The sequence below is a fragment of the Mesorhizobium sp. CA4 genome (genome assembly GCF_020165075.1).
GTDB lineage: Bacteria > Pseudomonadota > Alphaproteobacteria > Rhizobiales > Rhizobiaceae > Mesorhizobium.
In genome coordinates this window covers 1-56,449 of record NZ_JAIUHK010000001.1, presented here as the reverse complement: position 1 = coordinate 56,449, position 56,449 = coordinate 1, and the positions used below count along the sequence as shown (strand labels likewise).

The window sequence follows — 56,449 nt, the reverse complement described above, 5'->3', positions numbered from 1 at the left end:
CCTGCTCGACCAGCGTCTTGTAGCGGTCGATGGTGATGACGCGCGCCGCAAGCCTGGACATGACCGCTGCCGTGTAGCCCGAGCCGGTGCCGATCTCGAGCACGCGGTTGCCCGGCTCGATGTGAAGTGCTGCGATCACCGCCGCCTGCAGATCGGCGCCCTCGATCGCCTCGCCGCATTCGATCGGCAGCATCCCGTCCGACCAGGCGAGCGCGTGAAATTGGGCCGACAGGAAACCACGCCGCGGCGTCGCCTCGAAGGCTGCGACCAGCGCCTTCGGCGCCGTGCCCCTGCCCCGCAGCCTGAGCAGGAAAGCGGCAAACCCCTCGCGGTCGTCGATGCCCGTATTCATGCCAAAACCGTGTTCATGCCAAAACCCTATTTTATGACAGCGCCTTGGTCAGTTGGTCGCGGAGTTCATGGGCGGTGAGGTCGAGCTGCAGCGGCGTCACCGACACCAGCCGGTTGCGCATCGCATGGAGGTCCGTGCCCTTCTTGCCTTCGACCGGCTCGCGGCCGAAGCGCAGCCAGTAGTAAGGCAGGCCGCGCCCGTCGCGCCGCTCGTCGACCCAGAGACTATGCACCAGCTTGCCCTGTGAGGTGACGACGGTGCCCTCCACCTCCTCGGGCGCACAATTCGGGAAATTGACGTTGAGCAGCACACCGTCCGGCAACGGCGTTTCCACCAGCCGCTTGAGCAGCGCCGGCGCCAGCGCCTCGGTCGTCTCGTAAGGGACGACGCGGTCCTCGCCGACATAGGAATAGGCCTGGCTGACCGCGATCGAACGCACGCCGAGCAGCGCGCCTTCCATGGCACCCGCCACGGTGCCGGAATAGGTGACGTCGTCGGCGATGTTGGCGCCGGAATTGACGCCGGACAGGATCAGGTCGGGCGGTCCGGGCAGGATTTTTTTCGTGCCCATGATGATGCAGTCTGTCGGGGTGCCGCGCACGGCATAATGCTTCTCGCCGATCTTGCGCAGCCTGAGCGGCTCCGAGATCGACAGCGAATGCGCGTAGCCGGACTGGTCCTGCTCTGGCGCCACCACCCAGACGTCGTCCGACAGCGTGCGGGCGATGCGTTCGAGCGACGCCAGCCCCTCGGCGTGGATGCCGTCGTCATTGGTCAGGAGAATGCGCATCAAGTCACTTCGCTTCGATCTTCGCGAGACCACCCATGTAAGGCCGCAGCACTTCAGGAATGGTTACGCTGCCATCCTCATTCTGGTAGTTTTCGATGACGGCTATAAGAGCGCGACCGACCGCGGTGCCCGAGCCGTTCAACGTATGGACGAAGCGATTGCCCTTGCCGTCCTTGTCCTTGTAGCGGGCATCCATGCGCCTGGCCTGGAAATCGCCGCAGACCGAACAGGACGAGATTTCGCGATAGGCATTCTGCCCCGGCAGCCAGACCTCTATGTCGTAGGTCTTGCGCGCACCGAAACCCATGTCGCCGGTGCAGAGCGTCACGGTGCGGAACGGCAGGCCGAGCCGCTTCAGCACCTCTTCGGCGCATTGCGTCATCCGCTCATGCTCGGCGAGCGAGCTTTCCTGGTCGGTGATCGAGACCAGCTCGACCTTGTAGAACTGGTGCTGGCGCAGCATGCCGCGCGTATCGCGGCCGGCCGAGCCGGCTTCCGAGCGGAAGCATGGCGTCAGCGCGGTGTAGCGCAGCGGCAGCTTTTCATGCGCGGTGATCTCTTCGCGCACGAGGTTGGTCAGCGGGACCTCCGCCGTCGGAATCAGGCCGAGACGGCCTTCCCCGTGCGGCGTGAAGAACAGGTCTTCCTCGAATTTCGGCAGCTGGTTAGTGCCGAACAGCACTTCGTCGCGCACCATCAGCGGCGGGATGACCTCTTCATAGCCGTGCTCTGTCGTGTGCAGGTCAAGCATGAACTGGCCGAGCGCACGCTCCATGCGCGCAAGCTGGCTCTTCAGCACGGTGAAGCGCGAGCCGGATAGTTTCGCCGCGCGCTCGAAATCCATCATGCCGAGCGCTTCGCCGATCTCGAAATGCTCCTTCACCCAGTTCGGGCGTGTCGGCACCTCGCCGACGATGCGCTTGACGACATTGTCGTGCTCGTCCTTGCCGACTGGCACATCGTCGAGCGGCACATTGGGCAGCACCGCGAGCGCGTCGTTCAGCGCCTTGTCGAGCTCGCGCTCGCGCGCCTCGCCGTCCTGGATGAACGCCTTGATCTCACTGACTTCGCCCTTAAGCTTCTCCGCAAGCGCTGCATCGCCCGACCGCATGGCATTGCCGATTTCCTTCGAGGCGGCATTGCGGCGCTCCTGCTTGACCTGCAATTCGCTGAGATGCGAGCGCCGCGCCTCGTCCTTCGCGATCAAATCGTCGACCGTGGACTGCGCCTCGCCCGCCGACCACGAGCGCTTCACCAGCGCCTCGACAAGGGCCTTCGGGTTGTCGCGAATCCATTTGATGTCAAGCATGGTCGATCCTCAAACTAGATGCATGTCACCCAAAAATGTGCAGCGGTTTTGGAAAACGACATGCATGAAAATAGAGACTTAAAAGCGCGTCGCTTAAACCATTTGAGCGCGACGCGCCTTAAGGATCGAGGGGGTAAACCGCATCCGCCATCGATGCAAGACGGCGACCAAGCCGACAGCTGCGATTTCTCGGCTGGAAAGCCCCGCTTAGGTGGAAGAGGCGTCCGGCGTGTCGCTCGCGACCGAGCTCCCCGCCTCCGCCTGTTCGCGCGCCAGGTGGTCGCGCGCCTGGGCGCGCTCGATCATGCGCGAGGACCAGATAGCGACCTCGTAGAGGATGATCGTCGGGATGGCGAGGCCGCACTGGCTCATCGGATCGGGCGGCGTCAGCACGGCGGCGACGACGAAGGAAAGCACGATCGCCCATTTGCGCTTCTCGGCCAGCGCCTGCGACGACAGAAGCCCGACGCGCGTCAAAAGGCTGGTCACCACCGGCAGCTGGAACACCAGGCCGAAGGAGAAGATCAGCGTCATGATCAGGCTGAGATATTCCGACACCTTCGGCAGCAGCGAAATCTGCACCTGGTCGTTGGTGCCGGTCTGCTGCATGGCCAGGAAGAACCACATGACCATCGGGGTGAAGAAGAAATAGACCAGCGAGGCGCCCATCAGGAACAGGATGGGCGAGGCGATCAGGAACGGCAGGAAGGCGCTGCGCTCGTTCTTGTAGAGGCCCGGCGCGATGAACTTGTAGATTTGCGTGGCGATCAGCGGGAAGGCGATCACCATGCCGCCGAACATGGCAAGCTTCACCTGGGTGAAGAAGAACTCCTGCGGCGCGGTATAGATCAGCTCGACCTTGTGCGGGTCGAGGCCTGCCCATTGCGTCGCCCATTTGAACGGGATGACCAGAAGGTTGAACAGGCGCTTGGCGAAGAAGAAGCAGACGAGAAAGGCGACGAAAAAGCCACCCAGCGACCAGATCAGGCGGCGGCGCAGCTCGATCAGGTGCTCGATCAGCGGCGCGGATGATTTCTCGATTTCTTCCTTTTCCTTGTCCGAAACGCTCACTTGGTGTCGCCCGTCATCTTCTTGCCGTCGGTTGCCTTCTTGACGGCCGGCTTCTTCGCCGCGGCAGGCTTTGCCTCAGCCTTGGGCGCGGCTTTCCTGGCGGGTGCCTCGGCTTTAGCCGCAGCCCGCACGGCCTTGGCCGGCGCCTCTGCGGCGGATGCCTTCGATGCCGCCGTGCCGGCGGCCCTTGCCTTGGCGGCCGCCACCTTTTTTGCCGGCTCGGCCGGAACGGCGGTCTCCGAAGCCGGTACGGTGACGGACGCGTCCGTCATGGTTGGAAAGATCGGGGCGGCCGAGGCAGCCTCGGCTCCGTTGACGACGGGCATGTCCGTCGCGCCGTTCTTGAGCGGTTCGGCGGCCTGCGGCGTCTCTGCTGCCGGCGCTGCCGGATCGGCGGCCGGCTTGGGCTTCATCATCGTATCGACACCGGCCCGCACATCGGCCGCGGCCTGCTCGAACGGATTGAGCTGCTTGCGCACCTCGTTCATCGGGTTGAGGCCGCGCAGGCTATCGATCGAACTCTTCACGTCGTCGAGTTCGGCTTCCTTCAGCGCTTCGTTGAACTGCTTTTGGAAGTCGCCGGCCATGGCGCGCAATTTCGCCGCGGTGCGGCCGAAGGTGCGAAGCATGTTGGGCAAATCCTTAGGCCCGACGACCACGATCATGACGACCGCGATCACCAGCAGCTCGCTCCAACCGACTTCGAACATGACAATCTATTCCGACGCGTGCATGCCGCCCGCACATGCGAAGCGGTTTTGGGACAACGGCATGCTCAAAGCAACAACCGAGATCAGCTCTTGCTGACCTTTTCCTTGGCCGGCGAAACAGTCTCGTCGGCGCGGTGCTCGACGGTACGCTTGTCGTCGGCGTCGTCGTCGGCCATGCCCTTCTTGAAGCTCTTGATGCCCTTGGCCATGTCGCCCATCAGTTCGGGGATCTTGCCGCGGCCGAACACCAGAAGCACGATGACCAGCACGATCATCCAGTGCCAAATCGAAAATGAACCCATAACAATCTCTCTCGAATGGTTTCCCTCGGCGATGATCTATGCGTTTTCGCTCGGGGATTCAAACACAACCGCAATGAAGTTGATAAAATGGCTAGCGGATGTCACGCACTTTCGGCGTGAGCGCCTTGCTACGAATCCGCGCAGGCCTTGCTAATAAACCATTCGTGCCGGTTTTCGCGGTCACTCTTCCGTGACGCGCGGCGTCAGCAACCCGAGTTCCTCGAGGTCGATATCGGTCAGCGCATCCTCGTCTTCGGCGAGCGCGTCCGGATCGGCAGGCGGCACCGGCATCGAGAAATTCGCCGGCATGCGCGTCGAGAGCAGGCCAGCGCCCTTCAGCTCTTCCATGCCGGGCAGATCGCGGATTTCCTCCAACGCGAAATGATCGAGGAAAGCGTCGGTCGTGCCGTAGGTCACCGGCCGTCCGGGCGTGCGGCGGCGGCCGCGCATCCTGACCCATTCCGTTTCGAGCAGCGTGTCGAGCGTGCCTTTCGACGTTTCGACGCCTCTGATGTCTTCGATTTCGGCGCGCGTGACCGGCTGGTGATAGGCAATGATCGCCAGCACTTCGAGCGCCGCGCGCGAAAGCTTCCTCTGCTGCACGGAGTCCCGGCTCATCAGGAAAGCCAGGTCGCCCGCGGTGCGGAAGGCCCAGGCGTCGCCGACCCGCACCAGGTTGACGCCGCGCTTGGCATAGATTTCCTGCAGATCCGCCATTGCGGCCGCGATGTTGACGCCTTCCGGCAGGCGCGCGGCAAGCTGCGTTTCGCTAACCGGCTCGGCACTGGCGAAAACGATCGCCTCGGCCATGCGCACGGCTTCCGACAGCTGCAGCCGCTCCGCGGGGTTCTCGAGTGAACCCTGCTCGGCCATCTCGTCTTCTGGTTCGTCCTCGACCTTGAACGGGATGACCGAAGCGTTGGCGCGTTCGCTCATGATACCACCTCGACTGCCCTTACCCCTTGCGCGCGGCCGCGCAGATAGATCGGCGCGAACACCTGGTCCTGCCGCACTTCCAATTTGCCCTCGCGCACCATCTCGAGCGTCGCCGCGAACGAACTCGCCATCGCCGTGCGCTTCTCTTCCGGCGCCGCCAGATATTCGATCAGGAAGCTGTCGAGCGTCGTCCAGTCGCCGACCGAGCCGATCAGCCGCGCCAGCACCTCACGCGCGTCCTTCAGCGACCACACGGCGCGCCGGGCGATCGTCACATTGTTGATCGCCTGCCGCTGGCGCTGCTGCGCATAAGCGGTGAGCAGATCGTAGAGCGAAGCCGAAAAGCTGTTGCGCTTCTCGACAATGACCATTTCCGGCATGCCGCGCGCGAAGACGTCGCGGCCGAGCCGGTTGCGGTTCACCAGCCGCGCCGAGGCGTCGCGCATGGCTTCAAGGCGCTTCAGCCGGAATTGCAGCACCGCCGCCAGTTCCTCGCCGCTTTCGCCCTCCTCGCCCGGCTGCTTCGGGATCAAGAGCTTCGACTTCAGGAAGGCGAGCCATGCCGCCATCACCAGATAGTCGGCGGCAAGCTCGAGCCTCAGCGCCCGCACCTTCTCGACGAAGGCCAGATATTGCTCGGCGAGCGCCAGGATCGAAATGCGCGCCAGATCGACCTTCTGGTTGCGTGCAAGATGCAGGAGAAGATCGAGCGGGCCCTCGAAACCGGCCACGTCGACGACTAGCGACGGGTCGCCAGTCAGGCGTGAATCGTCGTTCTCGGCCCACAGACGGTCCATCGGTGCGGCCTTCGCGGCCTTGCCTTCCAATGTCTCCGCCACTTGCCTTTCGTCCTTCCGGGTCAGGCCACCGCTTCGAAATAGGTGGCAAATTCCGCGCGTATCGCCGTTTCGTCCGCGACGTCGCGATCCTTTATATAGGTCAGCGCCCGCTCCGCGCGCTGCAACGACTTCCCCGACAGCGCCGTCGTGCGCGACGCGATCCCGGACATCTCCTCGAAAACGCCGTTGCAGTGAAGGACGAGATCGCAGCCGGCCGCAAGGATCGAGGCCGCCTTTGTCGGGAAATCCCCAGAAAGTGCCTTCATCGAGGTGTCGTCGCTCATCAGCAGCCCGTCGAAGCCGATCTCGCCACGGATCACCTGATCGATGACCTTGGCGGACGTCGTCGCCGGATTGTCGGGATCGACGGCGCTATAGACGACATGCGCCGTCATGGCCATCGGCAGCTCGTTCAACGCCTTGAACGGGGCGAAATCATGCCGGCTGAGCTCCTCCAGCGGCGTATCGACGGTGGGCAGCGCGAAATGCGTGTCGGCAAAGGCGCGGCCGTGGCCGGGAATGTGCTTCATCACTGGCAGCACGCCGCCCGACATCAATCCCTCGGCCGAGGCCCGGCCAAGCTCGATCACCGCATTGGGCTCCTTGCCATAGGCGCGCGCGCCGATGACGTCGCTGGCGCCTTCGACCGGGACGTCGAGCACCGGCAGGCAGTCGGCGGTGATGCCGAGGCGCGAGAGATCGAAGGCATGCAGCCGGGCCAGCAGCCAGGCGGCGCGGCGGCCGGCCTCGCGATCGTCGCGCCACAATGCGCCAAGCGCGCCCCCAGCCGGGTAGTTCGGCGCCAGCGGCGGACGCAGGCGCTGCACCCTGCCGCCTTCCTGGTCGATGAAGACCGGAGCGTCCGGGCGGCCGACGCAGTCACGCATCGAGGCGACAAGGTCGCGGATCTGCCCGGCTTCACCGATGTTGCGCGCAAAAAGGATGAAGCCCCAGGGACGTTCGTCCTGATAGAAGCGGATTTCGTCTTCGGTGAGGGATTTCCCGGCACAGCCGAGGATCATGGATTTTGATTCGCTCATAGACGCAAGTTTAGGGCTTTGAGCGAGCAAAGGGAATTATCCCTATTCTCGGACCAGCCAAAGCCCACAACCGTCCAGAACGAAAAGCCGGCGCGGCCTTTCGGCGGCGCCGGCTTTGAAAGATCAGGATCTCGTTAGCGCGATACGAAGCAGTTGCCCCCGGCAGCCTTGTAGCTGGTGCAAAGGTTGATCGCATCGTTGCGCGACTGGGCCGGAACGCGGACGCGGTAGAAGGTGCCTTTGCCGGCGACCTCGGCCTTGACGATGTTGGCGGTGCGGCCGGAGAGCACGCTGCCGTAGCGGCGCTGCAGGTCCTGATAGGTCGACTGCGCGCTCTCGACCGTCGGCTGCGAGGCGATCTGCATCGACCACGAGCCGCCGCCCGCCGCCGCCGGATCGATGGATGCGACCTGGTCCGGCTTGACCTCGCCGACGATATCGACCGGCTGGTCGGACGGACGCGCCGGCGCCACCGGCACCTTCGCTGGCGTGTTGGCCGACTGCGCCTTGGCTTCAGCCTTCTTGGCGGGCTTCGCCGGCTTGACGGTCGCCGCGTCGGCCTGGCCCGTATCGGCCTGGCCCGCGTTAGCCTGGCCCGCGTCGGAAGCCACGGTTCCCGTCTGCTGGCCGTCGGAGGCCGGCGCGACATGCTGCGGCGCCGGATCGCTCGGCTCGGCTGCCGCGATCTTCGGCGCGGCAGGCGCCGGATCCTCGCGCGGCACCAGTGAGCCGTCGGGCTTCACCATCATCGTCTTCACCTTGCGCGGCGCGACAGCGACGACATCGTTGTTGGCGGCGTTGTCGGCATCCTGCTGCAGCACCTGGGCGATGCGGTCCTCCGACTTCGGCGCCGGCGCGGCCGGCTGCCTGCTTGCCGGCGCGGCAGGCTGTGCGATTGCGGGCACAACGGCTTGCGCGACACCGGGCAACGCTGAGTCTGGATTGTCGGCGGTATCGCTGCCGGGGGCAGCGTCGTTATCCTTGGGCGAAAGATCGACCACGCGGCTCTGCGGCGGCTCCTTCGAGGCCAGGTCCACGGGCTGCTCGGTGGTGTTCACCAGCTTCTGCTGCACCGGCTCGGCGGACTTCGCCGCGCCGCCGCCCTTGGCGACCGCGTCATAAACCTTGTTGTCCTGGTTCGGCACGACCGTGCCGCCCGGATTTTCTGGTTTCACCTTGATCGGCGAATTGTCGGCCTTGACGATCACCGGGGCCTCGCTGCCGCCTTTGCCGCCGAAGGAGAAGGCCAGCGCGCCAAGGCCGCCGAAAACCACCACGGCGCCGACGAGCGCCGCGACCATCATGCCGCGCCGGCGCGGCTGCGCCGCCTCGCGCTCGCCAAGCCCCGGGATTGCCATCGCTTCTTCGAGCTCTGGGTCGTAATCGAGCTCTTCGCTGGCGAAGTCGTCCTGCTGCGAAACCGGCCGGCTGCCGGGCACGTCGTCGGCGTCGTAGTCGTTGGCGACGGCGAACGAAGCTGGCGCTGCCGGAGCCGCTGGAGTCTCGGCACGCAAGTCGCGACGGTCGTAGCCGTTGAATCCGGCATTGTAGGATTCGTCATCATAGCCGCGGCTCTGTGCGGGCGCCGATGCGATCTCCGTCGCGTTCATGTCGGTGAGCAGGCTGGCGAATTCCGCGTCGAGATCGTCGTAGGCGGAGGCCGCAGGCTGGTCCTCCTCGAAGCTGAGCTCCGGAATGTCGAGATCATCCGCGAGCGCTACCACGCGCTCCGGAACATCGACGGTCTCCACATCCGGCACGTCCTCATGCCGGCGAGCCTGCGGAGAAGGCGTCGGATTGGCGTAGGCGGTATAATCCACTTCCGGTTCGCTGCGATAGGCGGGCGCCGCCATCTGCACTGGCGCCGAAGGCACCGCCATCTGCACTGGCGCCAAAGGCGCCGCCATCTGCACAGGTGCCGAAGGCGCTGCCATCTGCAGCGGCGCCGAGGGCGCCGGCTGCGCGGCGAACGAAGCTTGCGCCGGGGGGGCGGCGGTCGGCGTCGAGCGGCTCCATGACCTTGCCGGCTCGGCGGAATGCAGCCGATCGGAGGAATTTGCCGGAGACTTCGCCCGAGCGGCCTCCTGCTCGGCCTCGATACTCCGGGCGAAAGCAGCGCCGAAGTCGTCGTCGTCGAAATCAATGCCCGGTTCGGTCGCCGAAGGCTCGGTCTTGGAAGACTCGGGCTTGGAAGACTCGGTCTCGGCGGGGGCCGCAAAATCCTGGCGGTCGAGCTCGCTGGCGAGCAAGTCATCCAGGTCGCCCTCGACCGGCTGAGCGCCCTGCCCGTTCTGCGCCGGCTGGTGCTCGTCGATATCCCAATCGAGATCGTCGGCTGCCGCCTTCCCGCTCACCTGGCGGCTCTCGGGTTCCGCAACCAGCCGCGGGGCGTAAGCAGGCTCCTTGACTGCCGGCATCGGCCGCGCGGTCATGGCGCCGAGCAGCGCATTGAGCTCGTCCTCCAGGCTACGCTCGCTGGGAGCCGGCTTTACCGGCTCAACGGCGGCGACCGGCGGAACCGGAGCGGCAACGACGGGAGCCGCCTCGGTGACCGTCGGCTGCAACGCGGCAACGGGCTCGACGGCCGGAGCTTGCGGCTCCTCGTTCAACGCATCGCGAAAGCTCAGCTCGAAATCGTCATCGAGGGTCAGCTCATTGGAAGGTTCGGGCGCGACGGGTTCTGGCTCAGCAGCAAAGTGGGCCGTCTCGACCGGCGAGGCGACCATCGGCGCCGGTTCGTCGTCAAGCGGCAGCTCCGGTGCCTGAATCTCCTGATCGTGGCCGAGATCCATATCGACATCGGTTATCGCCTGATCGAAATGACCGGCAAAATCATCCTCGGAGATCAGCGGGGCGGCTGCATGAGCTTCGACCGGCTCGGCGGCCTGCGCGTGCTGCTCCGGCTCGTGACTCTCAAACGACAGCTCGTCTTCGAGCGACATCTGGACCGCATTGTCGAAATCGGCGTCGAACGCCTCTTCGCTCGCAGCCTGCAGAGCTTCGACGGTGTCCTGACGAGCGTCGGCCGGCTCGGGATAGTTGGCGGGCTGGTGATGATCGAGCTGAAAATCCTGGTCAAGCGAAGCCGCCATTTCCTGATCGATCGGAAGCTCGTCTTCGAGCGCCGACACATCCAGTGAACTGGCGACCGCCTTATTGAAATCATCGTCAAAAGCGACTTCCGGCTCGGGAGCTGCTTGTGGCTCCGGCGCGAAATGCGCCGCCGACGCGACTTCCGGCTCGGGCGCGACCTGCAGGTCCGGCGCAAAATCCGGCTCCGGCGCACGGGCCACGGCGAAGTCGGCATAATCCGCCGCGTCGTCGAACACGAAATCCTGCTCGAAGGACGCGGTAAGCTCGTCGTCATTCGCGGCGGCGCTGGCAGCCTCGAAGGCCGGCTCGTTGCCGATCTGATGCAGTGCAGCCTGCTGAGCGACCGGCGCGCTTTCCTCGACGGAATCGAACTCGCCCATCAACTCCTTCTCGAGGTCGATGTCGAAATCGTCAGCCTCCACGGCCGGCATGGCCTTCTCGGCCGCTGGGGCCGGCTGCCTCACCGGCTGGCGCGGGTCGAAACCCATGATCCGGGTCAGTTCCGCGAACGGATCATCGTCGGCGATGTCGTTGTGGTCGGCTACTTTCAGCGGGGTTCTGTCTGCCATTATTGTTCCCGAACTCGCACACAGTCGGACGCCATGGACGTCGCGCAGGGTTGGCCCTTACCAGCGCAATGTGGGCAAAAGGTGACAGGTTTTTTAGTTAAACCTAACGCATTTCGATGGGCGCGTCTGCCCCGATAAGCGTCAGGCCGGAGGTCAAGACATCCGAAACAGCCTGCACCAGCCCTAGTCTGGCATAGGTTGATTCTCGGTCGTTAACCTTAACAAAACGTAAGTCCGCATTATCGTTGCCGCGATTCCACTGTGCATGGAAGCCGGAAGCGAGATCATAGAGGTAGAATGCGAGCCGGTGCGGCTCCAGCGAAAGCGCCGCGGACTCGATCAGCCGGGGATATTCAGCCAGCTTCCGGATCAGCGCGATTTCGCCCTCGTCGGTCAGCGCAGCCACCGAGGCCGCGAGCCGGTTGCGATCGAAATTCGCCTCGCCGAGCTGCTCGCTCGCCTGCCTGAAGACGGAATGGCAGCGCGCCGACGCGTACTGCACATAGAACACCGGATTGTCCTTCGACTGCTCCGTCACCTTGGCGAAGTCGAAATCGAGCGGCGCGTCATTCTTGCGGTAAAGCATCATGAAGCGGATCGGGTCGCGGCCGACCTCCTCCACGACTTCGCGCAGAGTGATGAAATCGCCGGACCGCTTCGACATCCGGACCGGCTCGCCGTCGCGGAACAGTTTTACGAGCTGGCAAAGCAGCACCGTCAGCTTGACCGTGTCGCCGGCAACCGCCCGCGCCAGCGCCTCGAGCCGCTTCACATAGCCGCCATGGTCGGCGCCGAGCACATAGATCAGATCGACGAAGCCGCGCTCGACCTTGTCCTTGAGATAGGCGACGTCGGCCGCGAAATAGGTAAAGGAGCCGTCCGACTTGACCAGTGCCCGGTCCATGTCGTCGCCAACCGCGGTCGAGCGGAACAGCGTCTGCTCCCGGTCTTCCCAGTCGTCCGGCTTCTCGCCCTTGGGCGGCGGCAGCTTGCCCTTGTAGATATGTCCCTTGAGCGTCAGGTCGGCGATCGCGGCCCGGATCTTCTTGGCGTTGTCGGCATGCAGCGTGCGCTCGGAGAAGAACACGTCGTGATGCACGTTGAGCAGCGCCAGGTCCTCGCGGATCATCGCCATCATCGCGTCGACGGTGCGATCCTTGACGATCGCCAGCGCCTCATCTTCCGGCATTTGCAGCAGGCCGCGGCCGAATTCCTTGGCCAGCGCCTGGCCGACGGGGACCAGATAGTCGCCCGGATAGAGACCGGATGGGATCTCGCCGATGTTTTCGCCAAGCGCCTCGCGATAGCGCAGCAGGGCCGAGCGGCCGAGCACGTCGATCTGCGAGCCGGCATCGTTGATGACGTATTCCTTGGTCACATCGTAACCGGCAAAGGTCATCAGATTGGCTAAAGTGTCGCCGACGACGGCGCCGCGGCAATGGCCGACATGCATCGGGCCGGTCGGGTTGGCCGAGACATATTCAACATTGGCCTTGCGGCCGCCGCCGATGGTCGAGCGGCCATAATTGCGTCCCTCGCCGAGCAGCGCCGAGAGATGCGCATGCCAGAACGCGTCCTTCAGCCTGAGATTGACGAAGCCGGGCCCGGCAATCTCGGCCGAGGCAACATCAGCGTCGCCCCGCAGCGCTTCGGCGAGTTTCTCGGCAAGCGCGCGTGGGTTCTGGCCGGTGGGCTTGGCCAGCACCATCGCTGCGTTGGTGGCAAGATCGCCATGGCTTGCATCGCGCGGCGGCTCGACCGCGATACGCGACAGGTCGAGCGCGCCTCCGTCCTTGTCCTTCAGATCAAGAGCTTCGACGGCCTTTATGATCCGCGCGTTGAAATCGGCGAAGATATTCATTGGAAGTGCTCTGGGCTTCAAGAGGCAACCGGCTCGATGGCCGGCAAAATCGAGGCTCGCCCTAGCTCAAATCGGGCGTATGGTCAAACAGACGCCGATGTTCCTTGAGCGCATATGTGTCGGTCATGCCGGCCAGGAAGTCGGCGACACTGCGCGCCTTGATGCGATCCTCTGCCCGGTCGAGCCCCTCGCGCCAGCCATCGGGCATGGCGCGCGGATCGGCGAAATAGACGTCGAAAAGCTCGCGCACGATGCGCTCGGCGTCGGTCCGCACCCGCATCACTTCCGGGTGCCGGTAGAGATGCTTGTAGAGAAAGGCCTTCAATTCCTTTTCGGCCGCGGCCATGCCTGCCGAAAACGTCGCCAGGGTCTCGCCCGCAGCGCGCACCGCATCGGCGCTGTCCGGCTTGAGCCGCTCGATATTGGCGGTGGTCGACGCGATGACATCCTCGACCATCAGTGTGATCTGCCGGCGCATCAGCTCGTGGCCGGTACGCACATCGTCGAGCTGGGGATATTTGGCGCGCACGCCATTCAGGATCGAGCCTGGCAGGCCGACCTCTTGCAGCATGTCCAGCGTCAGCAGGCCGGCGCGCAGGCCGTCGTCGATGTCATGGGTGTTGTAGGCGATATCGTCGGCGATCGCGGCGCATTGCGCCTCGATGCCGGCGAAGCGGTCGAGCTCGAGATCGTGCAGTTCCGAATAATCGCGGATCGCTTGCGGCACCGGGCCTTTGAGCCCCTTCCCGCTCGCGTCGGTCAACGGGCCGTTGTGCTTGACCAGCCCCTCCAGCGTTTCCCAGGTGAGGTTCAGCCCGTCGAATTCGGCATAGCGCCGTTCGAGCCGCGTCACGATCCGCAGCGACTGCGCGTTGTGATCGAAGCCGCCCCAGGCGGCCATCTTCTCGTTGAGCGCGTCCTCGCCTGTATGGCCGAAGGGCGTGTGGCCGAAATCGTGGACAAGAGCCACGGCTTCGGCCAGATCCTCGTCGCCACGCAATGCCCGCGCCAGCGCGCGGGCGATCTGCGCCACTTCGATCGAATGCGTCAGCCGTGTGCGGTAGTGATCGCCCTCATGCGCGACGAAGACCTGCGTCTTGTGCTTCAGCCGGCGAAAGGCCGTGGAATGGATGATGCGGTCGCGATCGCGCTGGAACGGTGTGCGGGTCGGGCTTTCCGGCTCGTCGAACAGGCGTCCGCGCGAACGCGCCGGATCGCTCGCATAGGCCGCGCGCGGCCGGTCGCCGAACCCGATGTCGCCGAGAGCACCCTTGCCCTGCCGCTCGTCCATTGATCCACCAGTTGACTTGGCCCTTTCCGCTTCATACCTATCATGTGAAACCGAAAGCAAGGTGACGCCGATGGGCGCGGATGCCAAGACTGCCATGAAGGTCGAAATGACCGACGCCGCGGCAAAGCGGATTGCCAGGATTGTCTCCGGCGAACCAGGCAAGACGGCGCTGCGCGTTTCCGTCGAAGGCGGCGGCTGCTCCGGCTTTTCCTACAAATTCGACTTGGTCGGCGATCGCAACGATGACGATGTCGCCATCGAGAAGGACGGCGCGACCATCCTGATCGATGACCTCTCGCTGGTGTATATGGGCGGCTCGGTGATCGACTTTGTCGACGACCTGATGGGCCAGTCCTTCCAGATCAGGAACCCGAACGCGGTCGCCTCCTGCGGCTGCGGCACCAGCTTCTCCATATAGCCCAATGCCTGCCATCGGCGCGGTCCGTCAGGTCGCGCTCTCGGCTGGCCGCGACCTCGATGTGACGCTTGCTTTCTGGCGCGACGTCCTCAGTCTGAACCTGCACGCCCGCTACGACCCGCCCGGTATTGCCTTCATTATGGCCGGTGATGTACGCCTGCTCTTCACCGATGGCGTTCCGGCCGGCACGGTCTATTTCGACATCGCCGGCCTCGAAGCCTTCCACGCGGAAGCGAAAGCCGCGGGCATTCCCTTCACCGCGCCGCCGACGCTCGTCCACCGCGACACCGAGGGGCAGTTCGGCCCGGCAGGGGAAAGCGAATGGATGGCCTTTCTAAAGGACCCCGCAGGCAATACGATCGGCCTCGTCGAGCGCCTGCCGTCCGAAGAGCATTGAGGTCCTCATGAAGATCGTCACCTGGAACATCAACGGCGTTCGCGCCCGCATCGGCAATCTCACCCATTGGCTGACCGAAAGCGCGCCGGACATCGTCTGCCTGCAGGAGATCAAGACGGTCGACGAGCAGTTCCCGCGCGCCGAGATCGAGGCGCTGGGCTACAATGTCGAGACCAACGGCCAGAAGAGCTTCAACGGTGTCGCGATCCTGTCGAAGTTTCCCTTCGACGAGGTCAATCGCGGCTTGCCCGGCGACGATGCGGATGACCACGCCCGCTTCATCGAGGGCATCTTTTCCACCGACCAGGGTGCCCTGCGCGTCGCTTCGCTTTATCTGCCCAACGGCAATCCGGTCGACGATGAACGGAAATTTTCCTATAAGCTCGCCTGGATGGCGCGGCTGGAGCGCTGGGCGGAAGAGCGGCTGCGGCTTGAAGAGGCGCTGGTGCTCGCCGGCGATTACAACGTCATCCCGGAACCCGCCGATGCCCGGTTTCCCGAAAACTGGGTGGGCGATGCGCTGTTCCAGCCGCAGACGAGACAGGCCTTCCGCCGGCTGAAAAATCTCGGCTTCACCGAAGCGGTGCGCGCCGTGACCGACTCGGCCGGCGTTTACACCTTCTGGGATTATCAAGCCGGCGCCTGGCAGAAGAACAACGGCATCCGCATCGACCACCTGCTGCTCTCGCCCGAAGCCGCCAACCGCTTCTCGTCGGCCTCGGTGGAAAAGCATGTCCGCGCCTGGGAGAAACCTTCCGACCACGTGCCGGTCGCGATCGAGCTTAGCCTGCAGCCCGCCTGAGACGTTACAAGGCTCCCGGACCCCAGTATCGCCACAAATCCCCTCTTTGATACCGATTGCTGTGGGGGTTGAATGGCGATCCGATTTCTTTTGCGGCCGGTCGGCCTTGCTTTGGCGCTTGCCGCGCCGACGCCAGTGCTGGCGGCACCGACCTGTCTGGCCAACGGCAAGTCCTTCAATGTCGGCCAGACGGCGTGCCTGACGCTGGACGGCGAAAGCCATCTCGCCCGTTGCGACATGGTTCTCAACAACACGTCCTGGACGAAGATCAAGGAAGAATGTCCGGGAGATGCGCCAAAACCGCACCCGACATCGATCTCGACCCCGACGCCTGCTCAGACGCCGACGGAGCCGACCGAGAACTGAGGCGCTGCCGAGCGGCTCTTACTGGTCGCCGTTGTTGCCCTTGGTCAGGATATCGTCGGCGAGCGAGATGGCGGTCCGGCGATCGGCCTCGCCGGCAGCGGCGAACGCTTCTTCCTGCATGTTGCGGATCCAGGGCTGGTCGGCCGCTGGAGCCCTCTCAAGCGCGGCCGTCATCATCGCCAGGCCGCGCACGACCTTGCCGCTCTGGAACAGGAGATTGCCGAGCGTCGCCTGCGCGCCGGCATGGCCCTTCTCGGCGGCGAGTTGCAGCCAGCGGCCGGCCTGCTTGACGCTGGCCTTCACGCCGCCCTCGCCCCTGAGGAACATGCGGCCGATCTCGAACTGGGCGTTCGGATTACGGTAGTTGGCGGCGGCGCGCATGTAGTATTCCTGCGCCGCCACGTCGTTCTCCTCGACCGGCGTGCCGGGAATGCCCTTGCGCAGATAGTCGCCGAGCGCCACCAGCGCGTCCGACACATAGCTTTCTTCCGGCGAGCCGGGCTCGACATCCTGGTCGACGATCTCCGAGAAGAACTTGAAGGCGGCATAGTCGTCGCGCGTCACCCCGTCGCCCTCGGCATACATGCGCGCAAGCTTCCAGGTGGCGCCTATCTGACCGTTCTCGGCGGCGTATTTATAGGCCTCGACCGCTTGGTCCTTATGGCCGCTCTTGTAAGCGGAGAAACCGAACTGGAACACCGCCCACGGACTCGACTGCGGCTTCACACCGGTCTTGTCGTCGAACACCTTGTCGTCGAAGGCCATGGCCTGCCCCGCGGCGCCCAAGGTCGCGAGAGCGACCAGTGCCGAAAAGACAGACGACCTCAACACCTCAGATGTCCGCATAGCAGTGCGTCTCTTTGGCGGCACCGGGATGGGTCACCGCGCCGTCGCGGGCCGACCCTACGGTCTGCGCATATTTCCAGATCGCGCCGGACTGGTAGTCGGTCTTGCGCGCTTTCCAATTCTTTGCCCGGGCCGCCAGTTCCGCGTCCGACAGGGCCACCTCGATCGTGCCTTTCACGGCGTCGATCGAGATCACGTCGCCATCCTTGACGAGCCCGATAGGCCCGCCGACCGCCGCCTCCGGCCCGACATGGCCGATGCAGAAGCCGCGCGTGGCACCGGAGAAGCGCCCATCGGTGATCAACGCCACCTTGCCGCCCATGCCCTGGCCGTAGAGCGCCGCCGTCGTCGACAGCATCTCGCGCATGCCAGGACCGCCGCGCGGCCCCTCGTAGCGGATGACGAGAACCTCGCCCTCCTGGTAATTGCGCTGCGTGACCGCTTCGAAGCATTCCTCTTCCGAATCGAAGCAGCGCGCCGGGCCTGAAAATTTCAGTTCCGACATGCCCGCGACCTTCACGATCGCGCCTTCGGGGGCAAGGTTGCCCTTCAAGCCCACAACGCCGCCTGTCTTGGTGATTGGCCGATTGGCGGGACGCACAACATCCTGGCTTTCATTCCAGGAAACGTGCTCCATATTTTCGGCCAAAGTGCGGCCAGTGACCGTCATGCAGTCGCCATGCAGGTAGCCGTGGTCGAGCAGCGTCTTCATCAGGAGCGGAATGCCGCCGGCCTCGAACATGTCCTTGGCGACATATTTGCCGCCGGGTTTGAGATCGGCGATATAAGGCGTCTTCTCGAAGATCGCCACCACGTCGAAAAGATCGAACTTGATGCCGGCCTCATGCGCGATCGCCGGCAAATGCAGCGCCGCGTTGGTCGAGCCGCCGGTGGCCGATACGACCGTCGCAGCGTTCTCCAGCGCCTTGCGCGTGACGATATCGCGCGGCCGGATATTTTTGGCGATCAGCTCCATGACCTTTTCGCCCGAGGCGAAATTGAAGCGGTCGCGCATTTCGTAGGGCGCGGGCGCACCGCAGGAATAGGGCAGCGCCAAGCCGATCGCCTCGGCGACGGTGGCCATGGTGTTGGCGGTGAACTGGGCGCCGCAGGAGCCGGCCGAAGGACAGGCCGCCTGCTCGATCTCGAGCAGCTCGGCGTCGCTGATTGACCCTACTGAATGCTGGCCGACCGCCTCGAACACGTCCTGCACGGTGATCTGCCGGCCGCGATAGCTGCCGGGCAGGATCGAGCCGCCATAGATGAAGATCGACGGCACGTTGAGGCGCACCATTGCCATCATCATGCCGGGCAGCGACTTGTCGCAGCCGGCGAGCCCGACCAGGGCGTCGTAGCAATGGCCGCGCATGGTGAGCTCAACCGAATCGGCGATGACCTCGCGCGACACCAGCGACGACTTCATGCCCTGGTGGCCCATGGCAATGCCGTCGGTGACGGTGATGGTGCAGAACTCCCGCGGCGTGCCGTTGGCGGCCGCCACGCCCTTTTTGACCACCTGCGCCTGGCGCATCAGCGAGATGTTGCAAGGAGCCGCCTCGTTCCAGCAACTGGCGACGCCGACAAGCGGCTGCGCGATCTCGGCTGCCGACAGGCCCATGGCATAAAGATACGAGCGATGCGGCGCCCGCGCCGGACCTTCGGTCACGTAGCGGCTGGGCAGCTTGGCCTTGGAGATTGCCTTGGCGTCCATCATCGTCCTTGCCGCACACCCCGCGGCCGGTCCCATCGCCGGGCCAACCTGGCACGCGTCCCGAGACCTATCTCGGGTGCTCCGGGTTTATGGCGGGAAATGGGCAGTTCCCTCTCTCTGACTTCTACAGCAGGGGTTGTTCATAAACTGTTGCTGAAACGTCACAATCGTATCGGGGCCGGTGGTGCAGCGAATCTGCAACAGCGGGCAGAGGGACGAAGCATCAGTCCCATAACGAAAAAGGCCGGACACTGCCCGACCTTTCGTTGAGTTTTCAAAACCTTAGAACTTGATTTTGATTCCGCCCGAGATCGCGGTGATCAGATCATCGCCGACGTCGTAGGTAGCGTCTTCGCCCGCGGTGTAGCCATTCTCGTCGGTAAGCGTCCCAGAATGGCCGCTAGTCATGACGCCTACAGCACCGGCCAAGCGAAGCTCAATGTTTGGCCGAGGCGTATAGGCAACGCCGCCGCCGAGAGTCCAGGTATCGGTTTGGACGCCATAGCCATGCGAGGTGCCGCGATCCCAACTAAGCTGACCGGCAGCGCTCCACTCGTCGTTGAACTTGTGGCCGATACCGCCGGAAACGGTCCACCCGTCACGATACATCAGGTCGAGCGAAGTCGGTCTGACAGCCGGGTTCGTCACGCCGCTGTTACATGCCGCACCGAGCGCCTTCGATTGATCGGTACAAATCGGGACGATCTGGAGAACGCTCCAATTCACCCATTTGACCGAACCGAAAGCGAGCCAACCGGGCGCGATACCCGACTGCAGTTTGAATTCGAGCGTGTCCGGCATGGACTGGGTTGGAGCGTAGATCGGGGTGGAGACGACGCCACCGATGTCCAAGGTGCCAGAAATGTTGTCGAGCTTCACCTGCGAATTGTAAACGAGGCTGGCGCGCAATGCGATATCCGGGATTTCATACGCGATACCCGCACGCCATCCCCAACCGCTGCTGTCAAGGTCAACACGCCCGACCATTGGACCGAAGCCGATGTTCGTTAAACCTTCCTTGAAGCCGTAGACCTTCTGGTAGAACACACCGCCAAGGAAGCGAAGCTGGCCTTTGCCCGCGTCAAACTTGTACGAGCAGGTCGCGGCGTAGTTGTCGCTCTTGATATCGGTTTCAATGTTTGAAACCGCGCCGTTCCAGTTACTACCAGGCGCGGTATGTGCGCCCCAAGGCTGCGAATAGTCGAACATGCAGTCGACGCCTTGGACAACCTGGGCTTTGACCCCGACGCGTGGCACCCAATAGGGCTCCGCTCCGTCGGCCGTAGAGCTAAAGCCCGGGCCCAGGGGAGCCCCTCCAGGACCGAGTGCATTCTTGTACTTGCGTTCCGGCATCACATAGGTGGCTTCCGCTTCCGTCGCGACGGGTGCCGGATCGAACAGCAGGTCGATGTCGTAGCCGCCGCGCTCCAGACCGCCGGCGTGCGCGGGATGCATCGCGGCGCCCATCAAAGCGATCGAAAAGCACCCTGCCCCCAGCAGCGCTTTGAACCGCAGATTGTTCATGTAAATCCCTCCCCGAAACACAAGTGGCTCAAGCTAGAACCAATTCCGGTTAACGACGCAACAACGTTTTCAAGAGCTGTACATGTACACCTTGACAGCACGTATTTTGCCATGGTGACTGGCGCCGCAATTGGCGCCCAAATCGCGCGAACTGGCGTCGAAGGGACCGAAAAGATCCGAAGAAACTGCCCAAAACAGGGGAAAAACAGCCGGTTTTAGGGCTGCCGGGCCCCATTGTTACATTATGGCAACAATGGGGCGCAAAGTTTCCGTTTACGTCAAAATTAACGTAGCGGCACGCTCGTTTTCGAGGCAGCTAACGTACCGGAAAGCGCCTGTTCGGTGAGGACGAATCTTTCCGCTCAGCCGGCGTCGCGCACCCTGGTCAAAGCCATAGAAAGCTTCTCCTGCGCTTCGCGATATTCGGCGAGTTTCTCGCGCTCGGCCTCGACCACTTCTTCCGGCGCATTGGCGACGAACTTTTCGTTCGAAAGCTTCTTGTGCAGGCGGGCAATCTCCTCGGTCACCTTCGCCAGTTCCTTCTGCAGCCGCGCGGCCTCGGCCTGCAGGTCGATCAGGCTGCCGAGCGGCAGGCTCACCGTCGCCTCGTTGAGCACGATCTGGGCCGAGCCTTTGGGCGGCGCATCGGCAAGCGCGATATCGCCGACGCGCGCCAGCCGCTTGATCGCCTGGGCGTGACGCTCCAGCCGCTCCCGCGTCGCCGTGTTGGCGCCGATCACCATCAGCGGCGCGATCGCCGCCGGCGGCACATTCATTTCCGAACGCACCGATCGGATGCCCGAGACAAGGTCGACAAGCCAATTGACGTCTGCGGCGGCCGCCTCGTCCTCGAAGTCGGGCGACGGCCAGGCGGCATGGCAAAGCAGCGAGGAGCGCTCCTTGCCCTCGCCCGCAGTCTGCGCCCACAGCTCCTCGGTCATGAACGGCATCATCGGATGCAGGAGCTTGTAGATTTCGTCCAGCACGAAAGCGACGCAGGCCCGGCTCTCGGCCTTGGCGGCCTCGTCCGTGCTCATGAACACCGGCTTCAACAGTTCCAGATACCAGTCGCAGAACAGGTTCCAGACGAAGCGGTAGGCCGCGCCCGCCGCCTCGTTGAACCGGTAGCTAGTGATGCCTTCGGTGACGGCGCGCGCCGCCCGCGTCAGCTCGGTCAGGATCCAGCGATTGACCGGCAGCTTGGCGTCGTTCAGCCAGAAGGCGTCGTCGCGCGCGACCTCGTTCATCTCGGCGAAGCGCGTCGCGTTCCACAGCTTGGTGCCGAAATTGCGGTAGCCGGCAATGCGCGCCGGATCGAGCTTCACGTCGCGCCCCTGAGCCGCCATGACGGTCAGCGTGAAACGCAGCGCATCGGCGCCATATTCGTCGATCAGGTCGAGCGGATCGATGACGTTGCCTTTCGACTTCGACATCTTCTGCCCGTTCTTGTCGCGCACCAGCGCATGCACATAGACGGTATGGAACGGCTCCTCGTCCATGAAGTGCAGGCCCATCATCATCATGCGGGCGACCCAGAAGAAGATGATGTCGAAGCCGGTCACCAGCACGTCGGTCTGGTAATAGGTCTTGAGCTCGGGCGTCTGGTCGGGCCAGCCGAGCGTCGAGAACGGCCACAGCGCGGACGAGAACCAGGTGTCGAGCACGTCCTCGTCGCGGGTCAGGATCTCGCCGGGCTGGAAGTTCTCGAGCTTGTCCTCGACCCAGGCCTTCCACGGCCCTTCCAGCGCGAGATAATATTCGACCGCCGCGGCTAAGGCCTCTTCCTCGGTCTTTTCGACGAAGACATGCCCGTCCGGCCCGTACCAGGCCGGGATCTGGTGACCCCACCACAGCTGGCGCGAGATGCACCAGGGCTGGATGTTTTCCATCCAGTCGAAATAGGTCTTTTCCCAGTTCTTCGGCACGAAGTTGGTGCGGCCCTCGCGCACCGAGGCGATCGCCGGCTTGGCAAGCTCGGCGGCGTTGACATACCACTGGTCGGTCAGGAACGGCTCGATCGGCACGCCGCCGCGGTCGCCATGCGGCACGGTGTGGCGATGCGGCTCGATCTTTTCCAGAAAGCCGCCCGCTTCCATCAGCTCGACGAGCTTCTTGCGGGCAGCGAAGCGGTCGAGCCCGTCGAGCTCGTCCCACACGGCCTGGCGCTCCGGCATGACTTCGAGACCGGCGAGGAAATCCTCATTGTCCTTCAGCTTGATGGCCGCTTCGACGGTCAGGATGTTGATTGCCGGCAATTTGTGGCGCTTGCCGACCTCGAAGTCGTTGAAGTCGTGCGCCGGCGTGATCTTGACCGCGCCAGAGCCTTTCTCCGGATCGGAATACTCGTCGGCGACGATCGGTATCTTGCGGCCGACGATCGGCAGCACGACGTTGCGGCCGACCAGATCGGTGAAGCGCTCGTCATCCGGATGCACGGCCACGGCCGTGTCGCCGAGCATCGTCTCGGGGCGCGTTGTGGCGACCGTGATGAAGGTCTTGGGGTTCTCAGGGTCGAACGCCTCGCCTTCAATCGGATAGCGGAAGTGCCAGAGGTTGCCGTTCACCTCGTGCTGCTCGACCTCCAGGTCGGAGATAGCGGTGAGCAGCTTCGGGTCCCAGTTCACAAGGCGCTTGTCCTTGTAGATGAGGCCCTCCTTGTAAAGCGTGACGAAGACCTCCAGCACGGCCTCGGACAGGCCCTCGTCCATGGTGAAGCGTTCGCGCGACCAGTCGGCCGAGGCGCCGAGCCGCTTCAATTGGTTGAAGATCGCGCCGCCGGATTCGGCTTTCCACTCCCAGACTTTCTCGATGAACTGCTCGCGCGTCAGATCGCGGCGGTGGATCTGCTTTTCCATGAGCTGGCGCTCGACCACCATCTGCGTGGCGATGCCGGCGTGATCCATGCCGGGCTGCCAAAGCACGTTCTTGCCGCGCATGCGCTCGAAGCGCACCAGAATGTCCTGCAGCGTGTTGTTGAGCGCATGGCCCATATGCAGCGAGCCGGTGACATTCGGCGGCGGGATGACGATGGTGAAGGCCTCCGCCCCTTCCTCCGCGCCGGCGCCGGCCCGGAAGGCGTCGGCCTCTTCCCAGATTTTGGCGATCTTCGGCTCGACGGCTTTAGCGTCGTATGTCTTTTCAAGCATGGAGGAAGTCCGAACTGTCGGGAACAAGCGTCCGGTGTAAATCGGAAGGTCTTGGCCGAGTCAACCGCGAGAGCTGCGATCGCTCTCACAGATAGGCCTGCTGCAGCCAGCGGCAATGCCGCCGGTTCTGCGATGGCGTGCCCGCCCGATGCAAGTCGCAGGCAAGTGCGCAGCGGCGCTGGGACAGCGACATGCATCAAAACATAAGCTTAAGCGCGTCGGTTGAATCCATTTCATGCGACGCTTCAGGCTGCCTTAAACAAAAGCGCCGCCCCAAGGCGGCGCTCGGACTGCGTGTTCCGTCAGCTTACTGCGCCCCGCGCGCCACGCGCTCGATCTCCTCGCGCACCAGCCTTTCGACCAGCGTCGGCAGATTGTTGTCGAGCCAATCCTGCAGCATCGGCCGCAGCATCTCCTCGGCCATCTCGTCGAAACTCTTCTTGCCGCGGCTGGCAAAAGCGTCGGAAAGCTCGCCGAAGGCCGCGGCGACCTGCCGGCCCGTATGTTCCGAAAGGATCGCAGGCCGAGCCGGCTGCACCTCCGGTTCGGATGCCCGTGAGCCGTCGGCTTGCGCGGAAGCTTCAGTCGCCGGTCGAACCTCTTCCTTCTCGATGTCGACCTTCTCGACCTCGACCCGCGGCGCGGCTTCCGGCGCCTTTGCGGTCGGCTTCGCGGTGACCGTGCTGCCGCCCGCCGCCGCGATTTCCCGCCGCCAATCGGTGACAATGGTCTCGGCGGTCTGCGGTGCATTTGCCGCCGCGGGCTTGCTCGCGGCCGGCGACGCGCTCGATTGAGCGGCGCTCCTGGCCCCCACCTCCGCCAAGGTCGTCGGCGCGGGCGCCGTCCTGACCGGGTCGTGGCGAGCCTCGGCGCGCGTCAGCGCAGGATCGGTCGCGGCAAGCTGTGCTTGGACCTCCGCCAGCGTCACCGGCTTGCGGGCGTCGGCATGCAATTCGGAGCGAAAGGCGTCAACCTCGACATTCGGCGCAGCCGCGGGGGGCACGACAGCGGCGGCCGGTTCCAGATCCTGGCGCAACTCGCCGGCCTCGGCCGGCTGCTTGCGCCCGGTGTCGCTGTCTTCAATGATCCTCCGGATGGAAGCCAGTATCTCTTCCATGGAAGGTTCGCGCTGCGCGCTGCTTGCCGTCGCCATCGTCACATCCGCCGCCCTAGTGACCTGTTCAAGAACCAGACCTGTTCAAGAACTTGACCCGTTCAGGAATTCCGTTCCTGCCCGGGTCGGAATTCGAATCAATGCAGACAGCGTAACCGACCGATCGTCTTCCGAGAATCCCCAATCTGGGGACTCCTTGGATTTCAACAGATTAGGCGACGCGCAGCCCGGCGCCCCATCCGCAAAGACAAACGCCGCGCATCCGTTGGACGCGCGGCGTTTGTCAAAGCTTGGACCGGAACTCAGCGCCCGTCAGGCGTGCGCAGTCCGTACCATTTGTCCTTGACGGCGTTGTAATGCTCTTCCGGCCTGTATTTGGTGACCGCCAGACCCAGCCGATCGACCGACAGCCGGCCCATCGCCGACAGGATGGCGTAGCTCGCCACGACCACGTCGCGCTCCGAGCTGGCCTGATTGATCTTCGCGGTGATGACGGCGTTCTGCGCGTTCAACACGTCCAGCGTCGTGCGCTGGCCGACATTGCGCTCTTCGATGACGCCGTTGAGCGCCAGCTGCGCAGCTTCGATGACCTGCCTGTTGGCGTCGACGCTTTCGCGCGCGGCGATATATTGCGTCCAGGCCGAGACCACGGCCTGGCGCACCTGGTCGCGGCTGACGTCGACCTGGATGCGCGCTTGGCTGAGCGATTCCTTGTTTTGCCGAACCAGCGCCGAAGTCCGCCCGCCCGAATAGATCGGAATGGTCAGCGTGGCGCCGATATTGGCCGAGGTCGACGTGCCGTTGGTGCCCCTGATGTCGGGAACGGCGTGGCTGTAATTGTCCGAAATGCCGGCCGAAGCCGTCACCTGCGGCAGCAACGCGCCTTCCGATGATTTCACCGAAAACGCCGCCGCATCGACGAGGTGCTGGGTGGCAAGGATGGCCGGATGCTCGGCGGAAGCGACGGCCAAGGCCGAATCGAGGTTGCTCGGCAACAGCTTGCCTAGCGGCGAAGCCGCCTTCAGCTTGCCCGGCTCGTCGCCGACGATCTGATGGTAAGTGGCGGCGCTCGCCAGCGCCGTCGCGCGGGCGGCGCTGAGCTGCGCCACGGCAGTGGCGCGCGAGGCATCGGCCTGTGCGACGTCGGTGCGGGTGCCCTCGCCGACCTCGAAACGCGAGCGGGCGGCGCGCGCCTGCTCGCTCAGGAATTGCAGGTTCTGCTCGGTCAGTGCCGCGACCTGGCGGTCGCGAATCACGTCCATATAGGCGCTCGCCGCGTTGAACAGGATGTTCTCTTCGGTGTTGCGCAGGCTTTCAACCGAAGCCTTCACCTGCGATTCGGCGGCTGCGACGTTGTTCTTGGTCTGAAAGCCATCGAACAGCGTCTGGTTGATCTGCACGCCGAAGCTGCCCGTGGTGATGTTCTGGGTGGCGCCTTGGGCGTGGGTGCTGGTGTAGTCGATGCTGCCCGAACCGGTGACGGTCGGGCGCCAGCCCGACTTGGCGATGGCAACGCCCTCGTCGGTGACGCGCACGCCGGCGCGAGCGGCGTTGAGCTGCGAATTGTATTGGTAGGCTTTGGCGAGGGCGCCCGTAATGGTCTCGGCGGAGGCGGCCAGCGGCGAAAGCGCCGTGGCCGAAACAAGGATAGTTATTAAAATGCTCTTGCGTAGAGACGGCACGTTATTTCCCTCATTCGTTTTGCATGGGAACCACGCCACGTCAGCCTACCCCTGCGGATCGGCCAGCGCCGCGTTGTTTATCGTTCCCCCGCTGACAGCCTCCCGAAACGCCCGGTTAACGATCAGCAACGATTGTTAGGCGCAAGCGATCATGACAGCGCCTTCGCTGCAAGGCAAAAACGCTCAGAATTCAAACGCGTGGGCACGTTCGAAGCCCGGTAGTGGCTTAATTGCCGCATTAAAGGCCCGTCTCCCGGTTACAACCCCCCCTGCTTTAAAGAACAGCCGGGCCACGCCAGAGTTGCCCCATCCTTCGACTGCAACCAGGCGTCCACCTTCCGCAAGCTGGTCGAGCAATGCCTGCGGCACTTCCTCGACGCTGCCGCCGATGAAGATGACGTTGTAAGGCGCTTTAGCGGCATGCCCCTGCGGCAGCGGCCCGTTGACCACTGTGACATTCTGGCAGCCGAGGCTGGAAAGCGTGGATTTGGCGGCCTCCGCCAGCGCGGGATCGCTCTCAAGCGCCACGACGGACCGCGCCAGCCTGGACAGCAATGCGGCGGAATAGCCGGTGCCGCAACCGACATCGAGCACCGAATCGCTCGCCTCGATCTCGGCCAGCTGCAAAAGCTTGGCGAGCGGCGAAGGCTCCATCAGGTAGCGCGCGCCGCCGCCCTTGGCGCCATCGGAAATGCGGATATCCTCGTCGATATAGGCCAGATCCTGCTGTCCGGCGCCGACAAACGCCTCGCGCGGCACGGTCAGCATCGCTTCGATGATCGGCGCGCTGGTGACATCGGTGGTGCGGATCTGGCCGTCGACCATCTTCACGCGGCGTTCGGAGAAATCAGCGTTCATGTCCCAACAACCCGCTCCCCGCGCCAGACACGCGGCCAAAACTTCGACTGGAACCCCACTCCGGCGCGATTGCGCTGGAGCCCGCAAGCATCTGGAGGCCTCGCCCGGAATCGAACCGGGGTGCAAGGATTTGCAGTCCTCTGCGTAACCACTCCGCCACGAGGCCTCGCAATGCTCCCGGCGTTCCGAGCGAACTCATTATGTTGGTGCTCAAAGGTCGTCAAGCGCTCGCGCGTCATTCCCGACGCTTTCGCGTGGAGCGGCCAAAGTGGTGATTACCTATCGATTGTCAGGGATCAGGCACCGCTGTGGCGCAGCCGCCGCGGCCTCTCAGTCGGACCGGCGCCGGCGTCCCCACCAGACGACGAAACGCCGCCGGTGGCGTCGGATCATGGCGAATTCATAGGATAGGACCAGGAGACCGAGCGGAACCATCCAGAAACCGAGAATCGGCAGAAAGCCCAGAAGCCCGCCAAGGGTAAGCAGCATGCCGATCGCGATTCGCCAGCCGCGCGAGCGCGGCATGGTGAACTCGCGGCCGAAGATCGAAATCTTCCGCGCCGGGGCGTTGTCATCATCCGCTGCGGTCATTCAAGCCAAATCCCATCTGCTGCCTAAGCCATGTCAAGGCGATGACCGGCCGCTTTGTTCCGTGCCGGTGTGAAGCCCTTCATATGTGGGCGCGCCGGACGATGGCACAAATAGCCGCATCAAAATCTGGAGAAAAAATGCGAAATGCTTCTTTGCAAAGCCGAAAGGTGTTTGCTATAGGCTGCGCCACTCACGTCAGAGCCTCCGTTCCCCGGTAGCTCAGTGGTAGAGCAACCGGCTGTTAACCGGTTGGTCGCTGGTTCGAATCCGGCCCGGGGAGCCAAGTCTTTTCAAGCACTTAACTGAAAATCTGCTTGTGCCATTCTACTGGGCAAAGGTCCTCGCGGGCTAAATTCCGGGCTACAAGCGCAAACAACGCCAGAAGCCCGTCGTCTGGAAAATTTGTACTCCTGAGGTTCTCTGCGATCATCAGGCATCGCGAATCAAACCGCGCAAGCTTCCTTCGAGGCGATCGAAAGCCTTGCAGAGGTTACCGGCCTCTCAATCGATCCGGGCCGGACCTTTCGGGGTCGTTACGCAAAAGCGTTCGCCGCACGTAACCGGCGCTCTCCCAACTGACGTTCGAACTTTGAAATCTGCAACGAGCAGAGCGCTCGGCTCCTGAAAAGGAGTGTTCCCCGGACCTTGTTGTCCTCTACGGGCGGGGCTTCAGAATTCGGATTAGTGCGCGATTTCTCGCGTCACTGGTTCTTCTGTGGACCTATTTTGCTTGAAATGCCGGAGGCGGCCTTAGCGTCGCCTCCGGCATTGTCGCGGCCCGTAGGCCGAAGCCGCCGGGCCAAGTTGACAGTCTCTCGGAATCGGCGGTTTCTACCGGAGATAGAAGCTTGGGTGGCTTTTTTTGGGGGACTGATGAGAGCGCTCATAGCGTTCTTGGGGGTGGTAGGGCTGTCCGGGTGTGTTGCCCCTACCAACACGGCGTTCGTCGGGCCATCTGGTTCGAAGGTCAACACCGTCAAATGTAGCGGATCGCCGCAAGACTGCTTTCAGGAGGCGACAAAAATCTGCCGTGGCCCATACCAAGTGGTAGACAGCGAGAGCCATGCCGGTGGCATTGTCGCGGACATCATACCGGGGCCGGTGACTTGGTACGGGATGTCGTTTAGCTGCGGCTCCTCTGACGGTCGAATGCCAGCGTTTCCGTTCCGTGGGCAAATGTATCAACGTCTAGCGGTCACAAACTGCCAGACGTTCGGCAATGCGGTCAGCTGCCAATCGTATTAAACAAAAAACGCCCGTCACGTTTCCGCAGCGGGCGCTAGTTCGGGAGGACGGGGCACCCCTTTTGCCCATCAACGACGGTACGCCTTGCCTAGCTGGATAATAAGCGCGCGCCAGTTGAGGCGCTGCATATTCCAGGTGCGTGACTTTTCTGCCACAGACACAAGAACGCCGGGTCAACTAAAGAAAGGTCGCTAAGGAAATGGGGCTTCGTCAGAGGGTGGCCGCTTGGTATCAGGGTCACTTATCCCGGAGGAACCAATGGTCGGGAAGCGTTCCGTTATTCTTCCCGGCGAGCGCTATGAACGGCATTGGACTTCGACCACCGCGCATGTTTTGGTGGACTATCTAGAGCACTGGAAATGGGTGATCGGGACAATGATCGCCGTGATTGGTCTCGCCTCGCGATCCTGCATTGAAAACAACCCGCCAGCCTTGCCGGGCCGCTTGTCTCCGAGGTGACGTCCGCTGTCGTCGCCGGCTGGACCTCGTCCTCTTCGATCCCAATGCTGTCGCCATCTCCAGGGACCTTGTTCCGATCCCAGTCGTGTCGGAGGTTTTTGGCAGCAGCATTTCGGATTTCGCGTTGCTTGTCCTTGCGCGGCTTGGGACCCAGCAGATCGCGCGATGATTGGCTTCCGTTGACCTCCCCTATGGTCGGACAGAACTGCCAACGATAGCCAGGCCCGAATGTCCCTGTAGTGGGATGGAGCCGCCCGACCGCAAGCGTTCACCGCTGCTTGCCAGGCGTAAGGGCCGGCAGTGCCGGCGCGAGGCTGGGAAGCCATGTGGCTTGGGAGCGCGTCGGGTTCACCGTCACTGCTCGTCGTCGCCTTCATTCAACGGTTCCAGCAGCGCGGTACAATCGATCAGATCGTGGAATTGGGCGCTTGTATCAAGCCGAAGGCAGGAGCCGTAAGATCGCAGGGTTCGCAGCCCTTGCATTTTTTGCAGCCTTGCCCGCCGTTCCGCTTCCCCCGGCAATGGTCGAGCTGAGCCTTTGTATTTTTCTGCCGGAGACTGCATGAGCAGCCCCTCCCCGAGGTTTCTGTCGTAGCGACGACCCTATAACTCGCGCAGCCATGAGCCATCATCTATTTGCAGGCCAATGCTTCCGGCGGGACTGAGGGAAATAGGGTGACAGTGCGCATTTGACGGGGGGCGTATCTATGCTGCCGGTCCTCATAAACCAGCAAGACATTTTCGGAAACTGTTCTCCGTTAAAGGACAAGAACTAAAGCAGTGCATTGCACGCGGTCGCAATAATCCTGGCAACTGCAGGACCAGGGTAGGCGCCCCACCAAAAAGCCCGCCGCCCCAATGGGAAGGCAGCGGGCTTAAAACCGGCGGCGCACCCCGCGCCTCAATCCGTCATCCGAGCGAGAATTGTTCCATAGCGGATAACGTTGCGATGGGCTCGTAGAGGGAGGCTTCAGCCCCCCATCTTCTTGGCCATCGCGCAGAAGTCTGCGTGCGACTTGCTAATGGTTGTGTCGCCGCAGTCTTTCAAAACCGCTGCACGCTCATCCGGCTTCATGGCCATCCAGGCAGTCTTGAAATCCGCCTCGGATCTCAATGTTTTCATGCCAGCATCGGTGAAGAACGGCGACATCTTGGCCGGGTCATCGAGCGCGGACGTCCCGGTATTGCTGCCGGCTATCGCGGCACTACCCATCATTGCGAGCGCAACTGCGCTCATGCAGAGCACCTTCATTTTCATTTGAACATCCTCCGGTTAGGTCCTCAATGAAATGTGACCGTGACGGAAGAACGCATGGTCATTCGAGACGTTCCCACGCGGCGCAAACAAGTAAGGTGGTTACGCCCGAATTACGGGTGACAGTGCACCTTTTCCTTCTGCAGCCAGCCTGACGTTGCTCCAGGAGCGCTGGCTCGGATCAATCATTAGCCACCGTAATTCCGCCAATCTGAAGTCTGTCATCTCGATTGCTCACCAATTGACGGCAAACAGGCAGGGAACGACGTTAGGCCCAACGGAATGGGCATTCAGTCCAAATTGCTGGTTTTCACGACGCCAAATAACCTCCCAAAGGAAAGGGAGGGGCAAATGGCGGGGAAACGAGCGATTGCTGTCAAAGACTGGTCTTGCGCCATGAGTGACGAGATCGGCCGCGTGGTCTTGGCCATAAACTCGACCGAAGGTGAAACGACCTACGTTCTTATGACAATCTTCCAGGCGGCGAAAATGGCTCAGGAGCTGCGGTCGCCGAAGCTGGTCCCTCGATACGACATATAGCCAGGCCAGCAGGGTTCCTAACGCATGATTGTTGAATTTGTAGGTCCAGCTGGGTCAGGCAAAACGACATTTGCGCATGCGCTCTATGAACAGTTGCGGGCTCACGGGCACCCTGCGAGGATTGTTCTCACTGACCGGCGCGCTGTTCATCGAACCATGCTGGACCCCGGCGGCATTGTCACTGCGATGGGTCGAGTCGCCCGCGCGGCCGCACGCTCGATCGGCATGGCCTGTCGCCCATCCGCAAATGCCGTCGACTTCAGAATTCGCGCAAATCTGATTCACACACTGCCTCCCAGAAACGTGATCTGGCGCATCAGGCTAAGTCAGTACGTTCTCCGCCTTGCCCGCGCATGGCGCCAGTCTGTCACCAGCGAGGAAATTCTTATTTTCGACGAAGCCTTCGTTCAGGCGGTTTCGATGCTCGCGTGCTTCAGTGGAACAGCAGATGAGACGAGCCTTGCTCACGCGCTGGATTTCATACCCGAGTCGGACGTGGTGGTTAGAATCGATGCCTCCGAGCAACTTCTCATCGAGCGGCTTGACCGGAGACAGAAGAACCATACCTTTGCCGAGCGTTGGTTCGAAACCGGCTTGGACATAAGGCTTCAGTCGGCCGCGGTAGTCGCGCGCGTATGCGGCTTGCTGACGGCGCGCGGGCGGTTGATCATTGACGTCGACGCCAACAATCAACGTTCACTAACGCTGGCGATCGACGAAATCGAAGAGGAGATCCTGGCGAAGTACAAACGCAGCTTGCACTCAGTCGCCGATCCGCCAATCCCGTCGCATTGATTGGCGGCCTGCAACGGACTTCCAGTCACCGTCGGCGAAGCTGGCTGCTGCTGCCAAACATCACCGCTTCCGGCGGGCTGCCTCCACCTCAAATGGGCCAAATTCCCATGGCCATTGTGCCGGCGATTTTTTTGCTTTGCGGCTTCGTCGCCCTACCTTAGCCTTCGCTCGAAACACCTTGCCAGCAAGCCGATAGCGGCGCCGACGATATCGCGCAGAGCCGCGTCGGCCATATCGAGGCCGTGAGGTTCCGTTCGCCGACGGGTTTCGACATACTCTTCGACATCACCGCGTCGGCCTATTTCGCCCGCGCAGTCGCGGCGGTGGCCGGCCACCAGCATAGAGGACATTCATGACCCGCCCGCAAGGAACCATCGCCCCGATCCTGACGCCGTTCGAAGACGACGGCCGCATCGCGCGCGATCTCTGGATCTCTCACGCCAGATGGGTGCTGGACCAGGGCGCGCATTTCCTCTCGCCCTTCGGCACGACGGGCGAAGCGCTGTCGGTGTCCTTGCGCGAGCGCATGCAGGCGCTGGAATGGCTGGTCGAGGCCGGCATTGCGCCCGACCGGCTGATGCCCGGGACCGGCATCACCGCGCTGCCGGAAACGGTCGAATTGTCGGCCCATGCCGTCGGTCTCGGCTGCGCCGCGGTGATGGTGCTGCCGTCCTTCTTCTACACTGGCGCCGGCGACAACGGCCAGGCGCGCTATTACAGCGAGCTGATCGAGAAGGTGGCAAAGTCTTCGATGCGCGTGATCCTCTATCACATCCCGCAGAACTCCGGCGTGCCGGTCAGTCCAGCGTTGACGGCGAGGCTGACCATGGCCTTTCCGGACACGGTCGTCGCCTACAAGGACAGCGCCGGCGACTGGAATAACACGGCCGCCGTCATCGCCGCCGCCCCCGATATCTCGGTCTTTCCGAGTTCCGAGGCGCAGCTCACCAAGGGTCTGGCGAGCGGCGCGGCCGGCTGCATTTCGGCCACCGTCAATTTGAACGCCGCCGCCATTCGCCGCCTCTATGACGCGGCCCGGAAAGGCGAGGACGTCACCGAAGCCGACGACGCCATCAAGGCGTTCCGGAAGGTCGTTCAGGACGCCGGGCTGATCCCGGCGATGAAGGCGGTGCTTGCGGTCAAGTCCGGCGACCGGCGCTGGCTGAACCTGCGCGCGCCGCATGAGAATGTGACGCTCGAGAGCGGCCAGGCGCTGCTGACGGCCCTCGGCAGCGCCGCCGATCATATCGGCCGCGATTGAGGTCGCGATGTCGGCGCGCCCAACAATCATCCTGCACACCGACAAGCCTGCCGGCGCGCTTGCAGTGCTCGCCGAGACGGATCGTCTGCAACGCTATCGCGCCGGGCAAGATCATCACCGGCAAACCGGGCGTCGCCAACGGTCCTGATGCGCTCGACTATTCGCGCCGCCGCACGCCATGGCCGCGGCTCGGGCATCCGCATGACGCGGCGGGCGCGGCGCTGTTTCTTGCCAGCGACATGGCGAGCTACGTCACCGGCATAAACCTGATGGTGGACGGCGGCTGGATGGCGGACTGACGGCTGTCAGCCGGCCGCCGCCCGGTATTGGCGACAGGAACCTTTGCGGAAAACACCCGTTGACCCTGCTGCGAGGGGGGTCGACGATATCTGGGACCCGTTGCCTTGGACGCAAAAACTGACAGAAAAGAGCGCGAAACCGCTCCCGCCGAAGAAGCGCGGGCTCAGCCCCGGTCCGATCAGCAGCAACGCCCGCCAGGCGACGACAGGCCCGTCGAAAACAAGCGTGACGACGACAAGCGGGCGCAAGACACGCAGGCGAATGACAGTCCGCCGGACGGCAACAGACCCGGCCTTATCAGACGCCATCCCTACATAGCGGCGATCATCGCCATCCTAATCCTGTTGGTCATCGCGGCCGTGGTCATCTGGTGGATTAACGCACGGCAGTATGAATGGACCGACGACGCCTTCATCGACGCACGCACGGTGACGGTCGGAGCGGAAATTGCCGGGCGCGTCACCGATGTCGCCGTCACCGACAACCAGCCGGACGAGGCCGGCGCAGTGCTTCTGCGCATCGACGACAGCGATTATCAGGCCTCGCTCAAACAGGCGGAAGCAGGCGTGGTGGCGGCGCAGGCCGAGATCGCCAACGTCCAGGCCCAGACCCAGGCGCAGAACGCCAAGATCGATGCCGCCGAAAAGCAGGTGGCGCAGGCACAGGCGGCGTTCGAATTCGCCAAATCCGAGGACCAGCGCAACCGTGAACTCCTGGCCAAGGGCACGGCGACGCAACAACAGGCACAGCAGGCCGCTTCGACCTTGCGCCAGGACCAGGCGGCGCTGGACGCGGCCAATGCCAATGCCGAGGCGGCGAAAAGCCAGGTGGCGGTGCTGCAGGCTCAGGGCAAGAGCGCCGAAGCCAAGCTTCGGCAGGCCGAGGCCACCGAGAACCAGGCCAAGACCACCCTCACCCGCACGACCATCCGGGCGCCCGTCGCCGGCCATGCCACCAACATCACGGCGGCAAAGGGCACCTATGCGCAGCCCGGCCAGGTGCTGATGATGTTCGTGCCCAACGACGTCTGGGTGAAGGCCAATTTCAAGGAGACGCAGCTCGATCTGATGCGGCCGGGCCAGCCCGTCGACATCGCCATCGACGCCTATCCGGAAAAGACCTTCCATGGCCATGTCGACAGCATCCAAGCCGGCAGCGGCACGGCGTTCAGCCTGCTCCCTGCCGAAAACGCCACCGGCAATTTCGTCAAGGTGGTGCAGCGCGTGCCGGTCAAGATCGTGTTCGACCAACCGCCCGGCGTCTATCTCGGTCCCGGAATGTCAGTGGTGCCGACGGTCAAGGTACGATGAGCGATGCCGCAACAGCCCAGGGCAGCGAAAGCCGTTCCGCCGCCGGCGGGCGCAATCCCTGGCTGATCGCGATCGTTGTCTCGATCGCGACCTTCATGCTGGTGCTCGACACCTCGATTGCCAATGTCGCGCTGCGCAACATCGCCGGCAGCCTCGCCGCCGGCATGGACGAGAGCACATGGGTGATCACCACCTATCTCGTCGCCAACTCCGTTATCATTCCGGTCAGCGGCTGGCTGACCAGCGTCATCGGCCGCAAGCGCTATTACATGATCTGCGTGGCGACCTTCACGCTGGCGTCGCTGCTGTGCGGGCTGGCGCCTAATCTGCCGACGCTGATCGCCTTCCGCATCCTGCAGGGGCTTGGCGGCGGCGGCATGGCGCCGAGCGAGCAATCGATCCTCGCCGACACCTTTCCGCCTGAGAAACGCTCCCAGGCCTTTGCGCTTTACGGCATTGCCGTGATCGTCGCGCCGACTGTGGGGCCGACCATCGGCGGCTGGCTCACCGACAATTTCTCCTGGCACTGGATCTTCTTCATCAACGTGCCGTTCGGCATCATGTCGCTGGCGCTAGTGCAATGGCTGGTGATCGAGCCCGACATTCTCGAACGCGAGCGCCGGGAACGGTTGAGCAAGGGGCTGAAGGTCGACTGGATCGGCTTCATCCTGGTGGCGACGGCGCTCGGCTGCCTCGAAGTCTTTCTCGACGAAGGCCAGCGCAACGACTGGTTCGCCTCGACCTTCATCACTACTTTCGCCGTGATCTCAGCGGTGTCGTTCCTGCTGCTTGTTCCGTGGGAGTGGACGAGGCGCGAACCGATCGTCGACATCCGCCTGCTTTTCAGCCGGCAATTCGGCATGTCGTTCCTCGTCATGATGGCGGTTGGGGCGGTGCTCTTTAGCACCACGCAGCTTTTGCCGCAGCTGCAGCAGACGACCTTCGACTACACCGCCACCCTTTCCGGCCTGTCGATGATGCCGGGCGGCATCGCCATGCTCATGCTGATGCCGATTTCGGGCTTTGCCGCCGGTATCGTTCAGCCGCGCTATCTCATCATGTTAGGCATGTCGGTGGTCGCGGTCGCGCTCTGGCACACCACCTCGCTGACGCCCGACGCCAGTTTCGGTTTCTTCGCCTATGCGCGCGTCTACATGATGATCGGCCTGCCGTTCCTGTTCATCCCGATCTCGACCGCCGCCTATGTCGGCCTGCCGCCGCAGAAGACCGATCAGGCGTCCTCGCTGATCAATGTCGCCCGCAACATCGGCGGCAGCATCGGCGTGTCGCTGTCCAACACGGTGATTGCCCAGAACGCCCAGCTCCATCAATCGGTGCTGGTCGGCCACACGGCGCAATCGAGCGACACCTATCAGCAGACGCTTCGCCAGGTGACGGACCATTTCGTCGCCGAAGGCTCGCCGCTGGCCGAGGCCAGGCAACAGGCCGTGGGCTGGATCGGCCAGGAGATCGGCCGCCAGGCTTCGCTGCTCGCTTATATCGATGTCTTCTTCTATTGCGCGGTAGCGACGGCAGTGTTGGTGCCGCTCGCCCTGTTCCTCAGGCCGCCGAAGCCCGGGCCAGCCAAACGGCAGGACAGCCCCGCCGTGTGACAGAGCCGCTTGCAAAAGGATGCTTGTGCGTCAACGTCGGTCGGGCGATGGTGCGGAAATCTTGGAGGGGACCATGCGCAACATCACGACATCGGCACTGCTGGCGATAGCCACCGTCTATGCGACTGCTGCCAACGCCTTGGACAGCAGCAACGCGCCGGTCGTCGTCACGCCGCTGGCGTCTAAGACGACGACCGCGTCCGGCCAGCCGATCACGCTGCCGCAGAAGAACGTCGAGATTCAGGTCTCATCGTATCAGATCGCGCCGGGCGCGACGCTGCCCGTGCACAAGCACCCCTTCCCGCGCTACGCCTATGTCGAGCAAGGCACGCTCAAGGTCACCAATGTCGAGACGGGCGCCAGCAATACTTACAAGACCAGCGACTTCATCGTCGAGATGATCGGCCAGTGGCATCAGGCCACCAATATCGGCACCGATCCGGTGAAGCTTCTGGTGATCGACCAGATCGAGCAAGGCGCCAAGAACACGATCCTGAAGCAGTAGCCGGCAAGACGCGCGGTTCGAAGCGGGCGTCCTCCCTCGATTCATCCCCAGGCGCCCACCGGTTGCCGTGGTGGCGTTCAGGCGGTTGAACGCATTGATCAGCGCGATCTGGATCACCAGGGCGGCGAGCGCCTTGTCATCATAATGGCGCGCGGCCTCGTCCCAGACGTCGTCCGGCACCGCGTCGGAACGATCGGCCAGCCGCGTCGCGGCTTCCGTCAGCGCAAGCGCGGCGCGTTCGGCTTCGTTGAAGTACGGCGTCTCCCGCCATGCCGACACGGCAAAGATCCGCTCGTCCTTCTCGCCGGCTTTCTTCAACTCGCGCGCATGCATGTCGACGCAGACGGCGCAGGCGTTGATCTGCTGGCGCGCAGGTGAATGAGCTTGCGCGTCACGTAAGGCACGTCGCCGGCCTCTGTTGACTTGTCGAGCGCCAGCAGCGCCTGCAGCGCGCCGGGAATGAGCATCACCGGATTCTTCAATCTTGCTTCCATCGTCGGTCTCCTCGGGTTCTTGCGGCCGGCAGGGCACGCATTAATCAATAACTTTCCAGTTATGAGTTTACCCATAACTTTGTGGTTATGAGTTGTCAAGCGCTTCCATGGCTGGACCGATGGTTGCGGCTTTCGCGGCGGCGCGCCCGGTGCTAGGGCTGCCCATCTCGTCGAAAGCATGGATGGAAGCCGGTGGCGGACACGCAAAGACCCCTGATCGAAATCTGCGTCGAAGGCATTGACGGGCTGCTCGCCGCGCAGGCGGCCGGTGCCGACCGGGTCGAGCTCTGCGCCAGCCTGATCGAAGGCGGCATCACACCGAGCATGGGCACGGTGCGCGCCGCGCTCGAAAGCGCGACCATTCCCTTCCATGTCATCGTGCGCCCGCGCGGCGGCGACTTCCTCTACAGCGAGGCCGAATACCGCTCGATGCTTGCCGATGTCGAAGCGCTGCGCGAGCTGGGCGTCGCCGGCGTCGTCGTCGGCTGCCTGACCGCCGACGGCGCGATCGACGAGGCGCGCATGCGCGCGTTGGTTGAGGCCGCCGGCCCGCTCAACGTCACCTGCCACCGCGCTTTCGACATGACGCGCGATCCGGCCGAGGCGCTCGAAGCCCTGATCCGCTGCAAGGTCGGCCGCGTGCTGACCAGCGGCCAGCGCGATACGGCAGTCGAAGGCGTCGAGCTTCTGGCGGAGCTGGTTCGCCGGGCCGGCTCGCGCATCATCATCCTCGGCTGCGGCGCGCTCGCGCCCGACACGATCGGCGAGGTGCGCAGGCGCACGGGACTGACCGAGATGCATTTTGCAGCACTTGCGGACGTGCCGAGCGCCATGCGCTACCGCAACCCGAATGTCGGCATGGGCGGCACCGACCTCGACCGCGAATACCGCAACACGGTGACCGATCAAGCCAAGGTGGCGGCGACGATCGCGGCTGCGAAGGCCTGATGGCAAGGACGATGACCAAGCAAGTGCTGCCGATCGAACGCGTCTCGCCCGCCGACGAGCCCGCCATCCTCGCGCTCAACAACGACCACGCGGCGGAGCTGTCCTGGCTCGAGCCCGAACGGCTTTCCTTCCTGCTCGGCGAGGCTTTCTACACCCGCCGCATCGGCGCGCTCGAAGCCTTCATCCTATGCTTCGCCCAGGACGCAAGTTACGACAGCCCGAACTTCCTCTGGTTTCGCCAGCGCTATCCGCGCTTCGTCTATGTCGACCGCGTCGTCGTAGCGGCGGACGCCCGCGGCCGCGGCCATGCCCGACGGCTTTACGAGGATCTGTTCGAGCAGGCCCGGCGCGCCGGCCACACGATCGTCACCTGCGAGGTCAACGCCGATCCGCCCAACCCGGCCTCCGACGCCTTCCACGCAGCGCTCGGCTTCGCCGAGGTCGGCGATGCGGTGATCCACGGCGGCAAGAAGTCGGTGCGCTATTGGGCGAAGCCCATCTGAAGACGCCTCCGAAGCCGCTGGCAAGGAAAACAAGCCGCAGCTAATATGGCCAATCCGCTGGTTGGGGGCGACGTCATGGCGAGCAACGTCTTCCGCTTCGACGAGAGCTGGGACATCCCTGAAGGCACACCCCAGGAAGTTTGGGACGTGCTCTCGGACGCTCAGCTTCTGCCGCTTTGGTGGGGCGATGCCTACAAGGAGGTCGAACCGCTCGACAAGAAGGGCAAGGGCGTCGTCGGCGCCCGCGCTAGGGCGAGAGCGCGCGGCGCCCTGCCCTACGAGCTGAACTTCATCATCGAGGCCGCCAAGCTCGACCCTGGCCGGCTCGTGGTGGTGAAGACCTTCGGCGATTTCGACGGCCTGTGGCGGGCGGAGCTGTCGCCGTCCGGGGCAGGTACCCATGTCGATCTGGTTTGGCAGGTCACGGTCGAGAGGCCGATCCTCAAACTTCTGGCGCCGATTCTGAGACCAGCCTTCGCCTGGAACCATCGCTGGACCACGCCGCGCGGCGAAGCTGGGCTCCGCCGCTACCTCGCCGCGCAACGAGCGACAAAACCCGCTTGATCACCAGTTTCGATTGAGCCAGCCGCGGGCGGGTTTCTCGACGATGTAGTAGCTCGCGACCGCGCAGGCGAACACGGCCGCCAGCATCGGGATCGTCGCGCTGCCGCGCTCATCGACGAATTTGTAGAAAGGCTGCTGCCAGAGATAAAGCGAATACGACCACAGCCCCAGCATCACCATCGGCCGCGATGACAACGGCCCTTTCAGAGTGCCGCCGGCGAAGTCGAGCATGTTGACCGCCAGTGCCAAAAGCGGCACGGCGAGCGTATAATGCAGCGGCGTCGGTATCGGGTTGCTGAACAGCAGAACGCCGGCGGCTGCGGCCGCAAGAGCCACGTGGCGGCTCTTCAGGAAGGCCGGCAGGCGCCCATCGGCCTTGAGCAGGCAGATCGCGGCCGATAGCAGGATCGAGGCGATATGCACGTCCGTGCGCCAGTAGGTAATCTCGTAGCCCATGCCGAGAACCCCGTACGAAATGGCGCCGTTGGCCATTGCCAGCAGCGCCAGCACGACCAGCAGCCGCACGACATTCGCCCTTCCGGGAACCACCACGCTGATCAGCGCCAAAAGGACATAGGAGTGCTCCTCGACGCAGAGCGACCAGATATGGTCGAGGGCGCCGGCGCGAGTGATGAAAATGCCGGCGTAATTGTAGGTGAAGGTCAGCGCCGTCAGCGCCGCCTTCCACTTGAACGCGATGTAGGTGCCGGCAAGCCCGATCATGCCGGCAATCACGAACACAAGCAGCGCGGGATAGATGCGCGAGAAACGGCGCTTGAAGAACTTCTTCAGCGGAAAACGCTCGATGAACAGGATCTCGCCCATCAGCCGGCCGCTCAGCACGAAGAAGAACTCGACGCCGAGGACGCCGAGATTGATTCCCGGGAGCGGAAAGAAATGGCCTGTCAGCACCAGCGCGATCGACAGGCCGCGCCAGCCGTCGAGATAGGCAAGTCTTGCCCTGGCTTCCCTGTCGGCTGCGGCCCGCGGTAGGACGACGGACGCGGCGGAGATGTCGGTCATACCGTGCCTTCGCAACTCGAGGTCCGCATGCGAAGTGTCGCCCGCGTCCCGGACCATCTGGTATTCCCGCCGGATTTATTTTGCAGTGCGGGATAGCTTTGTGCAAGTGCGAAGCTGCGATTTGACCGGCGTTTCCGGTCAAACCTTTGTTATGGCAAAGAAAAAGGGGCCGAAGCGGCCCCTTCTTTGACCCGCGGAGTCGCCGTTCAGGCGTTGGCGGCCATCACGGCGCGCTTGGCCATCACCGCGATCAGATTGGCGCGGTAGTCGGCGGAGGCGTGGATGTCGCTCATCAGCCCTTTTGCCGGCAGCTTGAGGCCGGCGAGTGCTGCGGCATCGAAATTCTTCGCCAGCGCCGCCTCGATCTCCTTGGAGCGGAAAACGCCGTCCTCGCCGGCGCCGGTCACCGCCACTCTCACCCCGTCCTTGCCCTTGGCCACGAACACGCCGACGATCGCGTAGCGCGAAGCCGGATTGCGGAATTTCTGGTAGGCCGCCTTGGCCGGAGCGGTAAAGCTCACCGCGGTGGCGATCTCGCCTTCCTTCAGCGCCGTCTCGAACAGGCCCTTGAAGAATTTGTCCGCCGCGATCTCGCGCTTGTTGGTGATGATCGTCGCGCCCAGCGCCAGCAGCGCAGCCGGATAGTCGGCCGCCGGATCATTGTTGGCGATCGAGCCGCCGATCGTGCCCTTGTGGCGCACCGCCGGATCGCCGATCAAGGAAGCCAGATGCGCAAGCGCCGGGCAGGCCTTCCTCAGCTTCTCGTCGCTGGAGACGTCGTAATGCGTCGTCGCGGCACCGATGGTGACCGTCTTGCCGGACACCTTGACGCCCTGCAGGTCGTTCAACCGCGACACGTCGACCAGATCGGAAGGCGACGCAAGCCGCGTCTTCATCGCGGGGATGAGCGTCATACCGCCGGAGAGCAGTTTGGCGTCGCCGTTCTTCATGAGCTTGGCGGCGTCGGCGAGGGAGGAAGCGCGATGATAATTGACGGAATACATGCTCGTTCCTCCTCAGTGCTTCGTCGCGCGGATGGTTGCCCACACCGTGGCGGGCGTCGCGGGCATGGCGATGTCGACGACGCCCAGCGCATCGGTGATGGCGTTGATGACCGCCGGCGGCGAACCGATGGCGCCGGCCTCGCCGCAGCCTTTGATGCCGAGCGGATTGCCCGGACATGGCGTGTTCGAGGTCGAGACCTGGAAGGACGGCAGGTCGTCCGCGCGCGGCATGGTGTAGTCCATGTAGCTTGCCGTCAAAAGCTGGCCGTTGGCATCGTAATGCGCGCCTTCCAGCAACGCTTGGCCGACGCCTTGGGCGATGCCGCCATGCACCTGCCCTTCGACGATCATCGGATTGATGATGTTGCCGAAATCGTCGGCCGCGACGAACTGGATGATTTCCGTCAGGCCGGTTTCCGGATCGATCTCGACCTCACAGATGTAGCAGCCGGCCGGGAAGGTGAAGTTGGACGGATCGTAGAAGGCGGTTTCCTTCAAGCCCGGCTCCATGCCGGCGGGCAGATTGTGGGCGGTATAGGAGGCGAGCGCCACCTGGAACCAGGGCAGGCTCTTGTCGGTCCCCGCCACCTTGACCTCGCCATTCTCGATGACGATGTCGCCCTCATCCGCTTCCAGCAGATGCGCGGCGATCTTCTTGGCCTTGGCTTCGACCTTGTCGAGGGCCTTGGCGACGGCCGACATGCCGACGGCACCGGAACGCGAACCGTAGGTGCCCATGCCCATCTGCACCTTGTCGGTGTCGCCATGCACGATCGAGACGGAGTCGATCGGCACGCCGAAGCGCTGGGTGACCAGCTGCGCGAAAGTCGTCTCATGGCCCTGGCCATGGCTGTGCGAGCCGGTGAGCACCTCGATCGTGCCTACGGCATTGACGCGCACCTCTGCCGATTCCCAGAGACCGACGCCGGCGCCGAGCGAGCCGACCGCCGATGACGGCGCCAGGCCGCAGGCCTCGATGTAGCAGCTCATGCCGATGCCGCGCAGCTTGCCCTGCTTGGCGGCGTCGGCGCGGCGCTTGGTGAAGCCGGCATAGTCGGCGGCCTTCATCGCCGCATCGAGCGAAGCGTTATAATCGCCCGCGTCATAGGCCATGATCACAGGCGTCTGATGCGGGAAGGACGTGATGAAGTTGCGGCGTCGAAGTTCCGCTGGCGACACGCCAAGCTCGCGCGCCGCGGTTTCCATCATCCGCTCGAGCACGTAGGTGGCCTCCGGCCGCCCGGCCCCGCGATAGGCATCGACGGGCGCCGTGTTGGTGTAGACGGTGCGCACATTGGCGTGGATCGCCGGGATGTTGTACTGGCCCGACAGCAGCGTGGCATAGAGATAGGTCGGCACGCAGGACGAGAACAGCGACATATAGGCGCCGAGATTGGCTATGGTATCGACCTTCAGCGCGGTGATGCGGTTGTCCTTGTCGAAGGCCATCTCCACCGTCGAGACATGGTCGCGGCCATGCGCGTCCGAAAGGAAGCTTTCGGTGCGGTCGGCGACCCATTTGACCGGAACGCCGGTCTTCTTCGATGCCCACAGGCAGACGATCTCTTCCGGATAGATGTAGATCTTGGAGCCGAAGCCGCCCCCGACATCGGGCGCGATCACGCGCAGCTTGTTTTCCGGCGCAACGTTGTAGAAGGCGCTCATAACCAGCCGCGCGAGATGCGGGTTCTGCGACGTCGTCCAGCAGGTATAGTGGTCCTCGGCCTTGTCGTAGTGCCCGAGCGCGGCGCGCGGCTCCATCGCATTCGGCACCAGCCGGTTGTTGACGATCTTCATGCGCGTGACATGGGCCGCCGACTTGATCGCCGCGTCGGTCGCCTTGCCGTCGCCGAGTTCCCAGTCGAAGATCAGGTTGTTGTCGGCCTCGGCATGGACCTGCGGCGCGCCGGGTTGGATGGCTTTCGTGGCGTCGACCACGGCCTTCAGTTCCTTATAGGTGATCTCGACCGCTTCCGCCGCGTCGCGCGCCTGGCCCTTGCTGTCGGCGACGACGATGACGACCGCGTCGCCGACATAGCGCACCTTGTCGACGGCTAAAGGCGACCACGCGCCCATTTTCATCGGCGTTCCATCCTTGGAGTGGATCATCCAGCCGCAGATCAAATTGCCGATGCCGTCGGCCTTGAGCTCCTTGCCTGTCAGGACGCCAATGACGCCCGGCATCGCTTGCGCCTTTTTCACGTCGATCTTTTTGATCTGCGCATGCGCGTGCGGACTGCGCACGAACACGGCATGCTTCATGCCGGGGACAACCATGTCGTCGACATAGCGGCCGCCGCCGGTGATGAACCTCTTGTCTTCCTTGCGCGCCACGCGGGCGCCGACGCCTTCGATACCCATAGGAATTCCTCCGGAATTTTAGGGGAGTAGGGCAGTAGGGGTGTATGGGAATAGGGAATGAGGAGCCGGTCGCTTACTCCCTTACTGCCCTACTCCCTATGCCCTTAAGCTGCCTGCTTCGCCTTTCCCTTGGCGCCCTTCGCCATCGTCTCCGATGCTGCGAGGATCGCCTTCACGATGTTGTGGTAGCCCGTGCAGCGGCAGATGTTGCCATCGAGCTCAGCGCGCACCATCGCCTCGTCCAGGCCTTCCGGGTAGCGCGCGATCATGTCGGTGGCCGTCATGATCATGCCCGGCGTGCAGAAGCCGCATTGCAGTCCGTGATACTCCTTGAACGCGGCCTGCACCGGATGCAGCTCTGCGCCATCCGCCAGTCCCTCGATGGTGACGATGGTCGAGCCCGAGGCCTGCGCGGCGAGCATCGTGCAGGATTTCACCGCCCTGCCGTCGACATGCACGACGCAGGCGCCGCATTGCGATGTATCGCAACCGACATGCGTTCCGGTGAGGCCCAGATGCTCTCGCAGGAAATGCACCAGCAATGTTCGGTCCTCGGCGCTCCCGCTGACCCGCCTCCCGTTCACAGTCAACGACACGTCCGACATGCAACCTCCCTGGGTATCAACCTTGGTCATTGCCGAATGCCGTGCTTGTGCTTCGGCAGTGCGTTGTTCGCGCACCGTACAATGGGCAAAACAGCGCTGCCAGCGCCGGTTGCATTGTACTTTCGGTCATAGCAAAAGCACCACGCGCCCAGCGACCGGCCCATTGCCAAAACCGGGATTGAAGGCAAAGATGCCTTCGACGCGCGCGTGCCCGACATAAAAGACACGCATAAGCCAGCGTTGGGGGAATTGCGGAGAAGGCAGCTGGCCAGTTCGAGCACACGCTATGCATCGGGCCTTTCAGCGCTCACCACGGACGAGCCGGACCCAAATGCCTTTGCCCGAGCCGTCGCGGCCGAAGCGGCGATCGTCGATGCCGGCTTCGCGCTTCTGTTCTTCTCCCAAAGCCTGGTCGACGCGGCGGCGCTCGCGCAGGCGCTGAAGGTCCATGCGCCGTCGCTCGCCTATGCCGGCTGCTCGACCGCCGGCGAAATCACGCCGCAGGGATTGGAGGAAGGGCATGCCCTTGCCCTGCTTTTGCCGTCGGCGTCGTTTTCGACCGTCAGCACCATGATTGAGAACCTCTCCACCTCCGGCATGGACGGGATCACCGGCGAGGTCGTGGAGCTCAGGCGCCTGCTGCGCGGCCGCGCCGGCCGGGAGCGGACGAAGAGCGTCTTCGCCCTCTGCTTCATCGACGGGCTTTCCTATGCCGAGGAAGCGGTGACCTCGGCCATCCACTGGGGGTTGGACGACATCCCGCTGATCGGCGGCTCGGCGGGCGACGACCTGAAATTCGAGACGACCAGCCTGATCTCGGACGGCAAGGTCAGTTCCGACAGCGCCATCATCGTGCTGGTCGCGACCGAGATCCCTTTCCACGTCTTCAAAACCGACAATTTCATCCCGACCGACGAGAAGCTGGTGGTGACAGCGTCCGACCCCGATCATCGCATCGTGCGCGAATTCAACGCCACCAACGCGGCGGAAGAATATGCCGCCTCCGTCGGCATCGTGCCGCAGACGCTGACGCCCTTGAGCTTCGCCTCGCACCCGGTCGTGGTGAAGGTCGGCGGCGAATATTATTGCCGCTCGATCCAGCGCATGCATCCCGACGGCTCGCTGTCCTTCTTCTGCGCCATCGACGACGGCGTGGTGCTTTCGATCGCACAGCCGAAGAACATGGTGGAAGCGACGCGCACCGCTCTCCAGGATGTCGAGCACAGGCTGGGCGGCATCGACATGATCCTCGGCTTCGACTGCGTGCTGCGCCGGCTCGACGCGCGCAATCGCCAGGTCTTCCGTGACATCTCCGAGCTCTATCGGACCAATAAGGTGATCGGCTTCGGCACCTATGGCGAGCAGTATCGCTCGATGCACCTCAACCAGACCTTCACCGGCATCGCCTTCGGCGAGCGCCAGGCAGCCGAGTGAGCGAGATGCCGCTTCGCGACATCGACGACCTCGAAAGGCTGAAGAAGATCAACGCCGCGCTGGTCAGCCGCGTCGAGCGCTCGATGGACCAGCAGGGCAATGCCTTCTCGCTGTTCCAAACCGCGATTTCGCTGGAAAACCGGGTGCGCAACCGCACCGAGGAATTGCACGCCACGCTGCGCCGGCTCGAGCAGTCGAACATCGACCTCAGCGCGGCGAAGGAGAACGCGGAACTCGCAAACCTCTCCAAGACCAGATTTCTCGCCGCCGCCAGCCACGACGTGCTGCAGCCGCTGAACGCTGCGCATCTGTCGGTCTCGGCGTTGACCGAGGTCCAGACCAGCGACGAAGGCAGGAAGCTGGTGCGCCAGGTCGAGCGCTCGCTGGAGACGATGGAAGACCTGTTGCGCACGCTGCTCGACATCTCCAAGCTCGACGCCGGCGTAGTGCAGCCCGAAATAGGCGATGTCAGCCTAGAGGCGCTGTTTTCCTCACTGCGGTCGGACTTCCTTCCCGAAGCGGAAAAGAAAGGCCTGTCGCTGAAATTCCGCCCGGTCAATGTCGTCGTGCGCTCCGACCGCACACTGCTCAGGCGTATCCTGCAGAACATCCTTTCCAACGCGCTCCGTTATACCCGCTCCGGCGGCGTGCTGGTCGGCACAAGGCATCGCGGCGACACCATCCGCATCGACGTCGCCGATACCGGCTGCGGCATCCCCGAGGACCAGCGCGAAGCGGTGTTCGAGGAATTCCACCGCGGCACCGCGACGCTTGCCGATGCCGGACTTGCCGGCGGGCTTGGCCTCGGCCTCGCCATCGTGCGCCGCATGGCGGCCGCGCTCGGCCACCCGGTAACCTTTTCCTCGAAGGTGGGACGCGGCACCATCTTCCACATCGACGTACCGGTCGGCATGGCGCCGGCCGAACCGGCGACGACCAGCGCCGACATGGATCGCCCGCGCGGCTACGGCCTGTTCGGCACCAAGGTGCTGCTTGTCGAGAACGACGCCGATGTGCTCGCCGCCATGACCTCGCTGCTGGAGCGCTGGCAGTGCCAGGTACGCGCCGCCACCTCGACCGACGATGCGCTCGATCTGCTCGGCGACACCGCCTGGGTGCCCGACATCGTCATCGCCGACCAGCATCTCGACGGCGGCGATCTCGGCACGTCAACGATAGCCGAAGTGCGCGACTATCTCGGCCGCCCCGTACCGGCGCTGATCGTCACCGCTGATGGTTCCGAGTTCGTCGCCAAGGCCGCCCGCGCCGCCGGCATAGAGCTGATGCGCAAGCCGCTGAAGCCGGCGCAATTGCGGGCGCTGCTGGCGCATTTGCTGGCTTAGAAATACCGCCTCAAAATCCCGCCTGGTCTCTGAACAACTCCGCATTATCCAGCTTCGACACCTCGATCACCGCTTGCGTGCGGCTATACACATTGAGCTTGCGCAGGATCTCGGAGACATGCGCCTTGACGGTGGTCTCGCCCACCTGCAGTTCGTAGGCGATCTGCTTGTTGAGCATGCCCTGGCGCAGCATCTGCAGGACCCTCAGTTGCTGCGGCGTCAGCCTGGCCAGGCGTTGCACCATGTCGGCACGGTCGGTGCTGTCGGGGTCCGGGGGCTGCCCTTCGTAATTTTCCGGCACATAGACCGCGCCATCCATCACCGAGCGGATGGCCGCGGCAAGATCGCTCTTGCGGGCCGACTTCGGGATGAAGCCGGCGGCGCCGTAGGACAACGCCTCGGAGATGATCTTCGGCTCCTCATAGCCTGACACGATCACCACCGGCAGCCGCGGGTAGCGGGTCCTCAGCTGCAACAGCCCCTCGAAGCCATGCACGTCGGGCATGCTCAAATCGAGCAGCGCGAGATCGAACGGCTTGGCGTCGGCAAGAAGCTCGATCGCTTCCGCGATCGAACGCGCCTCGACCGTGTCGACATCCGGATAGGCCATCTGCACAGCGCTGTGCAGCGCCTCGCGAAACAGCGGGTGGTCGTCGATGATCAGGAAGCGGGCGCGATCGCTGGCGGAGGTCATTGCACGGGTTCAGGCATCGGTTCGGTTTCAGTAGGCGCAGGATAGTCCCGTGACCATGGCCAGATTATTGGCAAATAGTATACGCCCAATGGTACAGCGCATTGTCGTTGAAACGACAGCGCCAATATGCGTGGGGTCGTCCTCAGTCTTGCCCGTCCGTCAAAATCGGCGGAAAGTGACACGATTTATGCCAACGCAGAGAAAACTCATGCCCGAATTCGTCCTTCCGCCGCCGGCCACTGCCTCGGTTGCCGTCGCAGGCTCGGTGGAGCGGTTTGCCGTGCGCCGCATCTTCTGCGTCGGCCGCAATTACGCCGCGCATGCGCGCGAACTCGGCAATGACGAGCGCGACCCGCCTTTCTTCTTCACCAAGCCGGCCGACGCGGTGGTCGACAGCGGCGCCGAGATCCCCTACCCGCCGCTGACTTCGAACCTGCATCACGAGATCGAGCTGGTCGTTGCCATCGGCAAGGCCGGCTTCCGCATTCCGCGCGCCGATGCGCTCGCCCATATCTGGGGCTATGGCGTCGGCGTCGACCTGACCCGCCGCGACCTGCAGGAACAGGCCAAGAAAGCTGCCCGTCCCTGGGATTGGTCGAAGGCGTTCGACCAATCCGCGCCTTGCGGACCGCTCGTTCCGGCCGCGAAATCGGGGCATCCGGAAAAAGGCCGCATCTGGCTTGCCGTCAACGGCGCGGTGAAGCAGGATGGCGACCTTGCCGAGCTGATCTGGCCGATCGCCGACATCCTCGCTATCTGCAGCGAGGCGGTCGAGCTGCAACCCGGCGACCTGATCTTCACCGGCACGCCGGCCGGAGTCGGTGCGGTCCAGGCCGGCGACAGGCTCACCGGCGGCGTCGACGGTATCGGCGAGATCGCGGTGAGCATCGGGCAGCCGAGGCGATGAGCGATCTCGTCCTCCACAATTACTACCGCTCCTCCACCTCCTACCGGGTGCGGATCGCCCTGGCGATCAAGGGGCTGGACTACACCTATGTGCCGCATCATCTGCGCCATGGCGAGCATCTCGAGCCCGCCTATCTCGCCGTCAACCCGCAAGGGCTGGTGCCGGCGCTGATTCTGGACGACGGCACGCTTTTGACCCAGTCGCTGGCGATCATCGAATATCTCGACGACATCCAGCCTGAGCCGCCGCTGCTGCCGAAGGATGCGCTGGGTCGGGCACGAGTGCGGATGCTGGCGCAAATGATCGCTTGCGACATCCATCCAGTGAACAATCTGCGCGTGCTGACCTCGCTTCGCAGTTTGTTCGGCGCCGGCGACGAGGACGTCGTCAACTGGTTCCGGCACTGGGTGAACGAAGGTTTCCAGCCGCTTGAGAAGATTCTGGCTTCGTCGCCTGAGACCGGCACCTTCTGCCACGGTGATGTGCCGGGCCTTGCCGACATCTGCCTCGCCGCCCAGGTCACCAACAATGCCCGCTTCGGCGTCGACATGGCGCCCTACCCGGTGATTGCGCGCATCAACGCCGCCTGCATGGCGCTGCCGGCGTTCCAGAAGGCAGCGCCGCAGAACCAGATCGATGCCGAGTAACGAACTGAAGGACTCCCCATGAAAGCTGTCGTCTTTGAAAAGTTCGGCGAGGCGCCGACGATCCAGACCGTTCCCGATCCGAAGCCCGCCCCGGATGGCGTGGTCATCAAGGTCGAGGCTACCGGTCTTTGCCGCAGCGACTGGCACGGCTGGATGGGCCATGATGACGGCATCACGCTGCCACACGTCCCCGGACATGAACTGGCCGGCGTCGTCGTCGCCGCCGGCAAGCAGGTCGGCCGCTGGAAGGCCGGTGATCGCGTCACGGTCCCCTTCGCCGTTGGCTGCGGCCGCTGCTTCGAATGCACGTCTGGCAACCATCAGGTCTGCGAGCATCAGACGCAGCCGGGCTTCACCGGCTGGGGCTCGTTCGCCGAATATGTCGGCATCGAGCACGCCGACACGAATTTGGTGCGCCTGCCCGAGGAGATGGAGTTCGCCACCGCCGCCAGCCTCGGCTGTCGCTTCGTCACCTCCTTCCGGGCCATCGTCGACCAGGGCCGGGTGACGCCCGGCGAATGGGTCGCGGTGCATGGCTGCGGCGGCGTGGGCCTGTCGGCGATCATGATCGCCAGCGCCATGGGCGCCAATGTGATCGCCATCGACCTCACCGACGAGAAGCTGGAGTTCGCCAAAAAGATCGGCGCGGTGGCGACGATCAACGCCTCGACGACGCCGAACGTGGTCAAGGCCATCAAGCAGATCACCAATGGCGGCGCGCATATGTCGATGGACGCGCTTGGACATCCGACCACTTCGTTCAACTCAATCTCGAATCTGCGCCGGCGCGGCCGCCATGTTCAGGTCGGGCTGATGCTGGGCGAGCATGCCCGCCCGCAGGTGCCGATGGACAAGGTGATCGCCTTCGAGCTCGAAATCCTCGGCAGTCACGGCATGCAGGCCTACCGCTATTCGGCGATGATGGACATGATCCGCACCGGCAAGCTGAAGCCCGAATTGCTGGTGGGCAAGAAGATCAGTCTCGAAGAGGCGCCGGCCGCGCTGATGGCGATGGGCGGTTTCGAAGGCATCGGCATCGGGGTGGTGACGAAGTTCTGAGCAATTCCAGGAAAAGTGTGAAACGGTTTTCCGTCTGGAATTGCGTCAAAACAAATCAGTAGGCGCTTACCGCGCGAACTTCTTCGCTCCGAACACGCAGGCCACCACGCCCAGCGTGACTACCACCATCATCGGGCTGACCTGCTCGTGCAACAGGCTCGCCGCCAGCGCCAGGCCGAAGAAGGGCTGCAGCAGCTGCAGCTGCCCGACGGCGGCGATGCCGCCTTGCGCGAGGCCGCGGTACCAGAAGACGAAGCCGATCAGCATGCTGAACAGCGAGACATAGGCGAGGCCGATCCACGCGCTCGAACCGATGGCGGCGAAAGATGGCGGCAGCGTCGCGAAGCTCAACGCCAGCATGACCGGCAGCGACAGCGCCAAGGCCCAGCAGATCACCTGCCAGCCGCCGAGCTTGCGCGACAGCTTGGCTCCTTCGGCGTAGCCCAGCCCGCAGACGATGATGGCGCCGAGCATCAGGCCGTCGCCGACCGGCGACGCGGTCACGCCTTGCGCCAGGGCGAACCCCGCGACCAAAGCGCTTCCTAGGCACGAGAACAGCCAGAAGGCCGGGCGCGGACGGTCGCCGCCGCGCAGCACGCCGAAGATCGCAGTGGCCAGCGGCAGCAGGCCGACGAAGATGATGGAATGCGCCGAGGTGACATGTTTCAGCGCCAGCGCCGTCAGCAACGGGAAGCCGACCACGACGCCCAGCGCAACGACGACGAGCGAGATCAAGTCGCCGCGCTCCGGACGCTTCTCGCGAAACAGCAGCAGCATCGCGATGCCGAGCAGGCCGGCGATCGCCGCCCTGGCCGCCGTCAGGAAGGTCGGATCGAAATCCATCACCGCCACCCGCGTCGCCGGCAGCGACCCGCTGAAGATCAGCACACCGATGAAGCCGCTGAGCCAGCCGTCAAAACTCTTTTCCATCACCCGCTCCGTTTGTGCTTCCGTACCGGGGCAGACCATGGCATCACCAGAGACAATGCGGTACAATTCGACAAAACTGTAATGGTGCACGGGGAAGTACAGATGGACATAGCGGGCCCAAACGCCAGTGGCGCCACGCTTGTCGAAACCGTCATGGCGGCAATCCGCCAGCGGATCGCGGCGCGCACGCTGACGCCCGGAGCCCGCCTGCCCTCGATCCGGGCCATGGCCAAATCCATGCAGGTTTCAAAATCGACCGTGGTCGAAGCCTATGAGCGCCTTGCGGCGGAAGGCACGATCCGTTCGCGGCCTGGCTCCGGCTTCTACGCCGCCGGCCAGCTTGCGCCATTGTCGCTGGCCGAGATCGGCCCTCGGCTTGACCGCGCCGTCGACCCGCTCTGGGTCTCGCGGCAGTCGCTCGAAGCGGGCGAGGAGATGCTGAAACCCGGCTGCGGCTGGCTGCCGGCGTCCTGGATGCCGCAGGCCGCCTTGCGCCGGGCGCTGCGCACCACTGCCCGCGCCGACGACGTGGCGCTTGCCGATTACGGCACGCCGCTCGGCCTGCCGCCACTGCGCCAATTGCTGGCAAGGCGCATGGCCGACCATGGCGTCGAGGTCTCGCCGGACCAGATCATGCTGACCGACTGCGGCACCCAGGCGATCGACCTTCTGTGCCGCTTCCTGATCGAGCCCGGCGATGCGGTCCTGGTCGACGACCCCTGCTATTTCAACTTCCATGCGCTGTTGCGCGCGCATCAGGCCAAGGTTGTCGGCGTGCCTTACACGCCTTCGGGGCCGGACATCGAGCTTTTCGCCGAGGCGCTCGCCGAGCACCGGCCGCGCCTCTACATCACCAATTCCGGCATCCACAACCCGACCGGCGCGATCCTGTCGCCGGTCACCGCGCATCGGCTCCTGAAGCTCGCCGACCAGACGGATCTCACCATCGTCGAGGACGATATCTTCGCCGACTTCGAACACAGCCCTGCTCCGAGGCTCGCTGCCTTCGACGGGCTGCAACGCGTCGTCCAGATCGGCTCCTTCTCCAAGACGTTGTCGGCTTCCATGCGTTGCGGTTTCATCGCGGCACCAGCCGACTGGATGGAAGGCCTGACCGATCTCAAGATCGCCACCACATTCGGCGGCACCCGGCTGTCCTCGGAGCTGGTGCTGAGCCTGCTGAAGGACGGCAGCTACCGAAAACATGTCGAGCAGTTGCGCACGCGCCTGTCGCGCGCCATGGCCGAGACCGCCGGCAGGCTGAAGGCGATGGGCATCGTGCCCTGGATCGACCAGCCGGCCGGCATGTTCCTCTGGTGCCGCCTGCCCGACGGCATCGACGCCGCCGACGTCGCGCGCCATGCGCTTTCGGATAATGTCGTGCTAGCGCCCGGCAATGTCTTTAGCCTGTCGCATACCGCCGCTCGCTTCATGCGCTTCAACGTCACGCAATGCTGGGATCAGCGCATCTTCGGAGCGCTTGAGAAAGCGATGTCGGCATCGCGCCGTAACAAAGCTGCATAGATGACTTGATCAGCCTGGGAACCGACTCCGCCAGGTCTGTCGAGATTCAGGTCAGGCCGAGTCGAAAATGGTGGTTTCCGAGAACCGGAGCGGAGCGTACGTCAAGTACGTGAGCACCGGAAGCGCAGGAGGCCGCCATTTGCAGACTGGCCTCACCTGAATATCGGCGGACCTAACCGGCCCGCTTGCGGCGCTCATACATCATCACCAGCGTTTCGGCCGTCAGCGCCGGCTTCTGCTCGCCCTCGATCTCGACGGTGTTGGCCGCCTTCATCAGATACTGTCCCGGGCCGAGATCCTCCATGGAAAGCAGCGTGGTGCGCAGCCTGATGCGCGCACCGGCCTTGACCGGCGCCAGGAAGCGCACCTTGTCGAAGCCGTAGTTGAAAGCGGCCTGGGTGTTTTCCGGCACGATACCCATCTCCAGCGCCAGCGCGCCGATGATCGACAAAGTCAGGTAGCCATGCGCGATCGTAGTGCGGAACGGGCTCTGCCGTTTCGCCCTATCGGGATCGACATGGATCCATTGGTGGTCGCCCGTGCACTCGGCGAACTGGTCGATGCGCTGCTGGTCTACCGTCGTCCAGTCGGACACGCCGAGCTCCTGCCCGGACATCGTTCGCAACTGTTCGAAGGTCGGCGGCGTTCTCGGCCGTGCTTCCGTCATTCCGGCTTTCCCATCACTTTTGCCTGTCTCCCGACCATGAAGCGGCGGCCACTGTCAATGCGCCGCCCCGCGATTTTCGCCGGTAGAGTTGATGCTTTTAGGCAGGCCGAGAACGCTCGGGCGCCTGCGCCGGTTGCATCGCATGTCGGTCGGTGATGGGCCCGAAATCGCCAGGTAGCTATTTCTTTTCGTAGCCGGCGCGGATTTCCGCCATCGCATCCCGGATCCGGTCGCGCAAGATCTCGACTGATTCGGTGCTGGATTTGCGCACAAGGTCAGCCACTTCGCTGGCATTCTTCAGCGTCGTCTCGAACGACCTGCGGGCAAATTCCGCCTGCTTGCTCATCAGTTCCTGCGGATTGCCGGGTGTCTGGTAGTTCTGCGCCATTCGCGTGATCTCATGAAGGGCATTCTGTACCATCTCATGCTGCCTCGCCAACACCGAGGAGGCGCCGGCCGCACTTGCCCTCGCCGACTTTTCCAGGGCTTCGAGGTTCTTGCGATGATGATCGAGGATCGCCTGAACATCGACATTCGGCAGCTTGAGGTCGCGGCCGAACCTGCTGAACATGTCGAGAAAGGAGTCTGACTCTGGTCGTTTTGCCATGCTGTGCCTCCCTGCCGGCCGCCATGCGGCGCCCTTGAAGGAGAATAGTGCTCCTTGGGCCAGCGTCAATTGACGAGGAACAGCCGCTCCGCCGTATAGAGCGCCAGGCCGGCTAGCCCGCCGATGATCATGCCGTTGAAACGGATATATTGCAGGTCCTTGCCGATATTCGTCTCGATCAGCCGCGTCAGCTGCGCCAGATCCCAGCGCTTGACCTGGTCGGCGATGAATGTCGACACGCCGCTCTTCTGGCTTTCCACGAACGAAGCCAGCGCCACGACAAAACCCTGGTTCATGTCGGCCCTGATCTGGGCGTCGTCGGCGAGATGCCTGCCGACCTCGACGAACATGTTGGCGAGATGCTCGCGGATCGTCGAATCCGGCGCATTGGCGTCCTGTTCGATGAACAGGCGCAGGCTCGTCCATGCATCGCCGGCCAGCGCCCTGACTTCCGGACGGCCCAAAAAATCGCGCTTCAGCTTCTCGGCCCGCCTTGCATATTGCTTCGAGGTCCTGAGCCGCTCGATGAAGCCAAGTACGAAGCCGTCGAATTCGGCACGCATCGGATGGTTGGGATCGGCCCGCACCTCATCGAGCAACGAGCCTGCCGAAGCGACGATCTTCTTCAAGAGGTAGGCGTCGGCACGAAACAGGTTGAACAGCGACGGCAGTTCCTCGCGGATCTTTTCGCGCATCGTTGCCAGCGCCTGCTCGTCATTGAGGAAACGCCCGACGACCCTGGTGAACTCGTCGAACAGTTTTTGGTGGCGGCGCTCATCGGTCAGCGCCGACAAAAGCTCCGCCGCGAGCGGCGCCAGCGGCACCTTTTCGATCTGCTCCAGCATGCGGCTGGTGACGAAGTCGCGCAGGCCGGATTGCTCAACCGCAGTTAGCGTCTGCGGCACCAGCCGCGCGACGAATCGCGACAGGTCGGCGGCGCGTTCGGCATCGGCCAGCCAGTCGGCGACCAAAGCGGCGAAGTCGACCTCGGCGAGCTTTTGGCGCACCGGCTCCGGCGCCAGGAAATTGACTTCGATGAAACGGCCGAGATTGTCGGCGATGCGGTGCTGGTTCTCCGGAATGATCGCCGTGTGCGGGATCGGCAGCCCGAGCGGCCGCCGGAACAGTGCCACCACGGCATACCAGTCGGCGATGCCGCCGATGGTCGCCGCCTCGGCGAAGGCCGCGACGAAACCGAGCCATGGGTAGCTGCCCTCGAAGGACTTGGCGAGCGCGAAGACCAGGATGGACAGCGCAAGCGCCCCGGCGGCGATGGACTTGGTCCGTCGCAATGCCGCGAGCTTTGCTTGCGCATCGGCGTCGAATCGAACCGGCGCGAGGGCCGGAGCTGACTGTGACATGGAAAGGCCGTTTCCTGTTTGCACCCGCCTCTATCTAGTGGCTGCCCCGCCAAAACGCTCGCTCGAAGCTTGGGAGCCATCCCTGGCCGCCATAAGCGCCGGTATGCACGAAAAGTTGACACGATTGTTCAGCTATGTACCGGTCCAATCTGGAATTGTTCCAAACTATGGGCCATATTCGGCTCAAGCTAATATTTCGCGAGGATACCATGCGGCTCACGCGCCAGACCAATTATGCGATGCGCATCCTGATGTATTGCGCCGCAAACACCGACAGGCTGAGCCGCATCCCCGAGATCGCCGCCGCCTATTCTGTGTCGGAACTGTTCCTGTTCAAGATCCTGCAGCCGCTGGTCGAGGCCGGCCTGGTCGAAACGGTGCGCGGCAGGAATGGCGGCGTCAGGCTTGGCCTTTCGGCCGAGCAGATCAGCCTGTTCGACGTCGTGCGCGTCACCGAAGAGAGCTTCGCCATGGCCGAGTGCTTCGAGAATGACGCGGCCGAATGCCCGCTGGTCGACAGCTGCGCCCTGAATTCGGCGCTGCGCGAGGCGCTCAACGCCTTCTTCGCCGTGCTCTCCCGCTACACGATCGCCGACCTCGTCGCCGCGCGCCCGAATGTGCGCAGCCTGCTCGGCATTGACCTTCTGGAGCAGCGCGCGCCCGCGGCGTGATCGGGCTCTAGCGGCTTGGTTCTCGAGGAGTGCCGCCGCCCATGACTTCCCGGGTGGGGCGCCGCCCATGGCTTTGTCATTCTAGGGCGGAGCAAGGAGCGCAGCGACGCAGCGCAGACCCGAGGATCCTGTGTGTTGGTTCTGGTGTATGGTTGAAGTGGGAAGGAGGCCGAGTGGATCCTGGTCGTCCTTTCGGACAGGC

The 56,449-nt window shown here is 63.6% G+C and carries 52 protein-coding genes, 2 tRNA genes and 2 pseudogenes (1 of these 56 cut by a window edge); 23 read left to right on the top strand and 33 right to left on the bottom strand.

The features are described 5' to 3' along the window. From LB528_RS00280 to LB528_RS00225, 12 genes are all read right to left on the bottom strand, one after another. Window positions 1-352 carry the 5' portion of a protein-L-isoaspartate(D-aspartate) O-methyltransferase gene (locus tag LB528_RS00280; RefSeq protein WP_224713440.1) on the bottom strand. 302 nt of this gene lie to the left of the window's left edge, so 352 of the gene's 654 nt are visible here — the first part of the coding sequence; the start codon lies at window positions 350-352; the stop codon falls past the left edge of the window. Window positions 353-383: 31 nt separating this feature from the next. After that, the gene (gene surE / locus LB528_RS00275) at window positions 384-1,142 is read right to left on the bottom strand and encodes a 5'/3'-nucleotidase SurE (RefSeq protein WP_224713439.1); all 759 of its coding nucleotides are present in this window, start codon (window positions 1,140-1,142) and stop codon (window positions 384-386) included. Window positions 1,143-1,146: 4 nt separating this feature from the next. Continuing rightward, entirely contained in the window at window positions 1,147-2,451 is a 1,305-nt protein-coding gene (serS, locus tag LB528_RS00270) for a serine--tRNA ligase (RefSeq protein ID WP_224713438.1), read from the bottom strand. 207 nt (window positions 2,452-2,658) lie between these two features. Continuing rightward, window positions 2,659-3,522, bottom strand: coding sequence for a twin-arginine translocase subunit TatC (gene tatC, locus LB528_RS00265; protein ID WP_224713437.1), 864 nt, complete (start codon window positions 3,520-3,522; stop codon window positions 2,659-2,661). Next, window positions 3,519-4,232, bottom strand: a complete 714-nt coding sequence (gene tatB, locus LB528_RS00260; protein ID WP_224713436.1) for a Sec-independent protein translocase protein TatB — start codon at window positions 4,230-4,232, stop codon at window positions 3,519-3,521. Before tatB ends, tatC begins: the two co-directional genes overlap by 4 nt. A gap of 83 nt (window positions 4,233-4,315) precedes the next feature. Further along, entirely contained in the window at window positions 4,316-4,534 is a 219-nt protein-coding gene (locus LB528_RS00255) for a twin-arginine translocase TatA/TatE family subunit (RefSeq protein WP_027167260.1), read from the bottom strand. Window positions 4,535-4,714: 180 nt separating this feature from the next. Continuing rightward, entirely contained in the window at window positions 4,715-5,470 is a 756-nt protein-coding gene (scpB, locus tag LB528_RS00250; protein ID WP_224713435.1) for an SMC-Scp complex subunit ScpB, read from the bottom strand. Beyond that, window positions 5,467-6,267, bottom strand: a complete 801-nt coding sequence (locus tag LB528_RS00245; protein ID WP_095765568.1) for a segregation and condensation protein A — start codon at window positions 6,265-6,267, stop codon at window positions 5,467-5,469. Before LB528_RS00245 ends, scpB begins: the two co-directional genes overlap by 4 nt. Window positions 6,268-6,329: 62 nt before the next feature. Next, complete coding sequence (gene nagZ, locus LB528_RS00240) at window positions 6,330-7,349, bottom strand: beta-N-acetylhexosaminidase (protein ID WP_224713434.1); 1,020 nt, start codon at window positions 7,347-7,349, stop codon at window positions 6,330-6,332. 134 nt (window positions 7,350-7,483) lie between these two features. Further along, the gene (locus LB528_RS00235) at window positions 7,484-11,011 is read right to left on the bottom strand and encodes an SPOR domain-containing protein (protein WP_224713433.1); all 3,528 of its coding nucleotides are present in this window, start codon (window positions 11,009-11,011) and stop codon (window positions 7,484-7,486) included. Between the two features lie 103 nt (window positions 11,012-11,114). Continuing rightward, window positions 11,115-12,872 carry an arginine--tRNA ligase gene (gene argS, locus LB528_RS00230; protein WP_224713432.1) on the bottom strand — a complete coding sequence of 586 codons (1,758 nt, stop codon included), beginning with the start codon at window positions 12,870-12,872 and terminating at the stop codon, window positions 11,115-11,117. Window positions 12,873-12,933: 61 nt separating this feature from the next. Further along, complete coding sequence (locus tag LB528_RS00225) at window positions 12,934-14,163, bottom strand: deoxyguanosinetriphosphate triphosphohydrolase (protein WP_224713431.1); 1,230 nt, start codon at window positions 14,161-14,163, stop codon at window positions 12,934-12,936. 70 nt (window positions 14,164-14,233) lie between these two features. On the opposite strand from LB528_RS00225, the gene erpA reads away from it, so the two are divergent. The 4 genes from erpA to LB528_RS00205 all read left to right on the top strand — a co-directional run bounded on the left by erpA (window position 14,234) and on the right by LB528_RS00205 (window position 16,146). Beyond that, a complete protein-coding gene (gene erpA, locus LB528_RS00220) occupies window positions 14,234-14,581 on the top strand; it encodes an iron-sulfur cluster insertion protein ErpA (protein ID WP_042644753.1) in 348 nt (115 codons plus the stop codon). Window positions 14,582-14,585: 4 nt separating this feature from the next. Continuing rightward, complete coding sequence (locus LB528_RS00215) at window positions 14,586-14,978, top strand: VOC family protein (protein ID WP_224713430.1); 393 nt, start codon at window positions 14,586-14,588, stop codon at window positions 14,976-14,978. 7 nt (window positions 14,979-14,985) lie between these two features. Continuing rightward, complete coding sequence (gene xth / locus LB528_RS00210) at window positions 14,986-15,780, top strand: exodeoxyribonuclease III (RefSeq protein WP_224713429.1); 795 nt, start codon at window positions 14,986-14,988, stop codon at window positions 15,778-15,780. A gap of 72 nt (window positions 15,781-15,852) precedes the next feature. Continuing rightward, complete coding sequence (locus LB528_RS00205; RefSeq protein ID WP_224713428.1) at window positions 15,853-16,146, top strand: hypothetical protein; 294 nt, start codon at window positions 15,853-15,855, stop codon at window positions 16,144-16,146. Between the two features lie 18 nt (window positions 16,147-16,164). On the opposite strand, the gene LB528_RS00200 is transcribed toward LB528_RS00205, so the two are convergent. The 9 genes from LB528_RS00200 to LB528_RS00160 all read right to left on the bottom strand — a co-directional run bounded on the left by LB528_RS00200 (window position 16,165) and on the right by LB528_RS00160 (window position 27,618). Beyond that, complete coding sequence (locus LB528_RS00200) at window positions 16,165-16,992, bottom strand: tetratricopeptide repeat protein (protein ID WP_224713427.1); 828 nt, start codon at window positions 16,990-16,992, stop codon at window positions 16,165-16,167. Further along, window positions 16,979-18,703 (bottom strand): dihydroxy-acid dehydratase, encoded by a 1,725-nt coding sequence (ilvD, locus tag LB528_RS00195; RefSeq protein WP_224713606.1) that lies wholly within the window; start codon window positions 18,701-18,703, stop codon window positions 16,979-16,981. Before ilvD ends, LB528_RS00200 begins: the two co-directional genes overlap by 14 nt. 282 nt (window positions 18,704-18,985) lie before the next feature. Then, a complete protein-coding gene (locus LB528_RS00190; protein ID WP_224713426.1) occupies window positions 18,986-20,227 on the bottom strand; it encodes an OmpP1/FadL family transporter in 1,242 nt (413 codons plus the stop codon). Between the two features lie 362 nt (window positions 20,228-20,589). After that, window positions 20,590-23,373 (bottom strand): valine--tRNA ligase, encoded by a 2,784-nt coding sequence (locus tag LB528_RS00185; RefSeq protein WP_224713425.1) that lies wholly within the window; start codon window positions 23,371-23,373, stop codon window positions 20,590-20,592. A 307-nt stretch (window positions 23,374-23,680) separates the two neighbouring features. Further along, complete coding sequence (locus LB528_RS00180) at window positions 23,681-24,526, bottom strand: PopZ family protein (protein ID WP_224713424.1); 846 nt, start codon at window positions 24,524-24,526, stop codon at window positions 23,681-23,683. Window positions 24,527-24,789: 263 nt separating this feature from the next. Further along, entirely contained in the window at window positions 24,790-26,169 is a 1,380-nt protein-coding gene (locus tag LB528_RS00175) for a TolC family outer membrane protein (RefSeq protein WP_224511235.1), read from the bottom strand. Between the two features lie 183 nt (window positions 26,170-26,352). Then, on the bottom strand, window positions 26,353-27,027 hold the full coding sequence (locus LB528_RS00170; RefSeq protein ID WP_224713423.1) for a protein-L-isoaspartate O-methyltransferase family protein: 675 nt from the start codon (window positions 27,025-27,027) through the stop codon (window positions 26,353-26,355). 92 nt (window positions 27,028-27,119) lie between these two features. Next, window positions 27,120-27,193: transfer RNA gene (locus LB528_RS00165), tRNA-Cys, on the bottom strand. A gap of 164 nt (window positions 27,194-27,357) precedes the next feature. Further along, on the bottom strand, window positions 27,358-27,618 hold the full coding sequence (locus LB528_RS00160) for a hypothetical protein (RefSeq protein WP_224713422.1): 261 nt from the start codon (window positions 27,616-27,618) through the stop codon (window positions 27,358-27,360). 208 nt (window positions 27,619-27,826) lie between these two features. On the opposite strand from LB528_RS00160, the gene LB528_RS00155 reads away from it, so the two are divergent. Together LB528_RS00155 and LB528_RS00150 are read left to right on the top strand one after the other, a co-directional pair. Further along, a tRNA-Asn gene (locus tag LB528_RS00155) sits at window positions 27,827-27,901 on the top strand. 1,220 nt (window positions 27,902-29,121) lie between these two features. Then, complete coding sequence (locus LB528_RS00150) at window positions 29,122-29,322, top strand: hypothetical protein (RefSeq protein WP_224511229.1); 201 nt, start codon at window positions 29,122-29,124, stop codon at window positions 29,320-29,322. Window positions 29,323-29,676: 354 nt separating this feature from the next. Here LB528_RS00150 and LB528_RS00145 read toward each other — a convergent pair whose 3' ends face one another. Together LB528_RS00145 and LB528_RS00140 are read right to left on the bottom strand one after the other, a co-directional pair. Continuing rightward, entirely contained in the window at window positions 29,677-29,886 is a 210-nt protein-coding gene (locus LB528_RS00145; RefSeq protein WP_224511227.1) for a hypothetical protein, read from the bottom strand. A 406-nt stretch (window positions 29,887-30,292) separates the two neighbouring features. Continuing rightward, window positions 30,293-30,580, bottom strand: a complete 288-nt coding sequence (locus LB528_RS00140; protein WP_224511225.1) for a hypothetical protein — start codon at window positions 30,578-30,580, stop codon at window positions 30,293-30,295. A 279-nt stretch (window positions 30,581-30,859) separates the two neighbouring features. Here LB528_RS00140 and LB528_RS00135 point away from each other — a divergent pair, with 279 nt between their 5' ends. The 7 genes and pseudogenes from LB528_RS00135 to LB528_RS00105 all read left to right on the top strand — a co-directional run bounded on the left by LB528_RS00135 (window position 30,860) and on the right by LB528_RS00105 (window position 36,901). After that, the gene (locus LB528_RS00135; RefSeq protein ID WP_224511223.1) at window positions 30,860-31,117 is read left to right on the top strand and encodes a hypothetical protein; all 258 of its coding nucleotides are present in this window, start codon (window positions 30,860-30,862) and stop codon (window positions 31,115-31,117) included. A gap of 156 nt (window positions 31,118-31,273) precedes the next feature. Beyond that, window positions 31,274-31,912, top strand: coding sequence for a hypothetical protein (locus LB528_RS00130; protein ID WP_411962081.1), 639 nt, complete (start codon window positions 31,274-31,276; stop codon window positions 31,910-31,912). A 352-nt stretch (window positions 31,913-32,264) separates the two neighbouring features. Then, window positions 32,265-33,173, top strand: a complete 909-nt coding sequence (locus tag LB528_RS00125) for a dihydrodipicolinate synthase family protein (protein WP_224713421.1) — start codon at window positions 32,265-32,267, stop codon at window positions 33,171-33,173. An 80-nt stretch (window positions 33,174-33,253) separates the two neighbouring features. Beyond that, window positions 33,254-33,472, top strand: a pseudogene (locus LB528_RS00120) (SDR family oxidoreductase); the annotation flags it as partial. Between the two features lie 105 nt (window positions 33,473-33,577). Next, window positions 33,578-34,783: an HlyD family secretion protein gene (locus tag LB528_RS00115; RefSeq protein ID WP_224713420.1), complete on the top strand. Its 1,206-nt coding sequence runs from the start codon at window positions 33,578-33,580 to the stop codon at window positions 34,781-34,783. After that, window positions 34,780-36,396, top strand: coding sequence for a DHA2 family efflux MFS transporter permease subunit (locus tag LB528_RS00110; RefSeq protein WP_224713419.1), 1,617 nt, complete (start codon window positions 34,780-34,782; stop codon window positions 36,394-36,396). The genes LB528_RS00115 and LB528_RS00110 overlap by 4 nt, the downstream gene beginning before the upstream one ends. 73 nt (window positions 36,397-36,469) lie before the next feature. After that, complete coding sequence (locus tag LB528_RS00105; protein ID WP_224713418.1) at window positions 36,470-36,901, top strand: cupin domain-containing protein; 432 nt, start codon at window positions 36,470-36,472, stop codon at window positions 36,899-36,901. 66 nt (window positions 36,902-36,967) lie between these two features. Here LB528_RS00105 and LB528_RS00100 read toward each other — a convergent pair. Next, window positions 36,968-37,395, bottom strand: a pseudogene (locus tag LB528_RS00100) (carboxymuconolactone decarboxylase family protein); the annotation flags it as partial. A 192-nt stretch (window positions 37,396-37,587) separates the two neighbouring features. Between LB528_RS00100 and LB528_RS00095 the strand changes: the two are divergent. From LB528_RS00095 to LB528_RS00085, 3 genes are all read left to right on the top strand, one after another. Further along, complete coding sequence (locus LB528_RS00095) at window positions 37,588-38,343, top strand: copper homeostasis protein CutC (protein ID WP_224713417.1); 756 nt, start codon at window positions 37,588-37,590, stop codon at window positions 38,341-38,343. 11 nt (window positions 38,344-38,354) lie between these two features. Then, window positions 38,355-38,846, top strand: a complete 492-nt coding sequence (locus tag LB528_RS00090) for a GNAT family N-acetyltransferase (RefSeq protein ID WP_224511206.1) — start codon at window positions 38,355-38,357, stop codon at window positions 38,844-38,846. A 75-nt stretch (window positions 38,847-38,921) separates the two neighbouring features. Beyond that, on the top strand, window positions 38,922-39,410 hold the full coding sequence (locus tag LB528_RS00085) for an SRPBCC family protein (RefSeq protein ID WP_224713416.1): 489 nt from the start codon (window positions 38,922-38,924) through the stop codon (window positions 39,408-39,410). Here LB528_RS00085 and LB528_RS00080 read toward each other — a convergent pair whose 3' ends face one another. From LB528_RS00080 to LB528_RS00065, 4 genes are all read right to left on the bottom strand, one after another. After that, window positions 39,411-40,433 carry an acyltransferase family protein gene (locus tag LB528_RS00080; protein ID WP_224713415.1) on the bottom strand — a complete coding sequence of 341 codons (1,023 nt, stop codon included), beginning with the start codon at window positions 40,431-40,433 and terminating at the stop codon, window positions 39,411-39,413. Window positions 40,434-40,639: 206 nt separating this feature from the next. Then, the gene (locus tag LB528_RS00075) at window positions 40,640-41,437 is read right to left on the bottom strand and encodes an FAD binding domain-containing protein (protein WP_224713414.1); all 798 of its coding nucleotides are present in this window, start codon (window positions 41,435-41,437) and stop codon (window positions 40,640-40,642) included. A 12-nt stretch (window positions 41,438-41,449) separates the two neighbouring features. Then, entirely contained in the window at window positions 41,450-43,798 is a 2,349-nt protein-coding gene (locus LB528_RS00070) for a xanthine dehydrogenase family protein molybdopterin-binding subunit (protein ID WP_224713413.1), read from the bottom strand. Between the two features lie 104 nt (window positions 43,799-43,902). Next, on the bottom strand, window positions 43,903-44,403 hold the full coding sequence (locus LB528_RS00065; RefSeq protein ID WP_224713412.1) for a (2Fe-2S)-binding protein: 501 nt from the start codon (window positions 44,401-44,403) through the stop codon (window positions 43,903-43,905). A gap of 207 nt (window positions 44,404-44,610) precedes the next feature. On the opposite strand from LB528_RS00065, the gene LB528_RS00060 reads away from it, so the two are divergent. Together LB528_RS00060 and LB528_RS00055 are read left to right on the top strand one after the other, a co-directional pair. After that, window positions 44,611-45,837 carry an FIST N-terminal domain-containing protein gene (locus LB528_RS00060; protein WP_411962080.1) on the top strand — a complete coding sequence of 409 codons (1,227 nt, stop codon included), beginning with the start codon at window positions 44,611-44,613 and terminating at the stop codon, window positions 45,835-45,837. Between the two features lie 5 nt (window positions 45,838-45,842). Then, entirely contained in the window at window positions 45,843-47,180 is a 1,338-nt protein-coding gene (locus LB528_RS00055; RefSeq protein ID WP_224713604.1) for a hybrid sensor histidine kinase/response regulator, read from the top strand. Between the two features lie 10 nt (window positions 47,181-47,190). Here the strand turns inward: LB528_RS00055 and LB528_RS00050 are convergent, their stop codons facing one another. After that, window positions 47,191-47,874: a response regulator gene (locus LB528_RS00050; protein ID WP_224713411.1), complete on the bottom strand. Its 684-nt coding sequence runs from the start codon at window positions 47,872-47,874 to the stop codon at window positions 47,191-47,193. Between the two features lie 208 nt (window positions 47,875-48,082). On the opposite strand from LB528_RS00050, the gene LB528_RS00045 reads away from it, so the two are divergent. Genes LB528_RS00045 through LB528_RS00035 form a run of 3 tightly spaced genes read left to right on the top strand, consistent with a single transcriptional unit; the run spans window position 48,083 to window position 50,487 of the window. Continuing rightward, entirely contained in the window at window positions 48,083-48,781 is a 699-nt protein-coding gene (locus LB528_RS00045) for a fumarylacetoacetate hydrolase family protein (RefSeq protein ID WP_224511195.1), read from the top strand. Next, window positions 48,778-49,428, top strand: coding sequence for a maleylacetoacetate isomerase (gene maiA / locus LB528_RS00040; RefSeq protein ID WP_224511192.1), 651 nt, complete (start codon window positions 48,778-48,780; stop codon window positions 49,426-49,428). Before LB528_RS00045 ends, maiA begins: the two co-directional genes overlap by 4 nt. Window positions 49,429-49,446: 18 nt before the next feature. Further along, window positions 49,447-50,487 carry a zinc-dependent alcohol dehydrogenase family protein gene (locus LB528_RS00035; RefSeq protein ID WP_224713410.1) on the top strand — a complete coding sequence of 347 codons (1,041 nt, stop codon included), beginning with the start codon at window positions 49,447-49,449 and terminating at the stop codon, window positions 50,485-50,487. A gap of 66 nt (window positions 50,488-50,553) precedes the next feature. Here the strand turns inward: LB528_RS00035 and LB528_RS00030 are convergent, their stop codons facing one another. Then, a complete protein-coding gene (locus tag LB528_RS00030) occupies window positions 50,554-51,417 on the bottom strand; it encodes a DMT family transporter (protein WP_224713409.1) in 864 nt (287 codons plus the stop codon). A 102-nt stretch (window positions 51,418-51,519) separates the two neighbouring features. On the opposite strand from LB528_RS00030, the gene LB528_RS00025 reads away from it, so the two are divergent. Further along, entirely contained in the window at window positions 51,520-52,941 is a 1,422-nt protein-coding gene (locus LB528_RS00025; RefSeq protein WP_224713408.1) for a PLP-dependent aminotransferase family protein, read from the top strand. Window positions 52,942-53,113: 172 nt separating this feature from the next. On the opposite strand, the gene LB528_RS00020 is transcribed toward LB528_RS00025, so the two are convergent. From LB528_RS00020 to LB528_RS00010, 3 genes are all read right to left on the bottom strand, one after another. Next, window positions 53,114-53,608 carry a MaoC family dehydratase gene (locus LB528_RS00020; protein ID WP_224713407.1) on the bottom strand — a complete coding sequence of 165 codons (495 nt, stop codon included), beginning with the start codon at window positions 53,606-53,608 and terminating at the stop codon, window positions 53,114-53,116. 178 nt (window positions 53,609-53,786) lie between these two features. Further along, entirely contained in the window at window positions 53,787-54,215 is a 429-nt protein-coding gene (locus tag LB528_RS00015; protein WP_224713406.1) for a phasin family protein, read from the bottom strand. Between the two features lie 65 nt (window positions 54,216-54,280). Further along, a complete protein-coding gene (locus LB528_RS00010; protein WP_224713405.1) occupies window positions 54,281-55,576 on the bottom strand; it encodes a DUF445 domain-containing protein in 1,296 nt (431 codons plus the stop codon). 209 nt (window positions 55,577-55,785) lie between these two features. Between LB528_RS00010 and rirA the strand changes: the two genes are divergently transcribed. Continuing rightward, window positions 55,786-56,247 carry an iron-responsive transcriptional regulator RirA gene (gene rirA / locus LB528_RS00005; protein ID WP_224713404.1) on the top strand — a complete coding sequence of 154 codons (462 nt, stop codon included), beginning with the start codon at window positions 55,786-55,788 and terminating at the stop codon, window positions 56,245-56,247. The last annotated feature ends 202 nt before the right edge of the window (window positions 56,248-56,449 follow it).

Bases quoted from the DNA above. Each gene is read 5' to 3' on its own strand.
- LB528_RS00215 (WP_224713430.1), top strand. From the start codon at position 14,586: ATGCCTGCCATCGGCGCGGTCCGTCAGGTCGCGCTCTCGGCTGGCCGC.
- surE (WP_224713439.1), bottom strand. From the start codon at position 1,142: ATGCGCATTCTCCTGACCAATGACGACGGCATCCACGCCGAGGGGCTG.
- LB528_RS00200 (WP_224713427.1), bottom strand. From the start codon at position 16,992: ATGCGGACATCTGAGGTGTTGAGGTCGTCTGTCTTTTCGGCACTGGTC.
- LB528_RS00135 (WP_224511223.1), top strand. From the start codon at position 30,860: ATGGGCATTCAGTCCAAATTGCTGGTTTTCACGACGCCAAATAACCTC.
- LB528_RS00180 (WP_224713424.1), bottom strand. From the start codon at position 24,526: ATGGCGACGGCAAGCAGCGCGCAGCGCGAACCTTCCATGGAAGAGATA.
- LB528_RS00050 (WP_224713411.1), bottom strand. From the start codon at position 47,874: ATGACCTCCGCCAGCGATCGCGCCCGCTTCCTGATCATCGACGACCAC.
- LB528_RS00235 (WP_224713433.1), bottom strand. From the start codon at position 11,011: ATGGCAGACAGAACCCCGCTGAAAGTAGCCGACCACAACGACATCGCC.
- LB528_RS00055 (WP_224713604.1), top strand. From the start codon at position 45,843: ATGCCGCTTCGCGACATCGACGACCTCGAAAGGCTGAAGAAGATCAAC.
- LB528_RS00150 (WP_224511229.1), top strand. From the start codon at position 29,122: ATGGTCGGGAAGCGTTCCGTTATTCTTCCCGGCGAGCGCTATGAACGG.
- LB528_RS00010 (WP_224713405.1), bottom strand. From the start codon at position 55,576: ATGTCACAGTCAGCTCCGGCCCTCGCGCCGGTTCGATTCGACGCCGAT.
- LB528_RS00065 (WP_224713412.1), bottom strand. From the start codon at position 44,403: ATGTCGGACGTGTCGTTGACTGTGAACGGGAGGCGGGTCAGCGGGAGC.
- xth (WP_224713429.1), top strand. From the start codon at position 14,986: ATGAAGATCGTCACCTGGAACATCAACGGCGTTCGCGCCCGCATCGGC.
- nagZ (WP_224713434.1), bottom strand. From the start codon at position 7,349: ATGAGCGAATCAAAATCCATGATCCTCGGCTGTGCCGGGAAATCCCTC.
- LB528_RS00190 (WP_224713426.1), bottom strand. From the start codon at position 20,227: ATGAACAATCTGCGGTTCAAAGCGCTGCTGGGGGCAGGGTGCTTTTCG.
- argS (WP_224713432.1), bottom strand. From the start codon at position 12,872: ATGAATATCTTCGCCGATTTCAACGCGCGGATCATAAAGGCCGTCGAA.
- LB528_RS00140 (WP_224511225.1), bottom strand. From the start codon at position 30,580: ATGAAAATGAAGGTGCTCTGCATGAGCGCAGTTGCGCTCGCAATGATG.
- LB528_RS00185 (WP_224713425.1), bottom strand. From the start codon at position 23,373: ATGCTTGAAAAGACATACGACGCTAAAGCCGTCGAGCCGAAGATCGCC.
- maiA (WP_224511192.1), top strand. From the start codon at position 48,778: ATGAGCGATCTCGTCCTCCACAATTACTACCGCTCCTCCACCTCCTAC.
- scpB (WP_224713435.1), bottom strand. From the start codon at position 5,470: ATGAGCGAACGCGCCAACGCTTCGGTCATCCCGTTCAAGGTCGAGGAC.
- rirA (WP_224713404.1), top strand. From the start codon at position 55,786: ATGCGGCTCACGCGCCAGACCAATTATGCGATGCGCATCCTGATGTAT.
- LB528_RS00025 (WP_224713408.1), top strand. From the start codon at position 51,520: ATGGACATAGCGGGCCCAAACGCCAGTGGCGCCACGCTTGTCGAAACC.
- serS (WP_224713438.1), bottom strand. From the start codon at position 2,451: ATGCTTGACATCAAATGGATTCGCGACAACCCGAAGGCCCTTGTCGAG.
- LB528_RS00245 (WP_095765568.1), bottom strand. From the start codon at position 6,267: ATGGACCGTCTGTGGGCCGAGAACGACGATTCACGCCTGACTGGCGAC.
- LB528_RS00225 (WP_224713431.1), bottom strand. From the start codon at position 14,163: ATGGACGAGCGGCAGGGCAAGGGTGCTCTCGGCGACATCGGGTTCGGC.
- LB528_RS00030 (WP_224713409.1), bottom strand. From the start codon at position 51,417: ATGGAAAAGAGTTTTGACGGCTGGCTCAGCGGCTTCATCGGTGTGCTG.
- LB528_RS00015 (WP_224713406.1), bottom strand. From the start codon at position 54,215: ATGGCAAAACGACCAGAGTCAGACTCCTTTCTCGACATGTTCAGCAGG.
- ilvD (WP_224713606.1), bottom strand. From the start codon at position 18,703: ATGGACGCCAAGGCAATCTCCAAGGCCAAGCTGCCCAGCCGCTACGTG.
- LB528_RS00045 (WP_224511195.1), top strand. From the start codon at position 48,083: ATGCCCGAATTCGTCCTTCCGCCGCCGGCCACTGCCTCGGTTGCCGTC.
- LB528_RS00075 (WP_224713414.1), bottom strand. From the start codon at position 41,437: ATGTATTCCGTCAATTATCATCGCGCTTCCTCCCTCGCCGACGCCGCC.
- LB528_RS00090 (WP_224511206.1), top strand. From the start codon at position 38,355: ATGACCAAGCAAGTGCTGCCGATCGAACGCGTCTCGCCCGCCGACGAG.
- LB528_RS00080 (WP_224713415.1), bottom strand. From the start codon at position 40,433: ATGACCGACATCTCCGCCGCGTCCGTCGTCCTACCGCGGGCCGCAGCC.
- LB528_RS00035 (WP_224713410.1), top strand. From the start codon at position 49,447: ATGAAAGCTGTCGTCTTTGAAAAGTTCGGCGAGGCGCCGACGATCCAG.
- LB528_RS00255 (WP_027167260.1), bottom strand. From the start codon at position 4,534: ATGGGTTCATTTTCGATTTGGCACTGGATGATCGTGCTGGTCATCGTG.
- LB528_RS00070 (WP_224713413.1), bottom strand. From the start codon at position 43,798: ATGGGTATCGAAGGCGTCGGCGCCCGCGTGGCGCGCAAGGAAGACAAG.
- LB528_RS00110 (WP_224713419.1), top strand. From the start codon at position 34,780: ATGAGCGATGCCGCAACAGCCCAGGGCAGCGAAAGCCGTTCCGCCGCC.
- LB528_RS00105 (WP_224713418.1), top strand. From the start codon at position 36,470: ATGCGCAACATCACGACATCGGCACTGCTGGCGATAGCCACCGTCTAT.
- erpA (WP_042644753.1), top strand. From the start codon at position 14,234: ATGGGCGCGGATGCCAAGACTGCCATGAAGGTCGAAATGACCGACGCC.
- LB528_RS00205 (WP_224713428.1), top strand. From the start codon at position 15,853: ATGGCGATCCGATTTCTTTTGCGGCCGGTCGGCCTTGCTTTGGCGCTT.
- LB528_RS00020 (WP_224713407.1), bottom strand. From the start codon at position 53,608: ATGACGGAAGCACGGCCGAGAACGCCGCCGACCTTCGAACAGTTGCGA.
- LB528_RS00160 (WP_224713422.1), bottom strand. From the start codon at position 27,618: ATGACCGCAGCGGATGATGACAACGCCCCGGCGCGGAAGATTTCGATC.
- LB528_RS00085 (WP_224713416.1), top strand. From the start codon at position 38,922: ATGGCGAGCAACGTCTTCCGCTTCGACGAGAGCTGGGACATCCCTGAA.
- LB528_RS00125 (WP_224713421.1), top strand. From the start codon at position 32,265: ATGACCCGCCCGCAAGGAACCATCGCCCCGATCCTGACGCCGTTCGAA.
- LB528_RS00170 (WP_224713423.1), bottom strand. From the start codon at position 27,027: ATGAACGCTGATTTCTCCGAACGCCGCGTGAAGATGGTCGACGGCCAG.
- LB528_RS00130 (WP_411962081.1), top strand. From the start codon at position 31,274: ATGCTGGACCCCGGCGGCATTGTCACTGCGATGGGTCGAGTCGCCCGC.
- LB528_RS00145 (WP_224511227.1), bottom strand. From the start codon at position 29,886: ATGCAGTCTCCGGCAGAAAAATACAAAGGCTCAGCTCGACCATTGCCG.
- tatB (WP_224713436.1), bottom strand. From the start codon at position 4,232: ATGTTCGAAGTCGGTTGGAGCGAGCTGCTGGTGATCGCGGTCGTCATG.